The organism is Paraconexibacter sp. (assembly GCF_059438195.1).
This window is the reverse complement of the sequence record NZ_JBLKKY010000027.1, coordinates 1-52,345: the sequence shown is the minus strand read 5'-3', so window position 1 is coordinate 52,345 and position 52,345 is coordinate 1. Positions and strand designations below refer to the sequence as shown.

Here is a 52,345-nt window from a genome sequence, read left to right as displayed (position 1 = left end):
CCTCGCCGACTTGGCGAGAGGACCTTGCCGCTCGGGGCACGCCGAAGGCGCGCAATCAGATGTTCGCGTACAGCTCGCTCGTCGCACGCGGCTGTGCCGACTGCGGCGAACGCGACCTTGTCGTCCTCGACTTCGATCACATCGGCGACAAGCGCGCGAACGTGTCGACGCTCGCGCACCGTGGCAGCTCTCTCGCCACGGTCGCCGCCGAGATCGCGAAGTGCGAGGTCCGCTGCGCGAACTGCCACCGGCGCCGGACGAGCGCGTCGCTCGGGCATTGGCGCTCGCTGCACCCTCCTGCCGACGATGACCCGCCGGCTGCGGCGGAGGCCGCCGTGTGACGGGGCCGGTCAGCCCGCGAGGAACGTGCGCACGCGCGCGTTCACGTCGTCGGCGTGGGTGAGCGGTCCCATGTGTCCCGCGCCCGCGATCGTCTCTCGGCGGACGTCGGGCAGCGCCGCCTCCAGGCGGTCCGCCGCCCGGCGGATCGCGAGCGGCGAGGAGTCGCCGCCGAGGAGCAGGCACGGGAGGTCGAGCTCGGCGTGCGCCGACGCCGGCGTCCGCTCGGCGGTGAGGGCATGGGCGCCGTCGACGAGCGTGCGCCCGCCGTCGCGGAACCCGGTTCGGACCGGCTCGCCGAGCGCGTCCCACGCGCCCGTGCCGCTCCAGTAGTCGACGAAGGCACGGAACCACTCCTCCGAGGGAGGGCCAGGAGCGTCCCACACCGGGGTGCCGGTGACGCGCGCGAGGTCGGCGAGCGCCTCGTCGTCGGCGGGCGGATCGTGGAGGACCCCGAAGGCGACCGGCTCGAAGAGCGCGAGCCGGCGGACCGCGCCCGGCGCGTCCCGGGCCGCGAGGAGAGCGACCATGCCGCCGTAGGAGTGGCCGACGACGTCGGCGGGCGCGTCGAGGCCGCGGAGCGCGGCGACGATCATCGCGACGTCGTGAGCGAGCGGGTCGCCGGTCGTCGGCGTCTCGCCGGCGCGCGATCCGTGGGCGACGAAATCGGGGGCGTGGACCGTGCGATCCTCGCCGAGCGCGGCGGCGAGGCGCCGCCACTGCCGCGACGACATGCCGCCGCTGTGGAGGAGGAGGACGGGGGCGCGCATGTGCGCACGCTAGTCGATTGCATCACGCAACTGTGCCGTCGCCTTCCCCTCGGTACGCTCCCCCGCAGGGCTGCTAGCTCAATCGGTAGAGCAGCGGACTTCAACGCAAAGGAGCGCCAGTCAGGGAAACCGCTGGTATGTCGGCGGCTGTGTGCTGGGACCCCCTGAGAGCCTGGAGTACCCATCGCGGTGACAATCTCCAGGATTGGGCGATCAGCAGGCAATCCCCTTCGGGGGCGAGCCCTCAGAGGCCATACGCCGCCCACCCTAACGTCGAGTCGAGGGTGAAGAGATGGTCCAGACCGCAACCCGCACCGCGGTGCGGCGGCCGGTGAAAGCCGGTGCGGCAGGTTAATCCGTTGGTTCTGGGTTCGAGTCCCAGGCGGCCCACTCCGAGCCCCGGCCTCCGAGGTCGGGGCTCTCCGTCAGCGCGGCCTACCGCGCCGCCCGCCGCCGGCCACCACCGCGGCTGAGCGCATCCACGAGCAGGTCGATCGAGCGCTCGAGCTGCTCGATCGTCGCGTCCTTCACCTGGGTGACGCCGGTCTCGCGGTTGAGCCAGGCGTTGATCTCCTGCGGCGAGCGGCCGTCCTTGCGACGCAGGTCGTTGACGAGGCCGTGGCGCTTGTCGCGCAGGATCTTGCGGCGCTGGTAGGCGGGGATCGACGACGCGGCATCCGCCGCGTCCGCGGCGCCCTCACCCGGCAGCGGCGGCAGCGCCGGGATGATCGTCTCGCTCGCGGACATGCCGCCGGAGCTGGCCGCGGGCGCCGACGCCGCCGGCTTCGCGGGCTCGGCGGGCGCGGGCCCGCCGAAGAGGGTCATCTGCGGCGCGACGTCGGCGGCGACGGGGATGAACTCCTCGGCCTCCGACCGCTCGGTCTCACGGCGCTCGGGACGCTCGTCCAGCTCGCCGTCCTCCGGCTCCTCGCGGCGACGGAGGTACGGGACGACCTCGTCCTCGACCTCGGAGGCGTGGATCCGGAGGACGGGATCGGCCGGCAGGTAGAGGTAGCTCATCTCCGCGGGCCGGCCGGGGATCGTCCGCACGAAGCGCCCGACGATCTGCCGGAAGATCATCGCGGTCTTCGCCGCGCTCGCGTAGACGCCGACGCGCAGGCGCGGGATGTCGACGCCCTCGCTCACCATGTTCACGGCGACGATCCACTCGTCCTTGCTCTCGGTGAAGCGGGCGAGCTTCTCGGACGCCCGCGCCTCCGTGTGGAGCACGACGGTCGGCGGCTTGCCGGTCACCTCGCGCAGGAGCTTCGCGACCTGCTTCGCGTGCCCGGAATCCGCGGCGACGACGAGGCCGCCGGCGTCGCGGTGGCCCTCCATCCGAACCGAGAGGAGCTTCGCGTGCGCCTCCCGCAGGATGCGCGGCAGCCCGTCGGGCAGCTCGGTCGAGATCGCCGTGCGGTAGCGCCGGCTCGCCTCCCGGCCGGTGAGGACGGTGTCGAAGCCCGCCTCGATGACGTCGTCGCCCGACCGCCACGAGAGCGTCCCGTCGTACGTGATGAAGGCGACCGGGCGGCAGACCCCGTCGCGCACGGCGGCGGAGTAGCCGTAGCTGATGTCCGGCACGGCGACGCCCTCGCCGTCGTAGCTGATGCCCGGGATCGCGCTCGCGTCGGACCGGAACGGCGTGCCGCTGAGGAGGAGCCAGCGCACGGCGCGGCCGAACGCGGCGTCGAAGCCCTCACCCCACGCGAGCTCCTCACCGAGGTGGTGCGCCTCGTCGGCGATGACGAGCGTGCCCGGCGTGCAGTCGCGCGCCCACCGCGCCCCGGACGAGGCGATGCGCGCGTACGTGACGGCGATGCCGTGGAAGTCCTTCGGCGGCACGAGCTCGTCGGAGTCCGGCGCGAGGTGGACGCCGAGCCGCGCCGCCGCCTCCGCCCACTGGCGCGTGAGGGGACCCGTCGGGCAGGCGACGACGACGCGCTGGGCCGTCCCCGCCGCGAGCATCCTGCGGGCCTGCTCGAGGGCCGGCCGGGTCTTCCCGGCGCCCGGCGCGGCGGCGATGAGGAACGACCCGGTCTCCCAGCGCTCCATCGCCTCGAGGGCGCGGAGCTGCCAGTCGCGCAGGCCGGTGGACGGGACGGGAGCGGTCGTCGACGCGGTCACGGAAGGCGGAATCCTGCGGGACGGATCGGACGGGTCCGAACGACCCGATGAACACGCGCCGCATGGGCGCTCGTGCCAATCCTCACGAGGTCGGCGCGACCGCCTCGGCCTCGATCTCCACGAGCAGCCGCGGGTCGAGGAGGCCGGTCGTCCCGAGCATCGACGCGACGGGCCGGATGTCGCGGAAGACCTCGCCGTGGGCGCGGCCGACCTCCTCGCCGCGGGTGATGTCGACGACGAACATCCGCGTGCGGACGACGTCGGCGAGCATGCAGCCGGCGAGCGCGAGCGCGCGCTCGACGTTCGCGAGCGCCTCGCGCGCCTGGAGGTAGGGGTTGCCCTCGCCGACGATGAGGCCGTCCTCGCCGATCGCGGTGCAGCCGCTCACGAGGACGAGGTCCGGCGGGCCGGGGATGCGCACCGCCCGCGAGTAGCCGATCGACTCCTCGTACGGGCCGCCGGAGCCGAAGCGCTGCACGCCGGCCATCAGTGGCGGAAGTGCCGGCGCTTCGTGAAGACCATCGCGACGCCTGCCTCGTCGGCGGCCGCGATGACCTCGTCGTCGCGCACCGAGCCGCCCGGCTGGATGATCGCGCGCACGCCCGCCTCGATCGCGAGCGCGGGACCGTCCGCGAACGGGAAGAAGGCGTCCGAGGCCATCGCCGCCCCCTCGAGCGTGTCGCGCCGGCACTTCTCGACCGCGATGCGCACGGAGTCGACGCGGCTCATCTGGCCGGCCCCGATGCCGACGGTCGCCCCGTCCTGCGCGAGCACGATCGCGTTGGACTTCACGTGCTTGCCGACCGCCCACGCGAAGAGGAGGTTCTGCCACTCCTCCTCGGTCGGCTCGCGCTTCGTCGCGACCTCCATCCCGATGCGCTCGAGGAGGACCTGGTCGCGGTCCTGGACGAGGATCCCGCCGTGCACCTGCTTCACCTCGACGCCGCCGAGCGCGACGTGGCGCTTCTCCTCGTCCTCGAGGATGCGCACGTTCTGCTTCTGCGTGAGGACCGCGAGGGCGTCCTCGCTGAAGCCGGGAGCGATGAGGACCTCGATGAACTGCTGGTGGAGCGCCTCGGCGAGCTCGGCGTCGACCGGGCGGTTGATGGCGATGACGCCGCCGAAGGCGCTGAGCGGGTCGCACTCGAACGCCCCGCGGTAGGCCTCGAGCGCGGTCCCGGCGGTCGCAGCGCCGCAGGGGTTGTTGTGCTTGACGATGACGCAGGCGGGCGTCTCGAAGTCGCGGATGATCGACCGCGCGGAGTCGAGGTCGAGGAGGTTGTTGAAGGAGAGCTGCTTGCCGTGGTGCTGGCGGACCATCGACAGGAGGTGCGTCCGCTCCCCGATCTGCTGGTAGTACGCGCCGCGCTGGTGCGGGTTCTCGCCGTAGGAGAGGTCGGTCACCTTCTCGTAGGCGCGGACGAGGAGCGGCGGGAGATCGCCGTTGCGCTCCGCGAACCAGCGCGCGATCGCGGTGTCGTACCGGGCCGTGTCGTGGAAGGCCTCCGCGGCGAGCTCTCGCCGCGTCGACGCCGAGAGGGCGCCGTCGCTCGTGCGCAGCTCCTCGAGGACCGCGTCGTAGCTCTCGGGCTTCACGACGACCGCCGCGTAGGCGTGGTTCTTCGCGGCGGCGCGGATCATCGTCGGCCCGCCGATGTCGATGTTCTCGATGACGTCCGCGTCGCTGACGTCGATGCGGGCGACGGTGCGCTCGAAGGGATAGAGGTTGACGCACACGAGGTCGACGAACTCGATCCCGTGCTCCTGGGCAGCGGACACGTGCGACTCGTCGTCGCGGATCGCGAGCAGCCCCGCGTAGAGGCGCGGGTGCAGCGTCTTCACGCGGCCGTCCATCATCTCGGGGAAGCCGGTGAAGTCCTCGATCGCGCGGACGTCGAGACCGGCGGCGGAGAGCTCGCGTGCCGTGCCGCCCGTGGAGACGAGCTCGACACCGAGCTCGGCGAGGCCGCGGGCGAAGTCCACGATCCCGCGCTTGTCGCTCACCGAGAGCAGCGCGCGCCGCACCTTCACGGCGTCGGGGGTCGGAAGGGCCTCGTCCGGACTCGTCTGCGCCATGCCCCGCAATCTACGCGCCGGACGCGCGCGACGGCGGGCCGGCGGCCGCCCCGCCCCGCGCGAAGGTGAGGACGGTCCCGCAGAGGAGGTCGTGCTCGAGCGGGCGGAGGAGGTCGTGGAGCGCGTCGGCGTCGCACCCGGGCGGCACGTCGATCGCGCGCTGGGCGAGGATCGGCCCCGTGTCGACGCCCTCGTCGACGAGGTGGACGGTGACGCCGGCGACCTTCACGCCGTGGTCGATCGCCTGCTCGATCGCGCGCAGGCCCGGGAACGCCGGCAGCAGCGACGGATGGACGTTGACGATGCGGCCCTCGAACCGCTCGACGAAGCCGGCGCCGAGGAGCGCCATGTACCCGGCGAGCACGACGAGATCGGCCTCCCAGGCGGCGACCTGCGCCGCGAGCGCGGCGTCGCGGGCCGCGCGGTCGGGGTAGGCGTCGCGCGGGAAGACCGCGGTCGCGACCCCGGCCTCCTGCGCCCGCCTGAGGGCACGGGCGTCCGGGCGGTCACCGGCGACGCCGACGATCGACACGCCCTCGTGGCCGTGCACGCGGTCGAGGAGCGCCTGGAGGTTCGTCCCCTCTCCGGAGGCGAGGACGACGACCCTCATGCGACGCCGGTCATCGGGTCGGGACGGGCCTCAGCGCGCGGCGGGCTGGACGAGCGGCAGGGCGTTCTCGAGGGCGAACTTGCCCTTCGAGTCGAGCGTCCCGGCGAGCGGGTAGCTGCCGGAGAAGCACGCGTCGCAGTGGACGTCCGGCGAGCCGCCGACGGCCTCGTACACGCCCGGGAGCGAGATGTAGGCGAGGGAGTCGCACCCGAGGTGCTCGGCGACCTCGTCCACCGTCCGGCCGTGGGCGACCATCTCCTCGCGCGTCGACATGTCGACGCCGTAGTGGCACGGATGCTTGATCGGCGGCGCCGAGCTGCGCATGTGCACCTCGCGGGCGCCCGCGTCGCGGAGCATCTGCACGATCTGGCGGGTCGTGTTGCCGCGGACGATCGAGTCGTCGACCACGACGAGCGACTTCCCCTCGACGACCTCGGGGAGCGGGCTGAACTTCAGCCGCAGGCCGTGCTTGCGGAGCTCCTGCCCCGGCTGGATGAAGGTGCGCGCGATGTAGCGGTTCTTGACGAAGCCCTCGCCGTGCGGGATGCCCGACCCGCGCGCGAAACCGCGGGCGGCCGGGTTGCCCGAGTCGGGCACCGGGATGACGAGGTCGGCGCCGGGCGCGGGCGCCTCGCGCGCGAGGACCTCGCCCATGCGCTCACGGGCGATCTGCAGGCGCGTGCCGCCCATGAGCGAGTCGGGCCGGGCGAAGTAGATGTACTCGAAGACGCAGAAGGCCTCGCGCTGGGCGGAATCGCAGGCGATCTCGCGGCTCTCGAGGCCGGCCTTGCTGAGGACGACCATCTCGCCGGGGCGGACGTCGCGCACGTACTCGGCGCCGATGGTGAGGAACGCGCACGACTCGCTCGCCACGCACCACGTGTCCTCGCCGAGCCGGCCGAGGGCGAGCGGGCGCACGCCCGCGGCGTCGCGGAAGGCGATGACCCGGTCGTTCGTCATGACGACGGTCGAGAACGCGCCCTTGAGCTGGGGGACGACGGCCGCGACGGCGTCCTCGATCGTCTCGGCCGGATGGCTCGCGAGAGCGGCGGCGATGATCTCGGAGTCCGACGTCGAGGAGAAGGTGACGTCCTGCGCGCGGAGCTTCGCGTGCATCTCCACGGCGTTGATGAGGTTGCCGTTGTGGGCGAGCGCGAGCTCGCGCCGGTTGCCGCCCGAGCCCGCCGACCGGTGGACGGGCTGCGAGTTCTCCCACTCGTTCGAGCCCGTCGTCGAGTAGCGGACGTGGCCGATCGCGAGGTCACCGCCGAGCGCGCGGAGGTCGTGCTCCTTGAAGACCTGCGAGACGAGGCCGAGCGCGCGCTGGGTGATGATGTAGCCGCCGTCGTCGGCGGCGGCGATGCCCGCGGACTCCTGCCCGCGGTGCTGGAGCGCGTACAGCGCGAAGTAGGCGAGGCGCGAGACGTCGTGGTCCGGGCCGTAGATCCCGAACACCCCACACTCGTCGCGCGGTCCCTCGCGCTCGGGCGTGTCCGCCATGGGAAGAGGAGCGCTGGACATGAGAAGTGAGCCGTGAGGCGACTCGCCCACAACGGTAGCAGCGGCCCGGGATGATCTTCTCCGGCAGCCGCCCGGGAGAGGGGACGACCCCGCTCGTTGCGGGGATCAGCCGGGTGGGCGGCGGGCGACGACGGCGAGCGAGTGGTCGGCGGCGGCGGGCGCCTCGTGCGCGGCGAGGACGGTCCACGACGCGGCCTCGAGGCGCGCCCGCAGCGTCTCCGCGGCCCGGGCGCGGGCATCGGCGCCGTCGACGGCCCAGCCCGGCTGCTGGGCGAGGATCGCGAGGACGCCGCCGGGGCGCAGGACGGCGCGCACCTCGTCGAGCCCGCTGCCGCCGTCCCGGGTGAGCGGCGCGACGTTGAACGCGTAGGCGAGATCGAACGGCGCCCCCGGGACGTCGGCGCCCCAGCCGATCTCCACGACGTGGAACGCGGCGCGGCCCTCGGAGACGGCGTCGGCGTTGCGGCGCGCCGCGCGGGCGACCGAGACCTCCGAGCGGTCGACCCCCTCGAGGCGCCCGGCGGGTCCGAGCCGGGCGAGGACGTGGGAGGCGGTCACGCCGGGTCCGCACCCGATCTCGAGCACCCGGGCGTCGGGCGCAGGGGCGAGGACGTCGGCCGCCCAGGCGTGCCGGAACGCGTCGCGGGGGGCGGGCACGATCACCGGCGGATCATCCGCGTCCCGCCGTCGGCCGTCCACACCTCGACGACGAGCTCGTCGCCGTCGACGCGCACGGTCGAGGCCTCGCGGATGTCGAGGCGGAAGAGGTGGGAGCGGCCGTCCTCGGCGGCCTCGCCGTTGAGACGCAGGACGGTCTCCCGGTCGGTCACCTCGACGGCGAGGCCGGCGAGCTTCGCGTCCCCCGGCCACGCGGGCGGGTCGTCGCTGCCGCTGTGGAGGGCGAAGCGCGGGTCGCGCTGGAGGTCGCGCGCCTTGAGCGCCTGCGACATCGACCCGATCCACAGCTCGCCGTCACGGAACTGCGTCTCGGTGCCGCTGATGCGCGGCGACCCGTCACGGCGCAGCGTCGCGAGGGTCTTGTGGACGTGCGCGTCGAGGCGCTCGCGCACGCGCGCGGCGAGGTCGGGGGCCGCGCTCTCGAACTCCTTCCAGGACGCCATGGCGAGAGGAAAGCGCGCCGCGGCCCGGCGGGCCGCCGACACGTCGAAATCGATCAACCCTCCTGACGAGACTCACCCTCATCGTGAGTTTCGTCAGGAGGGCGGGATGATGCGGGGCCGTGACCGACCGCCTGCGCGATCTCATCGACCTCGTCGTCGACTCGCTCGACGACCCGTCGTCGGACGGGCGGGCGCTCGCCGGCCGCGCGCACTTCTCGCGCGACCACCTCGACCGGCTCCTCGCGGCCGCGACCGGCGAGACCCCCGTCGCGCTCCGGCGCCGCCTCCTCCTCGAGCGCGGCGCGTGGCAGCTGCGGCACACCGACGCGCCCGCCGGGACGATCGCCGCCGCGGCGGGCTACGGGTCGCTCGCCGCCTTCTCGCGTGCGTTCGGCCGGGCGTACGGCATGCCGCCCAGCGCGTTCGCCGAGAGCGGCGCGGACGTCGCCCTCCCCGCCCCCAACGGCATCCGCTTCCACGCGCCGGCCGGCCTCCTCGTCCCGGGGGCGCCGCACCGCGGGCTCGACGTCTCGGGGCGTCTCCTCGGGCACCACCTCGACCGGACGCGGGCGCTGCTCGCCCTCGCGGAGGGCGTCCCCGGCGATGCGCTCGACCGCGAGCTGCGCCCCGGTCTCGTCGTGCTCGCCTTCGAGGGCCCGGAGCCCACCGCCCGGCTCATGGCCGAGCGGCTCGTCGCGGCGCTCGAGATGTGGGTCGCGGCGATGGCCGGCGAGGACTTCCCGCCGCCCACCGAGGGGGAGCGCCTCGGCCGATGGGACCACGTCGCGCCGCGCTTCCGCCGGATCGTCGACCGCCTCGCGGCGAGCGGCGCCTGGGACGACGCGTTCGTGGACGCGCTCTGCGAGCCGCCGCAGTCGTTCACCTACGGCGGCGTCGTCGCGCACGTCCTCACCTTCGGCGCCGTGCGCCGCGAGGCCCTCGCAGGCTGCCTCGCCGAGCTCGGCGCGCCGGAGCCCGATGTCCCCGACGACCCGATCCTGTGGGAGATGGCCGCCTACCGGAACAGCGGGCGCAGCGCGTCGTAGGCCTCGCGCAGCTCGCCGAGACCCACCGAGAAGCGCACGTCGCCCATCGCGACGTCGAGCTCGTCACCGCCGACGGTGCCGAAGACGTCGACGGGGATCGTCTCGCCCAGGCGGTCGAGCGCCTCGCGCGGACCGCTCACGATGAAGCCGCCCGGCCGCTCGCCGAAGAGGAGCGCGTCCGTCGTCTCGCCCTCGACGCCGCCGCCCTCGGCACCGGAGGATGCCGGGTCGAAGGAGGCGCCGATGCCACCCGCGAGACAGCACTCGGCCACCGCGACGAGGAAGCCGCCCTCCGCGACGTCGTGCGCGCTCGAGAGCTCACCGGACCGCACCGCGTCGCGGATCGCGTCGAGCGTGGCGAGGACGTGCTCGACGTCGACCTCGGGGAGACCGTCGGGCAGCGGCTCGCCGCGGAGCTTGGCGAGCTCGCTCGCGGCGAGCGAGGGGAGCGCGTTCCAGCCGGCGAGGCCCCACGCGTCGCCCTCGCGGGCGAAGCCGAGCCGCCCGGCGCGGCGCACGTCGGGGAGCGCGCCGACCATGCCGACGACGGGCGTCGGGTAGATGGGGCCGGTCTGGCCTTGGTTGTAGAGCGAGACGTTGCCGCCGACGATCGGCGCCTCGAGCGCGCGGCACGCCTCGCCGAGACCGCGGACGGACTCGGTGAGCTGCCAGGCGATCTCGGGCTTCTCGGGGTTGCCGAAGTTGAGGTTGTTCGTCGTGCCGAGCGGCTTCGCCCCGACGCACGCGAGGTTCGCCGCGCACTCGAGCGCCGCCTCGATCGTGCCGCGGTACGGGTCGGCGGCGACGCGACGGCCGTTGCAGTCGATCGAGACGCCGAGGCCGCTGCCGTCCTCGAGCTTGAGCACCGCCGCGTCGGCCTCGCCGGGGCGGCGGACCGTCCGCGACTGGACGAGCCAGTCGTACTGCTCGAAGAGCGGCAGCCGCGAGGCGATGTTCGGCGAGCCGACGAGCGCGAGGAGGGTGTCGCGCGGAGCGGAGCCCGCCGCGAGCGTCGCCTCCGGCGCCGGGTAGAGCGGCGCGGACGGCTTCTCCGGGGCGAGCGTGTAGACGGGGCAGTCGTCGACGAGCGCGGTGACGGGCATGTCCCCGACGAGCTCGTCGTTCTCGAAGATCCGCATCGCGCGGGTGTCGGTCACCGTCCCGATGACCGTCCCGTGGACCTCCCACTTGTCGGTGATCGCGATGACCTCGTCGACCACCTCGGGCGTGCAGACGCAGAGCATCCGCTCCTGCGACTCGGAGACCATGATCTCGAAGGGCTCCATGTCCGCCTCGCGGAGCGGGACCTTCGCGACGTCGATGTCGATGCCGACCTCGCCCTTGCTCGCCATCTCCGACGCGCTCGACGTGAGACCGGCCGCGCCGAGGTCCTGCAGCGAGACGAGCAGGCCGCGCTCGAGCAGCTCGAGCGAGCACTCGAGCAGCTTCTTCTCCTCGAACGGGTCGCCGACCTGGACGGTCGGGCGCTTGTCGTCATCGGCCTCGCCGAGCTCGGCGCTCGCGAGGACCGACGCGCCGCCGATGCCGTCGCGGCCGGTCGAGGCGCCGAAGAGGACGACGACGTTCCCGACGCCCGCCGCGGCCGAGCGGATCATCCGCTCCTCGTCGGCGAGGCCGAGCGCCATCGCGTTGACGAGGCAGTTCGTCTCGTACGGGCCCTCGAAGTAGACCTCGCCGCCGATCGTCGGCACGCCGATCGAGTTGCCGTAGTGCCCGATGCCCGCCACCGCGCGGTCGAGGAGGTAGCGGGACCGCTCGCTCGTCGGCTCGCCGAAGCGCAGCGCGTCGAGGACGGCGATCGGCCGCGCCCCGAGCGCGAAGATGTCGCGGAGGATGCCGCCGACCCCCGTCGCCGCGCCCTGGAAGGGCTCGACGGCGCTCGGGTGGTTGTGCGACTCGACCTTGAACGCGCAGACGAGGCCGGAGTCGCCGACGCGCACCGCGCCCGCGTTCTCCCCCGGCCCCATGAAGACCGCCGGCCCTTCGGTGGGCAGCGTCCGCAGCAGCTTCTTCGAGTGCTTGTAGGCGCAGTGCTCGCTCCACAGGAGCGAGAACATCGCGAGCTCGACCTCGTTGGGCTCGCGGCCGCCGAGCTTCTCGCAGACGAGCGCGTACTCGTCGCGGGTGAGGCCGAGCGCGACGGCCTGCTCGACGCCGGGGACGGTGTGCGCGCTGGAAGAGTCAGACACGCGCGACCGCCTCCGCCATCGAGCGGAAGAGGACGAGGCCGTCGGTCGAGCCGCAGATCTCGTCGACCGCGTGCTCGGGGTGCGGCATGAGGCCCATGACGTTCCCCTCGGCGTTGCAGACCCCGGCGATGTCGCGCAGCGAGCCGTTCGGGTTCTCGCCCGGCGCGTAGCGCAGGACGACCTGGCGGTTCGCCTCCATCGCGTCGAGCATCGCCTCGGGCGCGTAGTAGCGGCCCGCCTGGTGCTTCGACGGGATCGAGAGCGTGTCGGTCTCGGCGGCGGAGGTGAACATCGTGTCGCGGCGCTCGACGAGGAGGTCGACCTGCCGGCAGATGAAGCGCCGCCCCGTGTTCGGGAGGAGCGCCCCGGGGAGCAGCCCCGCCTCGCAGAGGATCTGGAAGCCGTTGCAGATGCCGAGGACCGGCCCGCCCTCACGGGCGAAGCGGACGACCTCGTCCATCACCGGCGCGAAGCGCGCGATCGCCCCGACCCGCAGGTAGTCGCCGTAGGAGAACCCGCCGGGGACGATGACCGCGTCGACGCCCTGGAGGTCGCGGTCCCCGTGCCAGAGGAGGACCGCCTCGCCGACGTGGGCGGCGGCGTCGCGCGCGTCGAAGTCGTCGCAGGTGCCGGGGAAGCGGACGACGCCGAACTTCACGACGACGTGCTCCCCGCCTCGCCCGCGCCCGTGTCCTGGACGATCTCGAAGTCCTCGATGAGGGTGTTCGCGAGGAGCTTCTCGCAGAGCGACTCGAGCTGGCCCGGGTCGTCGATCTCGAGCTCGACCATGCGACCGACGCGCACGTCGCTGACGCCGCTGAAGCCGAGCGCGGGGAGCGCCTGCTCGACGGCGACGCCCTGGGGGTCGAGGATGCCCGCCTTCGGCCGGATGAGGACGCGCGCCCTCACGCCGACGTCCTCTGCAGCCAGGCGTCGAACGACTCGCCGGTGATCTTCTCGTAGGCCTCGACGTAGCGGGCGCGCGTGCCGTCGACGACGTCGTCGGGGATCGCGGGGGCGGGCGGCTTCTTGTCCCAGCCGGTGCCCGTCGCCCAGTCGCGGACGTACTGCTTGTCGAAGCTCGGCTGCCCCCGGCCCACCTCGTAGGTGTCCGCCGGCCAGTAGCGGGACGAGTCGGGCGTGAGCACCTCGTCGCCGACGACGATCTGGTCGTTCTCGTCGAGCCCGAACTCGAACTTCGTGTCGGCGAGGATGACGCCCCGCTCGGCCGCGAGGTCGGCCGCGGCGGTGTAGAGCGCGATCGAGAGCTCCCGCAGCTTCTCGACGACGCCGCGGTCGCCGACCGCCGCGACCGACTGCTCGAAGTCGATCGCCTCGTCGTGCTCGCCCTCCTCCGCCTTCGTCGACGGCGTGAAGATCGGCTCGGGGAGCTTCTGCGACTCCTGGAGGCCGGCGGGCAGAGCGATGCCGGAGACCTCGCCGGAGGCCTGGTAGTCCTTCCAGCCCGACCCCGTGATGTAGCCGCGCACGATGCACTCGATCGGGAGCATCCGCAGCCGCCGCACGACGGCCGCGCGGCCGCGCACCTCGGCAGGCACGCCCTCCGTGTAGCTGAGGACGTGGTTCGGGCAGATGTCCTTCGTGCGCTCGAACCAGAAGGCGGAGAGGCCCGTGAGGACCTTGCCCTTGTCGGGGATCGGCGTCGGGTGGATCGCGTCGTAGGTGCTGATGCGATCGCTCGCGACCATGAGGACTCGGTCGTCCCCGAGGTCGTACATCTCGCGGACCTTGCCGCGATGGAGGAGGGCCAGGTCGGCGAGGGAGGTGCTCACGTGGTCCGATGCTAGCGAGCGTGGCGGCGGGGGCTCCCTCCGCCCCGGGGCCCCGCGAACTACGCTGCGCTCCCATGAAGGTCGCCACCCACTCCGGCTCGTTCCACGCCGACGAGATCTTCGCGATCGCGGCGCTCCGCCTCGCCCACGGGGACTTCGAGATCGTCCGCACCCGCGACCGGGACGCGCACGCCGGGTGCGACGTCCGCGTCGACGTCGGCCTGCGCGACGACCCCTCGACCGGCGACTACGACCACCACCAGCGCGGCGGCGCGGGCGAGCGGCCCAACGGCATCCGGTTCGCGTCCTTCGGCCTCGTCTGGAGGGACGTCGGTCCTCGAGCGTGCGGGGACGACGAGCGGGTCGCCGCGCTCGTCGACGAGGTCCTCGTGCAGCCCGTCGACGCGAACGACAACGGCCAGACCGTCGCCGAGCCCGTCATCGCCGGGGTGAAGGCGATGACGGTGAGCGACGTCCTCGCCGCCTTCAATCCCCGGTGGGACGAGCCGGACGACGACGAGGCGGTCGACGCCCGCTTCCGGGAGGCCCTCGAGGTCGCCGAGGGCGTCCTCCGGCGTGAGATCGCGGGCGCCCGCGCCACGATGCGCGCCGACGCGATCGTCGCCGACGCCGTCGCGAGCGGCGACGACCCGCGCGTCGTCGTCCTCGAGGAGAGCGTCCCCTGGCACCGCGCGATCCACGCGCACGCTCCCGAGGCCCTCTTCGTCGTCGTCCCCAAGAGCACCGGGTGGGGCCTGCAGGCGGTCCCGGCCGTCCTCGGGCGCTTCGAGAACCGGCTCGACCTCCCCGAGGACTGGGCGGGCCTGCAGGCCGAGGAGCTCGCCGCCCTCACGGGCGTCGAGGACGCCCGCTTCTGCCACTCGGCGCGGTTCCTCGCCGTCGCGGGGAGCCGGGAGGGCGCGCTCGCGCTCGCACGGCTCGCCCTCGCCGACCGATGAGCGGCGCGCGACGACGCGCGGTGGCATAGTCGCGCGATGGAACGACGCTCGCACGGCGCCACCTGGCGCGTCCCTCCTCACACGCGTCCGGCGCTCGAGGAGGCCGACGCCGACGGGACGCCGAGCGCGCCCGGCGACCGCGAGACCACCGAGGCGGCGAGCATGGAGCTGCGCGAGCGGCTGAAGGACCTCCAGGGACGGCTGTGGGCGGAGAGCCGGAAGTCGCTCCTCCTCATCCTCCAGGCCCCGGACGCCGGCGGCAAGGACGGCACGATCCGATCGGTCTTCGCGGGCGTCAACCCTCAGGGCGTCCAGGTGCGGAGCTTCGGCCCGCCGAGCGACGAGGAGCTCGCGCACGACTTCCTCTGGCGCGTCCACGCCCACGCTCCGCGACGCGGCGACATCTCGGTGTTCAACCGCAGCCACTACGAGGACGTCCTCGTCGCGCGCGTCCGCGACCTCGTCCCCGAGGCGACGTGGCGCGGCCGCTACGCGCACATCGTCGCCTTCGAGGAGCTGCTGCACGACTCCGGGACGGCGATCGTGAAGATCTACCTCCACGTCTCGAAGGAGGAGCAGGGGAAGCGGCTGCGCAAGCGCATCGACGATCCCCGCAAGCGCTGGAAGTTCGCGCGCAGCGACATCGAGGCGCGCGACGACTGGGAGGCCTACCTCGAGGCCTATCGCGAGACGGTCGAGAGGACGAGCACCGAGCACGCGCCGTGGTACGTCGTCCCCGCCGACCACAAGTGGTACCGGGACTGGGCGGTGCTCGAGCTCCTCGTCGCGGCCCTCGAGAAGCTCGACCCGCAGTACCCCGAGGCGCCGGAGGCGATCGACGGCGCCGTCGTCGAGTGAGCCGCGCGGGACGCTCGCGTCCCGCGACGGTGAACGACGGCGACTGCGCCACACCACACCGACGTTCCTCACGCTGGGCGTGAGGAACGTCAGGAGGGATGGGCCGATCAGGCGATCGCGGCGTCCTGCGGCGGCGCGGTCTGCTCGGCCGCGAGCGGCGTCCTGCCGAGGATGAGGTCGGCGGCCCGCTCGGCGAGCGCGATGACCGGGGCGTTCGTGTTCCCGCGCGGGACGCTCGGGAACACCGACGCGTCGACGACCCGCAGGCCCTCGACGCCGCGGACCCGGCAGTGGCCGTCGACGACCGCGGCCTCGTCGTCCTCCGCGCCCATCTTGCAGGTCCCGACCGGGTGGTAGAGCGTCTGCGTCGTGTGGCGGACGTGGGCCACGATGTCCTCGTCGGAGGCCGACTCCGGCGCGACGAGCGGCCCGCTCGAGTACTCCGCGAGCGGCGACGTCGCCATGATCTCCATCGCCGTCCGGACCCCGGCGACGATCGACGCGAGGTCGTCCGGATGCTCGTAGTAGTTGTGGCAGATGAGCGGCTTCGCGGTCGGGTCCGGGGAGCCGAGCGCGACGTAGCCGCGCGCCTTCGGCTTGAGCACGCACACGGCGAGCGTCATGCCGTGCCGGTCCGCGGGGACGAGGCCCTCCTGACCGAAGACCGCCGGGACCATGTGGAACTGGATGTCCGGGTCCGACATGTCGTCGCGGGTGCGGATGAAGCCGCCGGACTCCCCGATGTTCGAGGTGAGCGGCCCCTCGCCCGCCATCCAGGCGCCGAGGTTCTCGTCGTTGAGCGCCCCGAAGAGCGAGACCTCGCGGTCGGAGGAGTGGATGACGCCGGCGTTCGGATGGTCGGAGAGGTTCATCCCGACGCCCGGCACCTCGGCGACGTGCTCGATCTGGAGCGCCTCGCTCTCGAGCCCGCGGCCGATCCCCGAGAGCATGAGGAGCTGCGGCGAGTTGTACGCGCCGCCGCACACGATGACCTCGCGCTCGGCGCGGTACTCGAGCTGCTCGGAGAGCCGGAGCCCGGTGACGCCGGTCGCGCGGCCGCCCTCGGTGAGGATCTTCGTCACCTGGACGTGCGTCTCGACCGTGAGGTTCGGGCGGTCCTCGACCGGGTGCAGGAAGGAGACCGCGGTGCTCCCGCGCTTCCCCTCCCGCTGCGTCACCTGGTACCAGCCGACGCCGTCTTGCGTCCCGGAGTTGAAGTCCGGGTTCGCCGGGATGCCGCGCACCTGCGCCGCCTCGACGAAGGCGGCGGCCATCTCGCTGCGGGCCCGCGGCTCGCTGACCCGCAGCTCGCCCCCGGCGCCGTGGGCGTCGCTCGCCCCGCGCTCGTTGTCCTCGGAGCGCTTGAAGTACGGGAGCATCTCCGCGTAGCTCCAGCCCTCGCACCCCTCGCCCGCCCAGTCGTCCCAGTCCGAGCGCGCACCGCGGATGTAGATCATCGCGTTGATCGAGCTCGACCCGCCGAGCATCTTCCCGCGCGGCAGGTAGATCCGCCGGTTCTCGCAGTTGGGCTCCCACACCGTCGAGTGGTCCCAGTCCTGGTCGGTGCGGAAGAGGGCTCCGAACGCGGCCGGGATGTGGATGAGGTCGTTCGCATCCGGCCCGCCCGCCTCGATGAGGAGGACCGAGACGCCGGGGTCGGCGCTCAATCGGTTGGCGAGGACGCAGCCGGCGGAACCGGCCCCGACGATGACGTAGTCGTACGACGTGGACACGGCGATCTCTCTCCTCTCGCAGGGTGTGACTGCGAGAGCGAGCATCCTCCTCCGACGGGCCCGAGGTCAACCCCGGGACCCGCCGGTCACGTCCCGGCGATCGCGTCGAGGCGCGCGACGATCTCCGCCGCGTGACGCGTGTAGTGCCCGAGATCGAAGATCTCGTCGAGGTCGATCTGCAGCTCGCCGGCCTGAGGCTCGAGCAGCTCGCGCAGCGGGGTCCGCGTGTCCCACGCCTTCTGGGCGTTCTCCTGCGCGATGCGGTAGGCGTCGTCGCGCACCATCGCCGACGGCCCGTCGATGAGCGCCAGGAGGAGCCGCTGCGAGAAGAGCGCCCCGTAGGTGAGGTCGAGGTTCTCGCGCATCCGGTCGGCGTGGACGACCATGCCGGTCACGACGCGCGTCGCGAGGCCGTGGCAGTAGTCGAGCGCGATCGTCGCGTCGGGGAGGACGACGCGCTCGGCGCCGGAGTGGCTGATGTCGCGCTCGTGCCACAGCGCGACGTTCTCGAGCCCCGTCTGCGCGTAGCCGCGCAGGACCCGCGCCAGACCGGTGATCCGCTCCGTCGTGATCGGGTTGCGCTTGTGCGGCATCGCGCTCGAGCCCTTCTGCTTGCCGGCGCGGAACGGCTCCTCGACCTCGCGCACCTCGGTGCGCTGGAGGTGGCGGATCTCGGTCGCGAGGCGCTCGAGCCCGGCGCCGGCGAGGGCGACCGCCTGCAGCACCTCGGCGTGCCGGTCGCGCGGCACGACCTGCGTCGAGACGTCCTCCCGCCGCAGGCCGAGGCGCTGCAGCACGCGCGCCTCGTAGTCGGGAGACGTCGCGCTGTACGTCCCGACGGCGCCGCTGATCGCGCCGACCGCGACCTGGTCGAAGGCGCGCTCGAGCCGCTCGACGTTGCGGTGCGCCTCGAACGCGAACCCGGCGAGCTTCACGCCGAACGTCGTCGGCTCGGCGTGGATGCCGTGGGTCCGCCCGGTGCAGACCGTCCCCACGTGCTCGCGGGCCTGGGCGACGAGCGCGTCGCGGACCTCCCGCGCACCTGCGACGACGATGTCGCCGGCCTTGCGCAGCTGCAGCGCGAGCGCGGTGTCGAGGACGTCCGACGACGTGAGGCCGTAGTGGATCCAGCGGCCGCCGGGACCGGCGCTCGCGCTGAGGACGTCGACGAACGCCGCGACGTCGTGGTCGGTGGTCCTCTCGCGCTCCTGCACCGCCTCGACCGTGAACGTCGCGGCGCGGATCGCCTCGAGGTCCTCGGGCGTCGGCCCGTCCATCTCCTCGCACGCGGCGACCTCCACCTCGCGCCACGCCTCCATCTTCGCGTGGTCGGTCCACAGCGCCCCGATCTCGGGGCGGGTGTAGCGCTCGATCACGCGTTGAGGATGCGGATCGCGAGATGCGCCGCGTTGCGCGGGTTGTCGAGGCCGACCGAGGCGACGGGCACGCCCGGCGGCATCTGGACGACCGAGAGGATGGAGTCGAGGCCGCCCGCCGCACTCAGCCGGCTCGAGAGGGGCACGCCGATCACGGGGAGGTCGGTGTGCGCCGCGGCGACGCCCGGCAGCGCGGCCGACAGGCCGGCGCCCGCGATGATGACCCGCAGCCCGCGCTCGCGCGCGCCCTTGCAGTAGTCGGCGACCTTCTCGGGGTCGCGGTGCGCGGACATCACGTTGATCTCGTAGGAGACCTCGGCCTCGGCGAGGACCTTCCCCGCCTTCTCCATCTCCTCGAGGTCGGACTGGGAGCCCATGATGATCCCGACCTCGGGGGACGCGCCGCCGCTCTCGCGCTCGGCGACGGCGGTCTGGGTCTGCGGCGTCTCCGCCGTCTCGGGATGGGGGTCCACGGGAAGATCCTGCTCGCTCATGTCGTCCTCTCCACCGCACGGAGGGCGATGTCCGTGCGCTGCTGCTTGCCGTCGAAGGTGATCAGGTCGGCGGCAGCGTACGCGGCGTCGCGCGCCGCTGCCGCGTCGTCGCCGAGCGCGGTGACGTTGAGGACCCGGCCGCCGGCGGTGACGAGGCCGTCCGGGGACTCGCCCGTCCCGGCGTGCGTCACCTCGATGTCACCGGGAACGTCGTCGAGACCGCGGATGAGGTCGCCCGTCCGGGGGCTCTCCGGGTACCCCGCGCTCGCGAGCACGAGCGTCACCGCCCACCGCTCGTCCCACTCGAGGGCGACCCCGTCGAGCCCGCCCTCGTCGGTCGCGCGGAGGAGGACGTCGAGGAGGTCGCTGCGCAGGCGCGGGAGGACGGCCTGGGTCTCGGGGTCGCCGAAGCGGGTGTTGAACTCGAGGACCTTCGGCCCGTCCGCGGTGAGCATGAGGCCCGCGTAGAGGATCCCGTGGAACGGCGACCCCCGGCGGGCGAGCTCGTCGACCACCGGCTGGTGGACCGCCGCCGCGATCTCCGCCGCGCGATCCGCGTCGATGCCGGCGACCGGCGAGTACGAGCCCATGCCGCCGGTGTTGGGTCCCTCGTCGCCGTCGTGGATGCGCTTGTAGTCCTGCGCGGGGGCCATCGGGACCGCGCGGACGCCGTCGCAGACCGCGAGCAGCGAGAGCTCCTCGCCGTCGAGGAACTCCTCCACGACGACGCGGCCGGGCCCGAAGCGGCGGTCCTCGAGGAACGCCTCGAGCGTGGCGCGCGCCTCCGCCTCGTCGGAGGCGATGACGACGCCCTTGCCCGCGGCGAGGCCGTCGAACTTGAGGACGGTCGGGTAGCCGGTGATGGCCGCCATCCCGGCCTCGACGTCATCGACGGCCGTCCACCCCGCGGTGGGGACGGCGGCGGCCGCCATCACCTCCTTGGCGTGCTCCTTCGACCCCTCGAGCCGCGCGGCGGCGGCGACGGGGCCGAACGCGCGCCTGCCGGCGGCCCGCATCGCGTCGACGAGCCCCGCGACGAGCGGGACCTCGGGCCCGATGACGACGAGGCCGACGTCGTGGCGCTCGGCCGCGGCGACGAGGCCGTCGGTGTCGGTGACGGCGACGGCGACGAGCTCGGCGTCACGAGCGATGCCGGGATTGCCCGGCGCGCAGAGCAGGGTCGGCCGCTGCGGCGAGCGCGCGAGCGCGCGGACGATCGCGTGCTCGCGGCCGCCGGAGCCGACGACGAGGACCTTCACGTGCGGAGACGGCGCGGGGCGCCGCGGCTAGAGGCTCGAGATGAAGTCGTCGATCCCGATCGCGGGCAGCGTCTCGTAGCGCGCCGTGCCGCGTGAGCCGAGCTCGAGGCTCACGCGCGCCATCGTCTGCTCGTCGGGCGCCTCGACGACGTTGATGAAGTCGAAGCGGCCGAGCGTCGACCACTGGGCCTTCACCGTCGCGCCGAGCTGCTCGATCTCGTTGTTCACCTCGCGGATGCGCGCGGGGTTGTTCTTGACGGTCTGGACGCCCTCGGGAGTGAGCGTCGAGAGCATGATGTACGTGGGCAACGTGACCTCCGGGTCGGACCGCGGGTGAATGCTGCGACCCCCGCGTTCTACCCGATCGGCACGACCGACGTACGTCGGCGCCCGCGGATGGGCCCGCGCGGCCGGCCCTGGGCTCCGCCGGCGGCGGTACCGTCCACGCCGACGCGGCGCGCCGCCGCTCCCGCCATGCCCGCCCGCATCGTCCGCTCCACCGCACTCGCCAGCTCCGCCGTCGTCCTCGCCGCGAGCGTGGCGCCGGCCTCCGCGCGCGCCGTCGCCGTCGGCGTCGATCGCGCCTGCTACCTCGACACCGTCCGCGGCGGCGAGCGGGTCGCGCCGCACGTGCGCCTCGGGGGCCGCGGGTTCACGCCTGGCGCGCTCTTCCAGGTGAGCCTCGACGACCTGCCCCTCTCGGGCGGCCTCGGCACGGTGGACGCCGCCGGGGGCGTCGCGGGGAGCTTCACGACGCCGTCGCTGCGGCGGATGGGCCGGACCGAGCGCTCGTGGCTCGTCCGCGTCGACGAGGGCCCGCACGCCGCGTCGGCGCGCTTCCGGACGACCGACGTCGTCGCGCGGTTCTCGCCGACCCGCGGCGACCCGCGGTCCCTGCGGGTCCGGTGGCGCGCCGACGGGCTCGGCTTCGCGCCGGACGGCGAGCCGCTGCCCGCCGGCCGGGACGTCTACCTCCACTACGTGCGCCCGAACGGCCGCCTCCGGCGGACGGTGCGGCTCGGGGAGACGAGCGGGCCGTGCGGCCGCCTCGCGCGGACGTCGCGCCGCCGCCTCTTCCCGTTCCGGCCCGAGAAGGGCCGGTGGCGCCTGCAGGTCGACACCCGCGAGCGCTACACCCGCGGCCGCGCGAGGTCGTCGTTCGTCCACGACGTCGTCGCCGTCCGGGTCCGGTAGGGACCCCGGACCGGGCCGTCCCCCCATCCGCCCCCTGGGACGGAGCTCACGCTCGGCGTGAGCTCCGTCAGGGGAGATGGGTGGGCGGGGCCTACGCGGTGCTCGACGCGGGCTGCGGCGCCTCGACGCTCTCGAGCGCGAGCTCGCCGTCGCGGGCCTCGACCCGGACGTGGTCGCCGTCGCGGAAGCGGCCCTCGAGGATCCCGAGCGCCAGCGGATCGACGAGGCGCTTCTGGATGACCCGCTTGAGCGGACGGGCGCCGTAGGTCGGGTCGTGGCCGAGGTCGCCGAGGAGCATCTTCGCCTCGTCGGTGAGATCGACCTCGATGCCGCGCTCGCGGACGCGCTCGATGAGCCGCTCCGCCTGGAGGTCGACGATCTGGCCGAGCTGCTCGCGGTCGAGCGCGTGGAACTCGACGATGTCGTCGAGCCGGTTGAGGAACTCCGGCCGGAACGTCCGCTCGAGCGCGGCGCGGTACCCGTCGGGGCTCCCCGCGCCGACGTTCGACGTGAGGATGAGGACGACGTTCTTGAAGTCGACCGTCCGGCCCTGGCCGTCGGTGAGCCGGCCGTCGTCCATCACCTGCAGCAGCGTGTTGAACACGTCGGGGTGCGCCTTCTCGATCTCGTCGAGCAGGACGACGCCGTACGGCCGGCGGCGGACCGCCTCGGTGAGCTGACCGCCCTCGTCGTAGCCGACGTAGCCGGGAGGCGCGCCGACGAGCCGCGACACGGAGTGCTTCTCCATGTACTCGGACATGTCGAGCCGCACCATCGCGTCCTGGCTGTCGAAGAGCAGCTCGGCGAGCGCCCGGGCGAGCTCGGTCTTGCCGACGCCGGTCGGGCCCATGAAGAGGAACGAGCCGATCGGGCGGTCAGGATCCTGGAGGCCGGCGCGGCTGCGGCGGATCGCCGCGGAGACCGCGTCGACGGCATCGTCCTGACCGACGACGCGGTCGTGCAGGCGGTCCTCGAGGTGGACGAGCTTCTCGACCTCGCCCTCGAGGAGCCGGTTCACCGGGATGCCCGTCCAGCGGGCGACGACCTCGGCGACGTCCTCGGCGTCGACCTCGCTCTTGAAGAAGCGGGACGGCTCCTGCGTCTCCTCGGTGCCCGCGGCCTCGGCCTCGGAGAGGCGGCGCCGCAGCTCGGGGATCTCGCCGTGGCGGAGCTTGGCGGCGGTCTCGAGGTCGGCGTCGCGCTCGGCCCGCTCCAGCTCGCGCTCGAGCTCGCCGATCTGCGCCTGGATGTGGGCGACGCCCTGCGCCGCCTCCTTCTCGCGCTGCCACTCGGCGGTCATCGTCGCGAGCTGCTCCTCGAGGTCGGCGAGCTCGCGCTCGAGGGCCTCGAGACGCTCCTTCGACGCCTCATCGGTCTCCTTCTCGAGCGAGGTGCGCTCGATCTCGAGCTGGAGCTTGCGGCGGTTGACCTCGTCGATCTCGGTCGGGACCGAGTCCATCTCGATGGACAGCCGCGACGCGGCCTCGTCGACGAGGTCGATGGCCTTGTCCGGGAGGAAGCGGTCGGCGATGTAGCGCTGCGACAGCGTCGCGGCGGCGATGAGCGCGCCGTCCTGGATGCGGACGCCGTGGTGCTCCTGGTAGCGCTCCTTGAGGCCGCGGAGGATCGCGATCGCGTCCTCGACGGACGGCTCGCCGACCGTCACCGGCTGGAAGCGCCGCTCGAGCGCCGCGTCCTTCTCGATGTGCTTGCGGTACTCGTCGAGCGTCGTCGCGCCGACGGCCCGCAGCTCGCCGCGGGCGAGCATCGGCTTGAGGAGGTTCGCGGCGTCGACCGCGCCCTCGGCCGCGCCGGCGCCGACGATCGTGTGGAGCTCGTCGAGGAAGAGGATGATCTGGCCGCGGGCCTCCTGGACCTCCTTGAGGACGGCCTTCAGCCGGTCCTCGAACTCGCCGCGGTACTTCGCGCCCGCGATGAGCGAGCCGATGTCGAGCGCGACGACGCGCCGGTCGCGCAGCGACTCGGGGACGTCGCCCTGGACGATGCGCTGGGCGAGGCCCTCGGCGATCGCCGTCTTGCCGACGCCGGGCTCGCCGATGAGGACCGGGTTGTTCTTCGTGCGCCGCGAGAGGACCTGGATGACCCGGCGGATCTCGTCGTCGCGCCCGATGACGGGGTCGAGCTCGCCGCGCTCGGCGCGCTCGGTGAGGTCGATGCCGAACCGCTTCAGCGCCTGGTAGCGCTCCTCGGGGTTCTGGTCGGTCACCTTGTGCGGCCCGCGGATCTCCGCGACGACCGGAGCGAGGCGCTCCTTCGTCGCGCCGACGGCGCGCAGGGCCTCGCCGGCCCGCGAGTTGTGGCCGGAGAGCGACAGGAGGACGTGCTCGGTCGAGATGTACTCGTCCCCGAGCTCGCGCATCTCGTGGTCGGCGGCGCGGAGGACCTGGAGCAGCTCGGAGGCCGGGCCGGCGACCTCGCCGCCCTCGCCGAGGGTCGGGAGCGCGCCGACGGCCTCGTCGACGCGGGTGCGGAGCGTGCCGAGAGCGACGTCGAGCTTCTCCAGGACCGCGGGGACGAGGCCGCCGTCCTGGTCGAGCAGCGCGAGCAGGAGATGCTCCGGCATCGCCTGGGGATTGCGCCGCGTCTCCGCGAGCGAGATCGCGTCGCGGACGGCCTCCTGGGTGAGAGTGGTGAAGCGATCCGGCTGCATGAGATTGAGGGACTTTCTGACTCGAGGTGGGAAAATCTCAGTGCGAGAGACTGAGATTGTGACACGTCGCCGCGTCCGGCACAAGAGCACCCGCCGAGGACCGGGTCTCTCGCAGGTCCTGGGGGTGATTCACGCCCCGGCGCGCCGGGAAGGATGCGCCCATGGAGGACGACCGCACGACGAAGGCGCCCCCGCACGACGAGGAGCACGAGGAGCCGCTCGGGCCCTTCTCCCCCGACGACGAGACCGCCGCGGGCGACACCCCCGAGGTGCACGGCGACATCACCGCCCACGATCTCCCGAAGGGCTCCGAGGCCCGGCGAGCCGCAGAGGAGGACGAGGGGCCGGACCGGCCGACGCGGGGGAACACCTGATGTCCGCGCGCCGCGAGCTCGCCCGGGAGCCGCTGCGCCGGCGGCCGTTCGGCGAGCGCAGCCACTCCCCGAACAACGAGCGGCGCCGCGATCGCACGATCGCCGACGGGCGCGCCGCCCGGTACCCGCGCCGCGGCCCCGTCGAGCGCCGTCGCCCGGTGGGCTGACCCGCGGCGTCCCCGCCGCCGGAGACCGGCGCCTCGGTCGCGGGAGCGGCGCCTCAGTCGCGCTCGACGCGGATGCGCATCCGGCGCGACGGCGCGAGGTCCTTCGCTCGCACGACGTCCGTCCCGGGCGCCTCGTAGCGGACGATGTCCGCGCGGACCTTCTCGCGCACGGCCTCGAGCCGGGTGATCTCGGTCTGCAGCTCCTCGGCCCGGGCCTCGAGCTGCTCGACCTTCCGGCGCGCGCGCTCCAGATCGGCGGCCTTGCGCTCGAGCGCGTCCTCGAGCTCCATGACCTTCTCGACGCCGGCGAGGTTGAGGCCGTACTCCGTCGTCATGCGCTGGATCTTGCGCAGCCGCTCGACGTCCGCGTGCGAGTAGAGCCGGGTGCCCTTCGGGGAGCGCTTCGGCTCGATGAGCCCCCGCGCCTCGTACATCCGCAGGGTCTGCGGGTGCATCTCGGCGAGCTCGGCGGCGACCGAGATCATGAACACGCCGCGGTCCTCGGCGACCGTCACGCGGACGCTCTGGCCCGGGGAGCGGCGGGTGACGCGACGCTCGGCCATCAGCCCTCGCTCCCCTGCCCGGCCGGCTCGCGATCCGCCGCGGCGGCCGCGTCGCCGAAGAGCCGGGCTCGCGGATCGCCGCCCATCACCTCGGACAGCCTCTCGACCGCCTCGGACTGCTCCTTGCTCAGCGTCTTCGGGACGTCGATGACGAACCGGTAGTGGATGTCGCCGCGCTCCTTGGGCGCGGCGAGCTTCGGCGGCCCCTCACCGCGGAGCCGCTGGACGGTGCCGTGCTTCGTGCCCGGCGACACGCGGAGGCGCTTGCGGCCGGCGAGCGTCGGGACCTCGACCTCCGCCCCGCGGATGGCCTCGGGGATCGTGAGCGGCACCTCGACCTCGAGGTTGTCGCCCTTGCGGCGGAAGAGGCTCGAGTCCTCGACGTGGGTCGTCACGTAGAGGTCGCCCGCCGGGCCGCCGCTGCGACCGGGCTCGCCCTTGCCGGCGAGGCGGACCCGCGAGCCCTCGCGGACGCCCGCGGGGATGTTCACCTTGTAGCGCTTGACCGTGCGGGTCGCCCCCTGACCGCCGCACGTCGGGCAGGGCTGCTCGATGACGACGCCCGTGCCCTCGCAGCGACGGCAGGGCTGGGAGATCGAGAAGAGCCCCTGGCCCTGGGCCTCGATGCCGCGCCCCTGGCAGCGAGGGCAGACGACCGGCGAGGTGCCCGGCTTCGCGCCGGAGCCGCGGCACGTCCCGCAGGTCTGCGAGCTCGGGACGCTGAGCTGCACCTGGGCGCCCGACATCGCCTCGTCGAACGAGATCGTCACCGAGGCCTCGAGGTCGGCGCCGCGCTCGGGCCGCGGCGCGCGGGTGCCCGTCCGCCCGCCGCCGGCAGTCCCCGCGCCGCTCCCGAAGATGTTCGAGAGGATGTCGGAGAAGTTGCCGGCGTCGAAGCCGCCGAAGCCGCCCGGGCCGCCGGCGGTCCCGCCCCCGCCCATGCCGCCGAAGAGCGTGCCGCGGTCGTACTGCTTGCGCTTCTCGGCGTCCCCGAGGACGTCGTAGGCCGACTGGACCTCCTTGAAGCGCTTCTCGGCCTCGGGGTCGTCCGGTTTGCGATCCGGGTGGTACTGCCGGACGAGCTTGCGGTGCGCCTTCTTGATCTCCTCGGCGGTCGCCTTCTTGTCGACGCCGAGGGTCTTGTACAGATCGGGACGGGAAGCCATGGGCTGGGGTGGTGATCGGGATGGGTCGTGCTACTGGGCGACGACGACCTTGGCGGCCCGCAGGACCTCGTCCCCGTGGCGGTAGCCCGCCTGGTAGACCTCGATGATCGTGCCGCTCTCGGCCCCCTCGACGGGCGTCTGCGCGACGGCCTCGTGGCGGTGCGGGTCGAACTGCTCGCCCTTCGGCGAGTCCGGGACGATGCCGACGCGCTCGAGCGCCCCGACGAGCTCCTGCTGGACGAGCCGGACCCCCTGCGTCACCGACGCGTCGCCCGGCGTGTCCTCTGCCTCGACGGCGGCGATGGCCCGCTCGAGGTTGTCGAGCGCGGGCAGCAGCTCCTTCGCGAGCCGCCCGACGCCCTTCGCCTCCGCCGCGCCGACCTGCTGGCGGGCGCGCTTGCGGACGTTGTCGAGCTCGGCGGCGCTGCGCAGGTAGAGGTCCTTGTAGTCGGGCTCCTCCGCGGCGGCGTCGTGCCCGTCGCCGGCGTCGCCCGGCGGCGCGGCCTCGGCCGCGCCGTCCGTGCGCTCGTCGGTCTCCGGCCGGGCCTCGGCCGCGTCGGCGCCGGCCGCCGGCGGCTGCTCGGCCGCCGGCGGGGTGCCGTGCTCGTGGGTGTCCGGGCGGGACTCCATGCCTAGCGGCCCTCGTCGACGACCTCGGCGTCGACGACGTCCTCCTCGGACTCGTCGGCCGCGCCCGCGCCGTCCGGCGAGCCCTCGGCGCCGGCGGCCGCCGCCTGGGCCTGGGCCTGCTCGTAGAGCTTCTCCGAGACGCCGTGGAAGGCGGCCTGGAGCGCCTCGGCCTTCGCGTTGATCGCGGCGGCGTCGTCGGACTCGAGCGCGTCGCGCACGTCCTTGATCGCGGTCTCGATCTGCTCCTTCGAGGCGGCGTCGACCTGGTCGCCGAGATCGGCGAGCTGCCGCTCGGCCTGGTAGGCCGCGTTCTCGGCGCCGTTCTTCGCCTCGGCGAGCTCACGGGCGTTGCGGTCCTCCTCGGCGTGCGTCTCGGCGTCGGAGACCATGCGCTTGATCTCGTCCTCGGAGAGGCCGCCACCGGCCTTGATCTCGATCTTCTGCTCCTTGCCGGTGCCGAGGTCCTTCGCGCTCACGGAGAGGATGCCGTTCGCGTCGATGTCGAACGCGACCTCGATCTGCGGGACCCCACGCGGCGCCGGCGGGATGCCGGTGAGCTGGAACTTGCCGAGCGACTTGTTGTACGTCGCCATCTCGCGCTCGCCCTGGAGGACGTGGATCTCGACGGACGGCTGGTTGTCCTCGGCGGTCGAGAAGACCTCGGACTTCCGCGTCGGGATCGTCGTGTTGCGCTCGATGAGCTTCGTCATGACGCCGCCCTTCGTCTCGATGCCGAGCGTGAGCGGGGTGACGTCGAGGAGGAGGACGTCCTTCACGTCGCCGGCGAGGACGCCCGCCTGGATGGCGGCGCCGATCGCGACGACCTCGTCCGGGTTGACGCCGCGGTGCGGGTCCTTCCCGGTGAGCTCCTTCACCTTCTCCTGGACGGCCGGGTTGCGCGTCATGCCGCCGACGAGGACGACGTGGTCGACCGAGTCGACGCCCTTCTCCTTCGCGTCGTCGAGCGCCTGGCGAACCGGGGCGATGACGCGGTCGAGGAGGCCGCTCGTCAGCTCGTTGAACTTCGCGCGGGTGAGGCGGACGTCGAGGTGCTTCGGCCCGGAGGCGTCGGCGGTGATGAACGGCAGGTTGATCTGCGACTCCTGCGCGCTCGAGAGCTCGATCTTCGCCTTCTCCGCCGCCTCGTAGAGGCGCTGGAGAGCCATCGGGTCCTGCGTGAGGTCGATGCCCTGGTCGCGCTTGAACTCGCCGGCGAGCCAGTCGACGACCGCCTTGTCCCAGTTGTCGCCGCCGAGGTGGTTGTCACCGGCGGTCGACTTCACCTCGAAGACGCCGTCGCCGATCTCGAGGACCGACACGTCGAACGTGCCGCCGCCGAGGTCGAAGACGAGGATCGTCTGGTCGTCCTCCTTGTCGAGGCCGTAGGCGAGCGACGCCGCGGTCGGCTCGTTGATGATGCGCTTGACGTCGAGGCCGGCGATCTTGCCGGCGTCCTTCGTCGCCTGACGCTGATCGTCGTTGAAGTACGCGGGGACCGTGATGACGGCGCCGTCGACGGTCTCCCCGAGGTAGGCCTCGGCGTCCGCCTTGAGCTTCGCGAGCGTCATCGCGCTGATCTCCGGCGGCGAGTACTGCTTCTCGTCGGCCTCGATGCGCGCGTCGCCGCCGGGCCCGGAGACGACCTTGTAGGGGACGATCGACTCCTCCTCGCGCACCTCGGCCTCCTTGCGGCCCATGAAGCGCTTGACGGAGAAGATCGTGTTCTGCGGGTTCGTCACGGCCTGCCGCTTGGCGACCGTGCCGACGAGGCGCTCGCCGCCCTTCGTGAAGGCGACGACGGACGGGGTGGTGCGCCCGCCCTCGGAGTTCTCGATGACGGTGGGTTCGCCGCCCTCGAGGACCGCCATGCACGAGTTCGTCGTGCCGAGGTCGATGCCGATGGTCTTGCCCATGGGGGTGTGGTGCTCCTTCTCTTGCAAACGGGGACCGCGTGAAATCTGAGTCGGAGTATGGCAGATCTTCCGAGCGGCTCCAAGACGCCCCCGCGCGTCCCGGCCGCGGGCGTATCGTCTCCCCGTGACCACGCCCGGCCTCCCCCCGCGCCCGGACCTCGGACGCTTCACGATGACCGCGGGCTTCGTCCTGCGGCCGACGCGCTTCCTCGAGGACTGCCACGCGCGCTGCGGCGACTACTTCACCCTGCGGCCGGCGCCCGACCGCGAGGTCGTGTTCAGCGTCGATCCCGCGGCGGTGCGGCAGATCTTCACCGGGGACCCCGACGTCCTGCACGCGGGCGAGGGCAACGTCGTCCTCTCGCCGCTCCTCGGGCCCGGGTCCGTCCTCCTCCTCGACGGGGCCGAGCACATGCGCCACCGGCGGATGCTCCTCCCGCCCTTCCACGGCGAGCGGATGCGCGCGCACGTCGACACGATGACCGAGGTCGCCGAGCGCCACGTCGCCGCCTGGCCGCGGGGCCGCCCGTTCGGCGTCCTCTAGTCGATGCAGTCGGTGACCCTCGAGGTCATCCTCCGCGTCGTCTTCGGCGTCGACGACCGCGACCGCCGCGAGCGCCTCGGCGTGCCGCTGCGGCGCCTGCTCGACATCGTCGCGACGCGGCGGCGGGTCCTCGCCCTCGCGCTCACGCAGTCGCGACGGGGGCGCTTCTCGCCCTGGGGCCGCTTCATCGCCGCTCGCGAGGAGGCGAGCGCGCTCCTCCGCGAGGAGATCGCGGCCCACCGGCGGGCGCAGGCCGCCGACCGGGCCGGCGACGACGTCCTCTCGCTCCTCATCGCGGCCCGTGACGAGAGCGGCCGCGGGCTCACCGAGGACGAGCTCGTCGACGAGGCGATGACGCTCCTCGTCGCCGGTCACGAGACGACGGCGACCGCGCTCGCATGGACGCTCGAGCGGCTCGTCAGGCACCCCGGGTGGATCGAGCGGCTCGTCGACGAGCAGCGCGACGGCGGCGAGGAGCAGCTCGACGCGGTCATCACGGAGACCCTGCGGCTGCGTCCCGTCGTCCCCGCGGTCGTCCGCACCCTCACCGCGCCCTTCCGCCTCGGCCCGTGGGACCTCCCGGCCGGGACGAACGTCGCGCCGTCGATCTACCTCCTCCACCGCCGCCCGGACCTCTACCCCGATCCCGCCGCCTTCCGGCCGGAGCGGTTCCTCGACGGCGTGAAGCCCGGCACCTACACGTGGATCCCGTTCGGCGGCGGCGTGCGCCGCTGCCTCGGCGCGAGCTTCGCGCTCACCGAGATGAAGGCGGTCCTCGGCACGATCCTCCGCGAGGCTCCGCCGCGTCCCGCCCCCGGGTCCCGCGACGAGGGCACGATCCGCCGCGCGATCACCTTCGCGCCGTCGCGAGGCGGGCGCGTGTCCGTCGGACCCGCCCGCCCGGTCTGACGATTCCGCCCGCCCACCTGACGAGACTCACGCCTGGCGTGAGTCTCGTCAGGTGGGCGGGGGGTCGCCGGCGGCGGGGACCTCGCCGTGGCGCTCGCCGCGGTCCTCGTCGAGGATGCGCTGCATGTCCCGGGCGGCGACGTCGATGCGCTCGAGCATCTCGGCGCGCTGGTCGGCATCGAGGGTCTCGCCGCGGCGGCGCAGGAGGTCGGCGAAGCCGAGGACGATCGTGAGCGGCGTGCGGAGGTCGTGGACGAGGCGGGCCCGCCGCTCGTCCGGCGTGCTCATTCGTCGACGGGGTCGAGGGCGATCTCGCCGCGCTCGAGGGCGAGCGCGATCGCGTGGACCCGGTTGCGGGCCTGCAGCTTGCGGATGACGTTGCGCACGTGGGTGCGCACGGTCTCAACGCTCACGCCGATCTCCTGGCCGATCCGCTCGGCGGTCATCCCCTCGGCCATCAGGTGCATGATCTCCCGCTCGCGGGGCGAGAGCTGCGGGACCTTCGCCGTCGCGCGCGGCGAGAGGAGGACCCGATCGAGCCGCGGGTCGACGTAGGACCCGCCGGCCGCGACCTGCTCGATCGCCGCGACGAGCTCGTCCATCGCGCCGGCCTTGAGCGCGTAGCCGCGGGCACCCGAGTCGAGGCCCTCGTAGAGGAGCTCGGCGTCGCTGTCGCCCGTGTAGAGGATGACGCCGAGATCGGGGTCCCGGGCGAGGAGGGAGCGGGCGAGGTCGATGCCGCTGCCGTCCGGCAGCCGGATGTCGATGATCGCGACGTCGACGGAGTCGTGGGCCACGAGGTCGAGCCCCGCCGCGACGTTGCCCGCCGCGCCGACGATCTCGAGGCCGTGCCCCGAGAGCAGCGCGACGAGGCCCTCGCGGAGCGCCTCGTGGTCGTCGATGATCACCAGTCTCGTCATGGAACCTCGCGGGCCAGCGTAGCGCCTGGTGCGCCGAAGCCACGCGGGTCCTGCACCAGCGCGTCCAGCCACGCGCGAAAGCCCGCAACGTGCGGGGGGATTCCACGGCGCCTCTCCGCAGGGGGACTCCCGCACCCCGTCCGCCGTCTATCGTGGCTCCCGATGGCGAAGGACACCGAGAAGCTCATCCGACAGCTGTCGCTCATCTCGTACCTCATGGCGGAGCGCCGGCCCGTGACCGCGCTCGAGATCCGGCGGGACGTCGAGGGCTACAGCGGGATGAACGAGGACGCGTTCGCGCGGCGGTTCTACGCCGACCGCGCGGAGCTCGACTCGCTCGGCATCGCCCTCACCGTCGAGAAGCCCGCCGACGGCGTCGCCGAGCAGGAGAACTACTCGCTGCGCCCGGAGAACTTCCACCTCCCGGCGATCGCCTTCACCGACGAGGAGCTCGCCTCGCTCCAGACGGCTCTCAGCCTCCTCGACGGCGAGTTCGCCTACGCCGAGCCCCTGCGGCTCGCGCTCCAGCAGATCACGTGGGGCCGTCCCTCGCCGCTCGGCGGGCCCGCCCCCTCGGGCGTCGCGCTCGGCGTCACCGGCAGCGCGGGTGGCCAGGAGCTCTCGCAGCGTCTCGCGAAGATCGAGACGGCGATCTTCCGCCACAAGACGGTGACGTTCGACTACTACACGATGGAACGGGACGAGACGGGCCCTCGGAAGGTCGACCCGTACCACCTCCTCTTCCAGAACGGCCAGTTCTACCTCCTCGGGCACAGCCACGAGCGCGGCGCGCTTCGGGTCTTCCGCCTCTCGCGCATCCGCGGCAAGGTCGCCTACGCGACGAAGGCCGAGCACGACTTCCGCAAGCCCGACGACTTCGACCCGCGCTCGTTCGCCAACCGCGCCGACTGGCAGTACGGGGACGAGCAGGGCGTCGCGCAGATCTGGGTGAGCGGTCGGATCGCCTGGCAGGTCGAGCGGCACTTCGGCCGCCACGGCAGCGTGCGCGGGGCCGACGGCGACGACGGCGCGATCGTCCTCGAGACCTCCTACGCCTCCGCCCGCCAGCTCGCGGCGTGGGTCCTGACGCTGGGCGAGCACGCGCGCGTCATCGGCCCAGAGGACCTCGTCGGCGTCCTCGAGGAGCGCATCGAGCTCCTCGAGAGCCGCCACGCCGACGGCCCCGAGCTCGCCCCCGCGGTCATGAGCGATCGGGCGAACGGGACCGGCGAGATCGAGGAGGCGGGGGCGCCTCGGCGCGACGCGGCGATCCGGCCCGAGCGCTTCGCGCGTCTCGTCACCCTCGCGAGCATCCTCATCCACGCAGGGCGCGGCGGGGAGCTGCTCGACGCTCGCGACCTCTGCGAGCGGCTGCAGATCTCCGAGCAGGAGCTGAGCGAGGACATCAACGTCCTCAACGTCGTCAACTTCGGCGGCGGCTCCTACGTCCTCTACGCCGAGCTGCGCGAGGACGGGACGATCGAAGTCGACCCCGAGCCCTACAGCGACAACTTCGACCGGCCCGCCCGGCTCCTCCCGGTCGAGGCGAAGGCCCTTATCGCCGCGATCGACCTCATCGGGGACCACCTCCCCGAGGGCGCGCTCAGCTCGGCGCGGGCGAAGATCGTCGACGCCCTCGGGTTCGACCCGATGGAGCAGGGGCTCCAGGTCGCCCGCTCGGGCGCGGACGACGCGGACGTCGCCCGGACGGTCTCGGAGGCGATCGTCGGCCACCGCCTCGTGCGGCTCGAGTACTACAAGAGCAACGAGGACGAGTTCAGCGAGCGGACCGTGGAGCCCTACGCGCTCACGAACGGCCGCGAGGGCTGGTACATCGCGACCTTCGACCCGGCGAAGGACGACGTCCGGCACTTCCGGCTCGACCGCATCAAGACGGTGGAGGTGCTCGACGAGACCTTCGCGCCCCGCCCGGAGGTCGACGCTGCCGCCGCGGTCGACGGCTGGCTGCGCACCGGCGAGGTCGAGGCCTCGCGCGTCGCCCGCCTGTGGATCAGCCCGGAGCGCGCCCGCTGGCTCCGCGAGGAGCGCACGGTGACCGAGGAGCTCGCCGACGGAGCGATCATCGTCGAGCTGCCGTACAAGGGCACCGACTTCCTCGTCCGCGAGGTGCTCTCGGAGGCCGGCGACGCCGCCGTCCTCGCCCCCCAGGACGCCCGCGAGGCGGTCGCCTCGGCGGTCGGCCGGCTGCGCGAGACGGCGACCGCGCTCGAGCAGTGAGGGAGTAGAACATCCGTCCAGCCGGAAGGGCTCTGGCTTGAGCCCTTCGGAGTCGTGTCCCTCAGCCCGTAAGCTTCTGCGCCGCCCTACCACCCGGGGCGATCCAACCACGGAGGCAACATGATCATGGGGAAGCTGTCGCGTGCAGGGGCGCGCGGCACGACCGGGAGGCGACTCCCGGCGCTGGGGATGCTCGCTGCCCTCGCTTGGCTGCTCGCGCCCGCCGCTCCGGCGAGCGCCGCCAACGTCTGGGACTGCGGGGCCGACGCCGTCAAGGTGACGGTCGCGGGTCAGAGCCCGCTCAATCCGATCACGACGAACAAGTCGCCCTGCGAGGACAGCGCGGACGGCCTGCCGAACACGACCGATGCGCTCGGCCTCGCGCCGGGCATCAACGCGCGCACCGCGTTCGCCGTCACCGAGGTGACGCCCGACGGGGGCCGTCCGCTCGACACGACGAACGTCGCGGCGGCCGGCGTCGAGGGTCTCAGCATCGAGACCGCCGGCGGCACGATCGTCATCGGCGCCGATGCCGTCCGCTCGTTCGCGCAGGCCCGCTGCGTCAACGGCGCACCCGAGCTCACCGGCGGCGGGACCGCGGTGACGCTCACCCTCAACGGCCAGCCGATCCCGCTCGACACGCTCCTCGAGGGCGTCACCGACGCCGTGAGCGGCTCGCCGCTCGGCGCGCTCGTCCAGGTGAAGCTCAACGAGCAGATCAAGACCGACACCGCGCTCGTCCAGCGCGGCGCCCGCATCACGGTCCTCCCGGCGGTCGGGGCCGCCCCGCTCGTCGAGGTCATCGTCGCGGAGTCGCGCGTGAGCACGGCCGGGCTTCCCTGCAACCCCGACGTGCCGGAGAACACCGGTGGCGCAGGTGGCGCCGGCGATCTCAGCAAGGCGTGCCCGGCCGGCACGGTCTTCGACGGCCCGACCGGCTTCTGCGTCATCACGGCGGAGAGCTCCGCCGGCCAGGGCATCGTCGTCGTCGGCCGTCCGTTCCAGACGACCGAGGGCGGCACCGTCATCTCCCTCAACCTCGCGAAGAAGCGGTACGGGAAGAACAGCATCTGCCTCACCGGCAAGGGGCCGAAGTTCGTCACCGTCGGGACGAAGGGCAACGACCGCATCACCGGGTCGAACGGGCCTGACCGGATCCTCGGCCTGAGCGGCAACGACGCGATCGACGGCGGCCGCGGCAACGACTGCCTCGACGGCAACAACGGCCGCGACAACCTCAACGGCGCGATCGGCAACGACCGCGTCTACGGGAAGATCGGCAACGACGCCCTCAACGGCGGACCCGGCAAGGACCACCTCTCGTCCGGGCGCGGCAACGACACGATCAACGCCGCCTACGGCGCCGACCGCGTCCTCGGCGGGTCGGGCAACGACGCGATCAACGTCGCGACGGCCGGTCCGGCCGCGCGCGTCGACTGCGGGTCGGGGCGCGACAAGGTCCGCCTCAACCCGGAGGAGGTCCGTCGGTCGAAGAACTGCGAGGCCGTGCGGATGGTGAAGCGGCGCGACGAGCGCTGACCCGCACTCCGGCGACACGCCGTTCCCGCGGCCCGTCCGCCCCTCGGGGCGGGCGGGCCGCGCTCGTTCCGCGTCGCCGCCATAAGCTGCTCGCCCATGAGCCGGCGCGACCAGATCCAGATGACCGACGACGAGGTGCTCGCCTTCCTACGCGAGGAGAGGACCGTCGTCTGCGCGACGAACGGGGTCCGCGGCTGGCCGCACCTCATGCCCCTCTGGTACGTCGTGCGCGACACCGGCCCGGAGGGTGCGCCGGAGATCTGGGCGTGGACGTTCGCGAAGTCCCAGAAGGTGAAGAACCTCGAGCGGGACTCCCGCGCGACGCTCCAGGTGGAGGCGGGCGAGGAGTACCACCTCCTCCGCGGCGTCATGTTCGAGTGCGACGTCGTCCTCCACCGCGACGTCGCGGACATCGAGCCGCTCGGCGTCGAGATCCTCGGCCGCTACTCGGGCAGCCCGGACGGCACGCTCCCGGAGGAGGGCCGCGGGATGGTCGCCGCGCAGGCCGCCAAGCGCGTCGGCCTGCAGTTCGTCGAGCGCCGGCGGGCGACGTGGGACCACCGCAAGCTCGGCGGCGTCTACTGAGGCGAGGTCTCTCCCGCCCGCCGCGCCCACGGCGGCGGGCGGTCACGGCCGCGCGGCGCTCTCTACCCTCCCGGGGCGATGTCATCCCCGCTGAAGGGCCTCATCCTCTCGGGCGGCAAGGGCACCCGCCTGCGTCCGATCACCCACACGAGCGCGAAGCAGCTCGTCCCGGTCGCGAACCGGCCCGTCCTCTTCTACGGGATCGAGGCGATGGCGCGCGCGGGGATCGAGGAGGTCGGGATCATCATCGCGCCGGAGACCGGCGACGAGATCCGCGAGGCGGTCGGCGACGGCTCGCACTTCGGCGTCGCGGTCACGTACATCGTCCAGGACGAGCCCGCCGGCCTCGCGCACGCCGTCCTCACGGCCGAGCCGTTCCTCGGCGAGGACCCGTTCGTCATGTACCTCGGCGACAACCTGCTCCAGGGCGGCATCACCGAGCTCGTCGAGGCCTTCCGCTCGTCGGCGCCCGACGCGCTCATCCTCCTCACCCCGGTCGACGACCCCGAGAACTACGGCGTCGCGGAGCTCGACGGCGACCGCGTCGTCGACCTCGTCGAGAAGCCCGCCGAGCCGAAGACGAACCTCGCGCTCGTCGGCGTGTACCTCTTCACCCCGGCGATCCACGACGCCGCCCGGGCGATCGAGCCGAGCGCGCGCGGGGAGCTCGAGATCACGGACGCGATCCAGCACCTCGTCGACTCCGGCCGGCGCGTCGAGCCGCACATCGTCCGCGGCTGGTGGAAGGACACCGGCCGCCTCGACGACATGCTCGAGGCGAACCGCCTCATCCTCGACACGATCGAGGCGCGCGTGGAGGGCACGTGCATCGAGTCCCAGGTCGATGGCCGCGTCGTCATCGAGGAGGGCGCCCAGCTCGAGCGCTGCACCGTGCGCGGCCCGGCGGTCATCGGCGCCGGGGCGCGGCTCGTCGACGCTTACGTCGGCCCCTACACGGCGATCGGCGAGGACTGCGTCATCGAGCGCGCCGAGGTCGAGCACTCGATCCTCCTCGCCGGCTCCAGCGTGCGCGGCCTCGACGGGCGCATGGAGTCCTCCCTCCTCGGGCGCAACGTGACGATCGGCCGCGGCGACCGCCAGCCGCGCGCCTACCGCTTCATGGTCGGCGACAACAGCGAGATCGGCATCCTGTGAGCCGCGTCCTCGTCACGGGCGCGGCGGGGATGCTCGGCCGCGCGACCGTCGAGGCCGCGACGGCCGCCGGCCACGACGTCGTCGCCACCGACCGCGCCGACCTCGACATCACCGACCCGGTGGCCGTGCGCGAGGCGCTCGCCCGCCAGCGCCCGGAGGCGATCGTCAACTGCGCGGCGTGGACGGACGTCGACGGCGCGGAGGCCGACGAGGGCGGGGCGATGATCCTCAACGCCGAGGCGCCCGGCCATCTCGCCCACGAGGCGACCGCGGCCGGCACGCGCCTCGTCCACGTCTCGACGGACTACGTCTTCGACGGCTCGAAGACCGAGCCCTGGGTCGAGTCCGATCCCGTCGGGCCGCTCAACGCCTACGGCCGCACGAAGCTCGCGGGCGAGGGACGGATCCTCGCCGCGGGCGGCGACCACGCGATCGTCCGCACGGCGTGGCTCTACGGCGCCGGGGGCCCGAACTTCGTCGACACGATGCTCCGGCTCGCCGGCGAGAGGGACGAGGTGAGCGTCGTCACCGACCAGATCGGCCGGCCGACCTGGACCGGGCACCTCGCTGCTGCGCTCGTCGACGTCGCGGCGCGCCCGGGCCTCTCCGGCGTGCTGCACGCCGCCGGCGACGGCGCGTGCTCGTGGCACGACTTCGCCCGTGAGATCTTCGAGCGCGCGGGATGCGACTGCCGCGTGCTGCCGACGACGAGCGACGCCTTCCCGCGCCCGGCGACGAGACCGGCGTACAGCGTCCTCGGCACCGAGCGGGAGCCCGGCGTCCACCTCCCGCCCTGGCAGGAGGGGCTCGACGCCTATCTGCGACAGCGACAAGGAGCGACGACATGAAGCTGCTGGTGTGCGGCGGGGCCGGTTTCATCGGCTCGAACTTCGTGCGCGTGCGGGTGCGCGACCACGGCGACGAGGTCGTCGTCCTCGACAAGCTCACCTACGCCGGCCGGCGCGAGAACCTCGCCGACGTCGAGCACGTCTTCGTCCACGGCGCGATCGAGGACCCCGAGAAGGTCCGCGAGGCGATGGAGGGCGTCGACACCGTCGTCAACTTCGCGGCCGAGACGCACGTCGACCGCTCGATCGCCGAGCCCGACGCGTTCGTGCGGACCCACTCGATCGGCACGTGGGTCCTCCTCGAGGCCGCCCGCGAGGCCGGCGTCCGCTACCTCCAGGTCTCGACCGACGAGGTCTACGGCTCGATCGAGGAGGGCTCGTTCACCGAGGAGTCCCCGCTACAGCCGTCCTCGCCGTACAGCGCGACGAAGGCGGGCGCCGACCTGCTCGTCTCCTCGTACACGCACACCTACGGGATGGAGACGCTCATCTGCCGGGGGTCGAACAACTACGGGCCCTATCAGTACCCCGAGAAGCTCATCCCGCTCATGATCCTCAACGCCCTCCACGGGGACCCGCTCCCCGTCTACGGCGACGGCATGCAGGTGCGCAACTGGCTCTACGTCGAGGACTTCGGGCGCGGGATCGGGCACGTCCTCGAGCACGGCGCGCCCGGCGAGGTCTACAACGTCGGCGGGCCGGACGAGTGCCCGAACATCGAGGTCGTCGACCGCATCGTCGAGCTCACGGGCTGCGATCCGGCGCTCGTCACCCGCGTCGCGGACCGGCCGGGGCACGACCGCCGCTACTCGCTCGGGTCGGAGAAGGTCCGCGCGCTCGGGTGGGAGGCGCAGGTGCACTTCCATGAGGGTCTCGAGCAGACCGTCCGCTGGTACCAGGAGAACCGCGCCTGGTGGGAGCCGATCCGCTCCGGCGAGTACCGCGAGTACTACGAGCGGCAGTACGGCACGAAGCTCGGCGGCTGAGCTACCCGCCGGGCGTCGTCGCGCCGCCGCCCTCGGCGGGCTCCTCGTCCGTCGCGGGCGCCGTCGCCCCCGAGAGCGCGTCGATCTTCCAGCGACCGCCCTCCTTCACGAGCCCGAGACGGTCGGTCACGGTGTCGTCCCCGTCCTCGGACTCGACGACCGCGGTCGCCTGCGAGCCGGAGATCTCGATCGAGCGGACGTCGAGGTCGAAGCTGTCGGCGTCGTCGACGGGATCCTCGAGCGCCTCGGGGCACGTCTGCCGGCCCTCGGCGGTCGCGCGGATGCGCTCGACGAGGCCCTCGGAGAGCAGGGTGCAGATCTCGTCGGTGTCGCGGTCGACGCCCGCGTCCTCGAGATCCTCGATCGCGTTGGCCACGAGCCGCTGCTCGCCCTGGAAGTCGACCCCGTCGTCGTCGTCCGCCGGCTGGCACCCGGCGAGCAGGACGGCCGCGCCGAGGGCGGCGATGAACGGGCGCGCGGCGGCGGGCATCGGCGAGAGGGTACCTTGATCCTCGTATGGCCGAATCGTCCGCGCACACGCCTCCGCCGAGCGTCCCCCGCGGGCGCCACGCCCCGCCGCTCGAGGTCCGCGTCGGCGTCCAGCGCGCTCGTCTCTTCGAGGCGGCGGCGAGCGTCTTCTCGCGCAGCGGCTTCGCCGACGCCTCGGCCGAGGCCATCAGCCGCGAGGCGGGCATGTCGAAGGCGACGTTCTACGAGCACTTCAAGAACAAGGAGGAGTGCCTCCTCGCGCTCTTCGACGAGGCCGCGACGACGATCATGCAGGCGATGGCCGACGCCCAGCGGGTGAACCGGCGGGAGTCCGAGCACTACCGCGAGTGGATCGAGCGGGGTGTCCGCGCGTTCCTCGACACCCTCATCAGCCATCCCGAGGCGTCGCGGACCCTGCTCGTCGAGATCGTCGGCGCCGGCCCCATCGCGCTCGAGCGGCGCGACCGCATCTTCAACCTCTTCGCCGAGCTGCTCTACACCGACAACCGCGACGTCGCTCCGCGCTACGGCGCCCCGACGTTCGCCTCGCTCGAGGACGCCTACGCCATCGTCGGCGCGATCGCCGCGCTCGTCGACCGCCAGCTGCGCACCGGCGTGCCGGAGGACCCCCGGGACCTCGAGCCCGTCATCGAGCGGCTCTTCTTCGGTCTTCTCGGGGAGGCGCAGACGCTCCGCGACGGCGGGTCGTGAAGGCGCGCGAGCTCGCCGCGCTCGAGGAGCGCGTCGTCGAGTGCCGCGCCTGCCCGCGACTCGTCGACTGGCGCGAGCACGTCGCGCGGGAGAAGCGCGCCGCCTTCGCCGACTGGGAGTACTGGGGCCGGCCCGCTCCGGGGTTCGGGGATCCGGCCGCGCGGATCGTCGTCCTCGGGCTCGCGCCGGCCGCCCACGGGGCGAACCGCACGGGCCGCGTCTTCACGGGCGACCGCTCGGGCGACTTCCTCTACGCGGCGCTCCACCGCGCCGGGCTCGCGAACCAGGCGCTCTCGGTGTCGCGCGACGACGGGCTCGAGCTGCAGGGCGCGTGGGTGACCGCGGCCGTGCGCTGCGCCCCGCCCGCGAACAAGCCGACTCCGGTGGAGCGCGACGCCTGCCTCCCGTGGACGGTCGAGGAGCTGCGGCTGCTCGACGACGCGCGCGCCGTCCTCTGCCTCGGGCAGTTCGCGTGGGACGCCGCCTTGCGGCTGCGGGTCGCGGCGGGCGCTCCGGCCGCGCGACCGAAGCCGCGGTTCGGCCACGGCGCCGAGTTCGACGACGGCGGCTGGCTGCCGATGCTCGGCTGCTTCCACGTGAGCCAGCAGAACACGTTCACGGGCCGGCTCACCGAGGAGATGATCGACGCGGTCCTCGACCGCGCGAAGGAGATCGCGGGATTGCGGTGAGCGCCGCGCGGCCGCTCCGCCGGCGGCCCCCGGATCCGCGAGAACCCAGACGCGGCCGCCCGGCGACACGCTTTGAGTTCTCGGCGGGGGTGGGCGGCCCCGGGGGACCGCGAGAACCCAGACGCGGCCGCCTGGCGACACGCTTTGAGTTCTCGGCGGGGTGGGCGGGGTCGGCGGGCCGGCGAGGGTGGGTGGGCCGGCGCAGGCGGCCGGCCCGCGTGAGAGCGTGAGCGCGCCCCCTGCGCCGGGTACCCTCGATCGGTGTCGCCGCCCGACCCGCTCGCCGCCTTCACCCCCGCCGTCCGCGAGTGGTTCACGGGCGCGTTCGCCGCGCCGACGGCGGTGCAGGAGCAGGCGTGGCCCGCGATCGCGACGGGCGAGCACGTCCTCATCAGCGCCCCGACCGGCTCGGGCAAGACGCTCGCCGCGTTCCTGTGGGGCCTCGACCGGCTCGTCGCCGCTCCCACCGACCGGGACGTCGCCCCGAAGGACCGCCGGGTGCGCCTCGTCTACGTCTCGCCGCTCAAGGCGCTGAGCTACGACGTCGAGCGCAACCTCCGCGCGCCGCTCCGCGGCATCAGCGGGACGGCCGACCCGCCGACGGTCGCGATCCGCACGGGCGACACGCCCCAGCGCGACCGCGCCCAGATGCTCCGCACCCCGCCGGACATCCTCATCACGACGCCCGAGTCGCTCTACCTCATGCTCACCTCGCGGGCGCGGGCGATGCTCACCGGGGTCGAGGCCGTCATCGTCGACGAGATCCACGCGGTCGCGGGGACGAAGCGCGGGTCGCACACCGCGCTCACGCTCGAGCGGCTCAGCGCCCTCGTCGCCGAGCACGAGAACCGCGACGTCCAGCGCATCGGCCTCAGCGCGACGCAGAACCCGCTCGAGGAGGTCGGGCGGTTCATGGTCGGCCCGCGGCGGACCTGCACGATCGTCGACGCGGGCGTCCGCAAGCCGCTCGACCTCAAGATCCACGTGCCCGTCGAGTCGATGGTCGAGCCCGAGCAGGTGACGGAGTCGCGGGATCCCTTGGAACCCGTCCCAGGTGGCGAGAGCACGCGCAAGTCGATCTGGCCGGCGATCTACCCCGAGCTGCTCGACCTCGTGCAGGAGCACCGCTCGACGCTCGTCTTCGTCAACAACCGCCGCGCCGCCGAGCGGCTCGCCCTGCGCCTCAACGACCTCGCCCGCGAGCGCCGCGCGGAGGCGGACGGCGGCGAGCCCGACGAGACGCTCGTCATCGCCCGCGCCCACCACGGCTCGCTCGCGCGCGAGGAGCGCCTGGTCGTCGAGGAGCTGCTGAAGAGCGGCGAGCTGCCGTGCCTCGTCGCGACCTCGTCGCTCGAGCTCGGGATCGACATGGGCGCGGTCGACCTCGTCCTCCAGGTCGAGTCGCCGAAGTCGGTGTCGCGCGGCCTCCAGCGGATCGGCCGCGCCGGACACAACGTCGGCGACACGAGCAAGGGCCGGATCTTCCCGAAGTTCCGCGGCGACCTCCTCGAGTGCGCCGTCGTCGCGAAGCTCATGCGCGAGGGCCGCATCGAGCCGACGGTCGTCCCGCGCAACGCGCTCGACGTCCTCGCCCAGCAGATCGTCGCGATCGTCGCCGCCGCCGAGGACGACGACGGGGACGTCCACGTCGACGACCTCTTCGCGCTCGTCACGCGGACCCACAGCTACGCCGAGCTGCCGCGCGAGCTGCTCGAGAACGTCCTCGACATGCTCGACGGGCGCTACCCCTCGCAGGAGTTCGGCGACCTCCGCCCGCGGCTCGTCTGGGACCGCGTGGCCGGCACGCTGCGCCCGCGCAAGGGCGCCCGCTCGCTCGCGGTCGCCAACGCGGGGACGATCCCCGACCGCGGCCTCTACGCGGTGACGCTGCCCGACGGCCGCCGCGTCGGCGAGCTCGACGAGGAGATGGTCTACGAGGCGCGACCGGGGCAGACGTTCCTCCTCGGCGCCTCGACCTGGCGGATCGAGGAGATCCAGCGCGACCGCGTCATCGTCACGCCCGCACCGGGCGCCCCGGGCGCCGTCCCGTTCTGGCGCGGGGACACCGTCGGCCGGCCGAAGGAGCTCGGCGAGGCTCTCGGCGCGTTCTCGCGCGAGGCGGTGAGCGCGGACCCGGCCGACCTCGAGCGCGAGTACGACCTCGACGAGCGCGCGGCGCGCAACCTCGTCGCGTTCCTCCAGGAGCAGGAGGACGCGACCCGCGTCATCCCGTCGGACCGCGCGGTCGTCGTCGAGCGCTTCCGCGACGAGATCGGCGACTGGCGGGTCTGCGTCCTCAGCCCGTTCGGCGGCCGCGTCCACGCGGCGTGGGGCCTCGCGCTCGGCGCGCGGATCCGTGACGAGCTCGGCCTCGAGTCGGACGCGATCTGGTCCGACGACGGGATCATCGTCCACCTCCCGGACTCCGACGAGGCGGGGGTGGAGGATGTCCTGGAGCTCGTCCTCGTCGATCCCGACGAGCTCGAGGACCTCGTCGTCCGCGAGCTCGGGACGAGCGCGCTCTTCGGCGCGCGCTTCCGCGAGAACGCCGGCCGGGCGCTCCTCATCCCGCGGGCCTATCCGGGGAAGAGGACGCCGCTCTGGCAGCAGCGGCTCAAGGCGCAGAACCTCCTCGAGGTCGCGAAGCGCTACGGCCAGTTCCCCATCGTCCTCGAGACGTACCGCGAGTGCCTGCGCGACGTCCTCGACGTCCCGGGGACCGCCGAGCTGCTGCGCCAGCTCCACCGCCGCGAGATCTCGCTCGTCCCCGTCGAGACGCTGCGCCCGTCGCCGTTCGCGAGCTCGCTCCTCTTCGACTACGTCGCGACGTACATGTACGAGGGGGACACGCCGAACGCGGAGCGCCGCGCGGCCGCGCTCTCCCTCGACCGCGACCTCCTGCGCGAGCTGCTCGGCCAGGACGAGCTGCGCGACCTCATCGACGTCGACGCCCTCGCCCAGGTCGAGGCGGACCTGCAGCACACGAGCGACCGCACCCGCGCGGCGACCCGCGACGAGATCGCCGACGTCCTGCGGCGGGTCGGCGACCTGTCCGACGCGGAGGTGGCGGCGCGCGTCCACGAGGGCGTCGACGTCGGCGAGGCGCTGCGCGTGCTCGCCGACGAGCGCCGGGCCGTCCGCCTGCGGATCGGCGGCGAAGAGCGCTGGATCGCCGCCGACGACGCCGGGCTCTACCGCGACGCGCTCGGGACGGTCCCGCCCGGCGGGCTGCCCGGCGCGTTCCTCGAGGACGTCCCCGACGCGCTGGGCCGGCTGCTCGACCGCTACGCGCGGACGCACGGGCCGTTCACGACGCACGAGGTGCGCGCGCGGTACGCGCTCGGCGCGAGCGTCGTCGAGTCCGTGCTCGGCGGCCGCGAGCGCGACGGCGGGATCGTGCGCGGCGAGCTGCGTCCGGGCGGCGGGACCGAGCGCGAGTGGTGCGACGCCGACGTCCTGCGGCGCCTGCGGCGCGCGTCGCTCGCCGCGCTGCGCAAGGAGATCGAGGCCTCCGACCAGCGGGCGCTCGGGCGCTTCATGCCGAGCTGGCACGGCATCGACCGCCACCCGGCGGCCGGCGCGGGCATCGACCGGCTCCGCGAGATCCTCGTCCCGCTGCAGGGCGGCCCGATCCCGGCGGAGATCTGGGAGTCCGACGTGCTCCCGCGACGCGTCGGGGCGTACTCGCCGACCTGGCTCGACCAGCTGTGCGCGAGCGGCGAGGTCGTGTGGGTCGGGGCAGGGTCGCTCGGCCGCCGCTCGGGCCGGGTCGCCCTCTACTTCCGCGAGGACGCCGCCGCCATCGGGCCGCCCGGGCTGCGCGAGACGACGGGCGAGCGGCCGGAGGGGCCCGTCCACGACGCGCTGCGCGCGCGCCTCACGACATCCCCGGCGTTCTTCACCGACCTGCTCGCGGACGCCGATCCGGCGCTGCCGGCGGAGGAGCTGCAGGACGCGCTCTGGGACCTCGTGTGGGCCGGCGAGGTGACGAACGACGCGTGGGCGCCGCTGCGCGCGCCGCGGCTCACGCTCGCGCGATCCGACGCCGCGCGGGCGGCGCGCCGCGGTCAGCGGGCGGGGACGCGGTTCGCCTCGCGGCGGGTCGGGGCGCAGGCGGGCGTCGTCGGGCGCTGGGCGCTCACGGCGCCGCTCTTCGCGGCGACGGGCGAGACCGTCGACCCACGCGCGCGGCGCCGCACCGTCGCCGAGCTGCTCCTCGAGCGCCACGGGATCGTCACGCGCGAGCACGTCGCCGCGGAGGGGATCGCCGGCGGCTTCAGCGCGCTCTACGACGTCTTCGGCGACCTCGAGACGCTCGGCGTCTGCCGTCGCGGCTACTTCGTCGAGGGTCTCGGCGGAGCGCAGTTCGCGCTCCCCGGCGCGGTCGAGCGCCTGCGATCGCAGCGCGACGACGAGGAGGCGCCGCCGCTCGTCCTCGCCGCGACCGACCCGGCGCAGCCCTACGGCGCCGTGCTGCCGTGGCCGAAGCGCGGCGGCGCCGGGGAGGCCGAGGACGCACGCACCGCGCGACGACCGTCGCGCGTGCGCGGCGCGACCGTCGTCCTCGCAGGCGCCGAGCCCGTCCTCCACGTCGAGAAGGGCGGCCGGGGCCTCCTCACGCTCGTCGACGCGCACGACGCGCGGCTGCGCCCGGCGCTCGCCGAGCTCGCGCGCTGGGTGACGGGGGGCCGGGGCCGCCGCCTCTCCCTGGAGCGGATCGACGGGCTGCCGATCATCGGCCACGAGCTGGAGCCCGCGGTGATCGAGGCGGGCTTCCGCCAGGGCCCGAAGGCCCTCACCCTCAGCGCCTGAGCTCAGCCGCGCTTCACGCGCGGGTTCATGACCCCGGCGGGATCGAGGGCCGCCTTCACGCGCTCGTGGGCGGCGACGGCGGCGGGCGACCACTGCTCCGCGAGCCAGCCCGCCTTCAGCAGGCCGAGGCCGTGCTCACCGGTCACCGTCCCGTCGAGGTCGAGCGCCATGCGGAAGAGGTCCCGGGCCGCCGCGTCGGCGCGACCCCGCTCGGTGTCGTCCCGCGGGTCGAGGAGGAACGTCGAGTGGAGGTTGCCGTCGCCCGCGTGCCCCCACGAGCACGCCTCGAGGTCGTGCCGGGCGCCTATCTCGAGCGTCCCCTCGACGGCGTCGGCGAGCCGCTCGACGGGCACCGCGATGTCGTCGCTGAGCTTGCCGCCGCGCACCGAGGCGACCGCGATCGAGACGCCGTCGCGCCACCGCCACAGCTCCCGCGCATCGGGCCGCAGCACCGTCCCGCCGCCCTCGGCGAGCGCCTCGGCGACATCGGCGACGTCGTCCTCGTGCGTGTCGACCTCGGCGACGAGGAGGAACCCGGGGTCGTCGGGCAGCTCGCCGGGGAAGGTCCCGGCCGCGGCCCGCAGCGCCCCGCCGTCGAGGAACTCGACGACCGAGGGCACGACCCCGCACGCGAGGACGGCGTCGAGCGCCTCCTGGCCCGCCCTCGGGTCCCGGTAGACGCCGGCGAGCGGGATCTCCACGCGCGGGGCGGGCATGAGGCGCAGCCAGACGGCGGTGACGATGCCGAGCGACCCCTCGCTCCCGGTGAGCAGACCGGCGAGGTCGTACCCGGCGACGTCCTTGCGCGTCGGCCCGCCGACCGAGATGAGGTCCCCCGTCCCGAGGACCGCCTCGACCCCGGTCACCCAGGCGCGGGTCACGCCGTACTTGAAGCAGTGCGGCCCGCCGGCGTTCGTCGCGACGTTGCCGCCGATGTGCGACTGCTCGGCCGCCCCGGGATCGACGGGGAAGCGCAGCCCGGACTCCCGCGCGAGGCGCTGGACCGTCTGCGTCGTCACCGCCGCCTCGACGTGGGTCCGCCACTGCAGCGGGTCGAAGGCGCGGACGCGGCGGAGGCGCTCGACCGAGACGACGACCGAGGCGGGGTCCTGCGGCACGCACCCGCCGGAGAAGCCGGTCCCACCGCCCCGCGGGACGACGGGCACCCCCCGCTCGGCGCACCACGCGACGACGGACGCGACCTCCTCGGGCGAGCCGGGCCGCACGAGCGCGCTCGCGACGCCGGTCACGCCTGCATAGGCGCTCGCGTCGGCGAGGTCCGCCGGCGGCGGGTCGGCGACGACGTGCTCGGAGCCGACGAGCCCTGCGAGGTCCGCGGCGACGGCGGGGGCGGACGGGGCCATCTCGTCACCGTAACGCGTGCCGTCCGTACCCTCGGTGCAAGCGCATGCCCGAGGGCGACACGATCCACTACGCGGCGCACCGCATCCGCCCGATCCTCGAAGGGACCGTTCCCGAGGAGATCCTCACGCCGCACCCCCGGTTCGGCGCCGACCGCTGGCCGGAGCGGCTCGCCGGGCGCGCCGTCCACGCGGTCGAGGCGCACGGCAAGCACCTCTTCCTCCGCTTCGAGGGCGAGCTCGTCATCCACTCGCACCTGCGCATGACCGGCTCGTGGGGGACCTACCGGCAGGGGCAGCGCTGGCGCCGCTCGCCGCGACGCGCGTGGCTCGTCCTCCGCGCGCGGGGGCACGAGGTCGTCGAGTTCGACGGCCCGGTGCTCGAGCTCATGACCGAGGGACGCGCCCGCTTCGACCAGCGGATCGCCGCGCTCGGCCCGGACGTCTGCGGCGAGGACTTCGACGAGGGCCGGTACCTCCGCCGCCTGCGCGAGGACGACCCGACGCGGCCGATCGGGGAGGCGCTCCTCGAGCAGCGGACGGTCGCCGGCATCGGGAACATCTGGAAGAGCGAGGCCTGCTGGGAGGCGCGCGTCGACCCGCGACGGCGGACCGGCGAGGTGACCGACGACGAGGCGCTGGCGCTCGTGCGCGGCGTCCGGCCCCGCATGAGGGAGTCCGCGCGCTCGGGGTCCGGCGGACGCGACGCGCGGGTCTACCACCGCGAGGGCCGGCCGTGCCGGCGCTGCGGCACGCCCGTCGTGGCCGGCCGCCAGGGCGACGACAACCGCACGACGTACTGGTGTCCCGGCTGCCAGCAGTGACCTTGCGCACGGAACCGACCCGCGCACGGTCTATCTTTGACCGGTGACCATCTCCAGGGGGTCATCGGGGCCGGCGATCCGACGGCGCATGCGGCGCGTCGGCCACAAGGGCGCCCACCACCTCGCGCACGGGAACACGTCCGAGAGCTTCGACGCCGCCCTCTCGCTCGGCGTCGACATGATCGAGTTCGACGTCCTTCCCGAGAATCGCGACGGCACGGGCGAGCTCCTCCTCGCCCACGACTACGAGGACGCCGCGGCGCGCACGCCGCTCACGCTCGACGAGGGCCTCGCGCACCTCGCGGCCTCGGCGTTCGCCGCCGTCGAGCTCGACGTGGACATGAAGCTGCCCGGCTACGAGGAGCGGATCGTCGCGGCGCTCCGCACCCACGGGCTCGCGGAGCGCTCGCTCGTCTCGACGATGGAGACGGTCTCGCTGCCGCGGATGCGCGCGCTCGCGCCGGAGGTCCGGCTCGGCTGGTCGGTCCCTCGCGTCCGCCGCGACTACCTCGCGCATCCGGCGACGAAGCCGCTCGCCTACGCCGCGATCGGCTACCTGCGCCGGACCCTCCCTCCCCGCCTCGGGGCGGCGCTGCGCGCCGGCGAGATCGACGCGGTGATGTCGCACTGGTCGCTCGTCACCCCCCGGTTCGCCCGTGCGATCCGCGCGGCGGGCGGCGAGCTCTACGTGTGGACCGTCGACGAGGCGCCGCGCATCCAGCACCTCGAGCGCCTCGGCGTCGACGGGGTCATCACGAACGACCCGCGGCTCTTCGGCGCCCCCGTCGCGAGCTGAGAGCCACCCGACCCGGCTCGCTGACGCAGCGCGCCTCTCGCAAGGGGCTCTCAGCGGACGACGCAGGTCGCGGCGCTGGCGCCCGGGGGGTCCGCGCCGAGCGTGTCGCCGTGGCCGCCCGTCGTGCGCCGGCGGGCCCGCCGCACGACCTCGCCGCGGCGCCGCCACTCGTAGAGGACGAGGCCGCGCAACCGGGAGGAGCCCGCTCGCGGCGGCTCGATCTCGAAGTCGCGCCCGGTCTCGCGCGCCTTCACGCGGGCGTGACCGAGGGAGATCCACCCGCTGTCGCCGCCCTCGCCGACGCGACGCCAGTCGCCGTCGCCCGTGCGGTACTGGAGGACGATGCGGACGTGCATGCGCTCCGCGCGGTGGCCGCTCCCGGCCATGGAGACGCGGATGCCGACGACGTCCTCGCGGCTGTCGGTGTCGCAGACGTTCACCGTCGCCCAGAGGAGGCCCCGGTCGATCGCCGCCGCGGCCGTGGAGGGAGCCGCGAGGGAGGCCGCCGCGGTGAGGACCGCGAGCGCTCCCACCCCCGCGTGTGGACGGCGCGTCGGCACTTCACGAAGATACGTGATGGATCGCCGAGAGCGTCGTAGTTGATGCATGGGCGAGACCCTCACGATGACGCTCCCGGACGCGAGCGACGCCGACGGCGCGGCCCTCTCCTTCGAGGACCTCTACCGCGAGTGCGCACGAGACCTCTACGCCTACGTCGCGTCGCTCGTCTCTGACCGCGCGACGGCGGAGGACGTCACGGCCACGGCGTTCGAGCGCGCCTACCGCAAGCGGCGCCGGTACGACCGCCGCCGCGGGTCACCGCGCGCGTGGCTGTTCGGCATCGCCCGCCACGCGGCGCTCGACGAGCTGCGCCGGCGCGGACGGACGGCCGCGCTCGTCGTCGAGCCCGACGATCCGTCCGCGGGCGCGGCGTTCGCGCACGTCGAGGGGGAGCCCGCGGAGGAGGCCGCGCGCCGCGCCACCGTCCGCGCCGCGCTCGCCGCTCTCGCGCCGCGGGAGCGCGAGCTCATCGCCCTGAAGTTCCACGCCGGTCTCTCGAACGCGGAGATCGCCGACGTCCTGGACATCTCCGAGACGAATGCCGGAACCCGCGTCCACCGTGCCCTCACGACCCTTCGGAAGGCCTGCTCATGATCCGCCGACCGCACCGCGACGAGCCGCTCGACCCCGCCGTCGCCGCCGATCTCGAGGAGCTCGAGGCCGCCCTCGCCGGCGCCCCCGGCGCCGATCCCGCGCTCGCCGCCCTCGTCCGCGACGTGCGCGCCGAGACCCCGCTGCCGGACGACGCCTTCGCCCGCGACCTCGACGAGCGCGTCGCCGCGGGCTTCCCCCGCGCGAGCCGCCGCGAGCGGCTCGCCGGGCTGACGACCCGCCTGCAGGGCCGCCTCGCCTGGCGTCCGGCCCTCGCGGTCGCCGCCGCCGCGCTCCTCGCGCTCGTCGTCGCGCTCTCCGCGCTGCCCGAGACCGACGAGGCGACCCGCACGGACTCCGGCGAGACCGTCCTCTCGACGCCTGCGCCCGCCGAGGGCCCCGCCGGCCGCGAGGAGGGCGGCGCCCTCGCCGCACCGCAGGCGGACGCCGTGGAGCCCGGGATCGCGCCGGTGCCGCCCGTCCCCGGCCCGGAGCCGGTCCCGCTCGACGGTCCGCGGTACGTCGAGCGGTCCGCCGACCTCGCGCTGCGGACCGAGCCCGACCGCGTGCAGGAGGTCGCCGACGGCGTCGTGCGCGTGACGAAGGGCCTCGGCGGCGTCGTCGCGTCGTCCCGCATCGCGGGTCGAGACGACGGCGGAGAGGCGACGTTCGACCTCCGCGTGCCGACGGAGAGCCTCGACCGGGCGGTCACGGAGCTCTCGGCCCTCGCCTCCGTCTCGCGCCTCCAGGAGGCGACGACCGACGTCACCGGCGCGTTCGTCTCCGCCGAGGACCGGCTCGAGGACGCGCGCGACGAGCGCGACGCCCTGCTTCGCGCGCTCGAGCGCGTCGACTCCGACCGCGAGGCCGCGCGTCTCCGGGAGCAGCTGCGCGACACCCGGGCGGAGATCGCCCGCGCCGAGGCGGAGCTGCGCACTCTCCGCACGCGGAGCGAGAGCGCGCGGATCTCGGTGAGCGTCGCCGGCTCCCCGTCGGGCGACGACGGGGGCGGGACCGCTCCCGGCCCGTGGACGCCGGGGGATGCGGCCGACGACGCGCTGCGGGTCCTCGAGGTCGTCGCGGGCGTCGCGATCGTCGCCGCGGCGGTCGTCGCCCCGCTCGCCCTCGTCGGGCTCCTCGCCGCCCTCGCGGCGCGTCTGGCGGGGCGGCGCAGGCGGGAGCGCGCACTGGACGGCGCGGCGACGTGAGGCCGGCCGGGTAGGATCGCCGCGTGGCGGTCGCTCAGCTCCTCTCGTCGGTCCCGGTCTTCGAGACCCTCGCCGAGGGCGATCTCGAGCGCATCGCGGACGTCGCCGTGCCGCGTCGCTTCGCCGCGCACCAGGTCATCTTCCGCGAGGGCGACACCTCGGACACGTGCTACGTCGTCGAGTCCGGCCATGCCCGCGCGATCCGCGAGCACGCGGACGGCCGCATCATCGCCCTCGCGCACTTCGGCCCCGGCGACATCTTCGGCGAGCTCGCGATGTTCGACGACGAGCGCCGCTCGGCCACCATCGAGACCCTCGACGAGGTCGAGGCGCTCGCGATCCTCGGCGCCGACATGCGGCGTCTCATCAAGGAGCACCCCGACATCGGGGTGAAGCTCGTCGTCTCCCTCGGCCGGCGCCTGCGCGAGGCGAACGAGCGGCTCGCCCGCCAGTCGTTCCAGACGGTCCAGAGCCGCGTCGCCGAGGTGCTCGTGCGTCTCGTCGCCCAGGCGCAGCGCGAGGGAGCGCAGGACGCCGACGTCCTCATCCGCGCGACCCAGGCCGACATCGCCCAGCTCGCCGGCTCCTCGCGCGAGTCCGCGAGCCGCTTCCTCGCCGTGCTCGAGCGAGCGAGCGTCGTCACGCAGGGGCGCGCCCGGATCACGGTCCACGACCCCGACGCCCTCAAGGGCTACATCTACTGATGGCCTGGAGGCGCGGCTAGATGCCGGCGGAGTTCTCGGCCGGCGGCGTCGTCGTCCGCGACGGGCAGTGCGTCGTCATCGTCCCGACGCGGCGCGCCGCGGACGGCTCGAAGGTGCTCGCGCTGCCGAAGGGGCACCCCGACGCGGGCGAGACCGCCGAGGAGGCGGCCCTCCGCGAGGTGCGCGAGGAGGCGGGCGTCGACGCGGACCTCCGCGAGCGCCTCGGCGAGGTCCGCTACTGGTATCAGCGCGACGGCAAGCGGATCGCGAAGGTCGTCGAGTTCTTCCTCCTCGACTACCGATCGGGGGACTGCGCGGACCACGATCACGAGGTCGAGGACGCCCGCTGGGTGCCGCTCGAGGAGGCCGCGAGGGCCCTCACGTACGAAGGCGAGCGCAAGATGGCCGAGAAGGCCATGCAGGTCGTGCGCGCCACTCAGTAGGGTGCGTCCACGATGCAGGTGCTCAACTTCTACTCGACGATCTTCGCCGACCAGCTCAAGCGGGGCCGGAAGACCGCGACGATCCGACTTGGCGACAAGTCCCACAAGTACCGCAAGAACCAGGCGGTGCTCGTGACCATCGGGTACCAGCATTCCCCGCGGGAGAAGATCTTCGAGGCGGTCATCGACCAGGTCGAGGTCAAGCGCGTGAAGGACCTCACGCCGCGGGACATCGAGCACGACAACCCCGAGTTCCGCCGCCACGAGGAGATGATCCACTTCCTCGAGCAGATCTACGGGAAGGCCGTGACGATGGACGACGTCGTGACCGTCGTGCGCTTCTCCCAGATCATCGAGAACCCCCCGACGTTCACCGATCGCCTCCACGGCATCGGCGGCGCGCAGAACTAGCTGTAAGTCCCGAGCAGGTTGTTCAGCCGTTGGACGGGTGGTTGTCGGCCG

Annotated in this window: 49 protein-coding genes and 2 pseudogenes; 24 read left to right on the top strand and 27 right to left on the bottom strand. The window is 73.7% G+C overall.

Translation table 11 applies throughout. The features are described 5' to 3' along the window. Positions 1–341 (top strand): annotated as a pseudogene (locus ACME2J_RS11165) (hypothetical protein); the annotation flags it as partial. 9 nt (positions 342–350) lie between these two features. Here ACME2J_RS11165 and ACME2J_RS11160 read toward each other — a convergent pair. The 8 genes from ACME2J_RS11160 to ACME2J_RS11125 all read right to left on the bottom strand — a co-directional run bounded on the left by ACME2J_RS11160 (position 351) and on the right by ACME2J_RS11125 (position 8,564). Further along, complete coding sequence (locus ACME2J_RS11160) at positions 351–1,109, bottom strand: alpha/beta fold hydrolase (RefSeq protein WP_495544991.1); 759 nt, start codon at positions 1,107–1,109, stop codon at positions 351–353. Positions 1,110–1,544: 435 nt separating this feature from the next. After that, the gene (locus tag ACME2J_RS11155) at positions 1,545–3,236 is read right to left on the bottom strand and encodes a DEAD/DEAH box helicase (protein WP_495544990.1); all 1,692 of its coding nucleotides are present in this window, start codon (positions 3,234–3,236) and stop codon (positions 1,545–1,547) included. 82 nt (positions 3,237–3,318) lie between these two features. Next, positions 3,319–3,723, bottom strand: a complete 405-nt coding sequence (locus ACME2J_RS11150; protein WP_495544989.1) for a RidA family protein — start codon at positions 3,721–3,723, stop codon at positions 3,319–3,321. Continuing rightward, positions 3,723–5,312, bottom strand: coding sequence for a bifunctional phosphoribosylaminoimidazolecarboxamide formyltransferase/IMP cyclohydrolase (gene purH, locus ACME2J_RS11145; RefSeq protein ID WP_495544988.1), 1,590 nt, complete (start codon positions 5,310–5,312; stop codon positions 3,723–3,725). The genes ACME2J_RS11150 and purH overlap by 1 nt, the downstream gene beginning before the upstream one ends. A 10-nt stretch (positions 5,313–5,322) precedes the next feature. Beyond that, a complete protein-coding gene (gene purN, locus ACME2J_RS11140; RefSeq protein ID WP_495544987.1) occupies positions 5,323–5,922 on the bottom strand; it encodes a phosphoribosylglycinamide formyltransferase in 600 nt (199 codons plus the stop codon). Between the two features lie 30 nt (positions 5,923–5,952). Further along, positions 5,953–7,422: an amidophosphoribosyltransferase gene (purF, locus tag ACME2J_RS11135; protein WP_495544986.1), complete on the bottom strand. Its 1,470-nt coding sequence runs from the start codon at positions 7,420–7,422 to the stop codon at positions 5,953–5,955. Between the two features lie 126 nt (positions 7,423–7,548). After that, positions 7,549–8,106 carry a methyltransferase gene (locus tag ACME2J_RS11130; protein ID WP_495544985.1) on the bottom strand — a complete coding sequence of 186 codons (558 nt, stop codon included), beginning with the start codon at positions 8,104–8,106 and terminating at the stop codon, positions 7,549–7,551. Continuing rightward, positions 8,103–8,564, bottom strand: coding sequence for a pyridoxamine 5'-phosphate oxidase family protein (locus tag ACME2J_RS11125; RefSeq protein WP_495544984.1), 462 nt, complete (start codon positions 8,562–8,564; stop codon positions 8,103–8,105). Before ACME2J_RS11125 ends, ACME2J_RS11130 begins: the two co-directional genes overlap by 4 nt. 119 nt (positions 8,565–8,683) lie before the next feature. On the opposite strand from ACME2J_RS11125, the gene ACME2J_RS11120 reads away from it, so the two are divergent. Further along, positions 8,684–9,610: a helix-turn-helix domain-containing protein gene (locus ACME2J_RS11120; protein ID WP_495544983.1), complete on the top strand. Its 927-nt coding sequence runs from the start codon at positions 8,684–8,686 to the stop codon at positions 9,608–9,610. Here ACME2J_RS11120 and purL read toward each other — a convergent pair. Genes purL through ACME2J_RS11100 form a run of 4 tightly spaced genes read right to left on the bottom strand, consistent with a single transcriptional unit; the run spans position 9,580 to position 13,613 of the window. Further along, positions 9,580–11,820, bottom strand: coding sequence for a phosphoribosylformylglycinamidine synthase subunit PurL (gene purL, locus ACME2J_RS11115; RefSeq protein WP_495544982.1), 2,241 nt, complete (start codon positions 11,818–11,820; stop codon positions 9,580–9,582). The two genes, ACME2J_RS11120 and purL, sit on opposite strands and share 31 nt — an antisense overlap. Then, positions 11,813–12,478 (bottom strand): phosphoribosylformylglycinamidine synthase subunit PurQ, encoded by a 666-nt coding sequence (gene purQ, locus ACME2J_RS11110; RefSeq protein WP_495544981.1) that lies wholly within the window; start codon positions 12,476–12,478, stop codon positions 11,813–11,815. Before purQ ends, purL begins: the two co-directional genes overlap by 8 nt. After that, entirely contained in the window at positions 12,475–12,729 is a 255-nt protein-coding gene (gene purS / locus ACME2J_RS11105) for a phosphoribosylformylglycinamidine synthase subunit PurS (protein ID WP_495544980.1), read from the bottom strand. Before purS ends, purQ begins: the two co-directional genes overlap by 4 nt. Continuing rightward, positions 12,726–13,613, bottom strand: coding sequence for a phosphoribosylaminoimidazolesuccinocarboxamide synthase (locus ACME2J_RS11100; RefSeq protein WP_495544979.1), 888 nt, complete (start codon positions 13,611–13,613; stop codon positions 12,726–12,728). The genes purS and ACME2J_RS11100 overlap by 4 nt, the downstream gene beginning before the upstream one ends. A gap of 74 nt (positions 13,614–13,687) precedes the next feature. Between ACME2J_RS11100 and ACME2J_RS11095 the strand changes: the two genes are divergently transcribed. Together ACME2J_RS11095 and ACME2J_RS11090 are read left to right on the top strand one after the other, a co-directional pair. Next, complete coding sequence (locus tag ACME2J_RS11095) at positions 13,688–14,572, top strand: MYG1 family protein (protein WP_495544978.1); 885 nt, start codon at positions 13,688–13,690, stop codon at positions 14,570–14,572. A gap of 36 nt (positions 14,573–14,608) precedes the next feature. After that, positions 14,609–15,430 carry a PPK2 family polyphosphate kinase gene (locus ACME2J_RS11090; RefSeq protein ID WP_495544977.1) on the top strand — a complete coding sequence of 274 codons (822 nt, stop codon included), beginning with the start codon at positions 14,609–14,611 and terminating at the stop codon, positions 15,428–15,430. A 107-nt stretch (positions 15,431–15,537) separates the two neighbouring features. Here the strand turns inward: ACME2J_RS11090 and ACME2J_RS11085 are convergent, their stop codons facing one another. From ACME2J_RS11085 to ACME2J_RS11065, 5 genes are all read right to left on the bottom strand, one after another. Further along, positions 15,538–17,163: a GMC family oxidoreductase gene (locus ACME2J_RS11085; protein WP_495544976.1), complete on the bottom strand. Its 1,626-nt coding sequence runs from the start codon at positions 17,161–17,163 to the stop codon at positions 15,538–15,540. 86 nt (positions 17,164–17,249) lie between these two features. Then, complete coding sequence (gene purB / locus ACME2J_RS11080; RefSeq protein ID WP_495544975.1) at positions 17,250–18,539, bottom strand: adenylosuccinate lyase; 1,290 nt, start codon at positions 18,537–18,539, stop codon at positions 17,250–17,252. Next, entirely contained in the window at positions 18,536–19,033 is a 498-nt protein-coding gene (gene purE / locus ACME2J_RS11075; protein ID WP_495544974.1) for a 5-(carboxyamino)imidazole ribonucleotide mutase, read from the bottom strand. The genes purB and purE overlap by 4 nt, the downstream gene beginning before the upstream one ends. After that, positions 19,030–20,292 carry a phosphoribosylamine--glycine ligase gene (gene purD / locus ACME2J_RS11070; protein WP_495544973.1) on the bottom strand — a complete coding sequence of 421 codons (1,263 nt, stop codon included), beginning with the start codon at positions 20,290–20,292 and terminating at the stop codon, positions 19,030–19,032. The genes purE and purD overlap by 4 nt, the downstream gene beginning before the upstream one ends. A gap of 27 nt (positions 20,293–20,319) precedes the next feature. Then, entirely contained in the window at positions 20,320–20,601 is a 282-nt protein-coding gene (locus ACME2J_RS11065) for a GYD domain-containing protein (RefSeq protein ID WP_495544972.1), read from the bottom strand. Between the two features lie 165 nt (positions 20,602–20,766). Between ACME2J_RS11065 and ACME2J_RS11060 the strand changes: the two genes are divergently transcribed. Continuing rightward, positions 20,767–21,486: a hypothetical protein gene (locus ACME2J_RS11060; protein WP_495544971.1), complete on the top strand. Its 720-nt coding sequence runs from the start codon at positions 20,767–20,769 to the stop codon at positions 21,484–21,486. 91 nt (positions 21,487–21,577) lie between these two features. On the opposite strand, the gene clpB is transcribed toward ACME2J_RS11060, so the two are convergent. Then, positions 21,578–24,157 carry an ATP-dependent chaperone ClpB gene (gene clpB, locus ACME2J_RS11055; RefSeq protein ID WP_495544970.1) on the bottom strand — a complete coding sequence of 860 codons (2,580 nt, stop codon included), beginning with the start codon at positions 24,155–24,157 and terminating at the stop codon, positions 21,578–21,580. Between the two features lie 161 nt (positions 24,158–24,318). Between clpB and ACME2J_RS11050 the strand changes: the two genes are divergently transcribed. Further along, positions 24,319–24,531, top strand: coding sequence for a hypothetical protein (locus ACME2J_RS11050; protein WP_495544969.1), 213 nt, complete (start codon positions 24,319–24,321; stop codon positions 24,529–24,531). After that, positions 24,531–24,698: a hypothetical protein gene (locus tag ACME2J_RS11045; RefSeq protein WP_495544968.1), complete on the top strand. Its 168-nt coding sequence runs from the start codon at positions 24,531–24,533 to the stop codon at positions 24,696–24,698. Before ACME2J_RS11050 ends, ACME2J_RS11045 begins: the two co-directional genes overlap by 1 nt. Positions 24,699–24,751: 53 nt before the next feature. Here the strand turns inward: ACME2J_RS11045 and ACME2J_RS11040 are convergent, their stop codons facing one another. The 4 genes from ACME2J_RS11040 to dnaK are packed head-to-tail and all read right to left on the bottom strand — an operon-like array spanning position 24,752 to position 28,970. Next, positions 24,752–25,261, bottom strand: a complete 510-nt coding sequence (locus ACME2J_RS11040) for a heat shock protein transcriptional repressor HspR (RefSeq protein WP_495544967.1) — start codon at positions 25,259–25,261, stop codon at positions 24,752–24,754. After that, entirely contained in the window at positions 25,261–26,427 is a 1,167-nt protein-coding gene (gene dnaJ, locus ACME2J_RS11035) for a molecular chaperone DnaJ (protein WP_495544966.1), read from the bottom strand. The genes ACME2J_RS11040 and dnaJ overlap by 1 nt, the downstream gene beginning before the upstream one ends. Before the next feature lie 30 nt (positions 26,428–26,457). Next, on the bottom strand, positions 26,458–27,057 hold the full coding sequence (locus ACME2J_RS11030; protein WP_495544965.1) for a nucleotide exchange factor GrpE: 600 nt from the start codon (positions 27,055–27,057) through the stop codon (positions 26,458–26,460). A gap of 2 nt (positions 27,058–27,059) precedes the next feature. Continuing rightward, on the bottom strand, positions 27,060–28,970 hold the full coding sequence (gene dnaK / locus ACME2J_RS11025; RefSeq protein WP_495544964.1) for a molecular chaperone DnaK: 1,911 nt from the start codon (positions 28,968–28,970) through the stop codon (positions 27,060–27,062). A gap of 172 nt (positions 28,971–29,142) precedes the next feature. Between dnaK and ACME2J_RS11020 the strand changes: the two are divergent. After that, a pseudogene (locus ACME2J_RS11020) lies at positions 29,143–30,423 on the top strand (cytochrome P450). 48 nt (positions 30,424–30,471) lie between these two features. Here ACME2J_RS11020 and ACME2J_RS11015 read toward each other — a convergent pair. Further along, positions 30,472–30,711, bottom strand: a complete 240-nt coding sequence (locus ACME2J_RS11015; RefSeq protein WP_495544963.1) for a histidine kinase dimerization/phospho-acceptor domain-containing protein — start codon at positions 30,709–30,711, stop codon at positions 30,472–30,474. Next, positions 30,708–31,343 (bottom strand): response regulator, encoded by a 636-nt coding sequence (locus tag ACME2J_RS11010; RefSeq protein WP_495544962.1) that lies wholly within the window; start codon positions 31,341–31,343, stop codon positions 30,708–30,710. The genes ACME2J_RS11015 and ACME2J_RS11010 overlap by 4 nt, the downstream gene beginning before the upstream one ends. A 162-nt stretch (positions 31,344–31,505) precedes the next feature. On the opposite strand from ACME2J_RS11010, the gene ACME2J_RS11005 reads away from it, so the two are divergent. The 6 genes from ACME2J_RS11005 to rfbB all read left to right on the top strand — a co-directional run bounded on the left by ACME2J_RS11005 (position 31,506) and on the right by rfbB (position 38,694). After that, on the top strand, positions 31,506–33,581 hold the full coding sequence (locus tag ACME2J_RS11005; RefSeq protein WP_495544961.1) for a helix-turn-helix transcriptional regulator: 2,076 nt from the start codon (positions 31,506–31,508) through the stop codon (positions 33,579–33,581). A gap of 126 nt (positions 33,582–33,707) precedes the next feature. Next, on the top strand, positions 33,708–35,120 hold the full coding sequence (locus ACME2J_RS11000) for a hypothetical protein (RefSeq protein ID WP_495544960.1): 1,413 nt from the start codon (positions 33,708–33,710) through the stop codon (positions 35,118–35,120). Positions 35,121–35,216: 96 nt separating this feature from the next. Beyond that, positions 35,217–35,705: a pyridoxamine 5'-phosphate oxidase family protein gene (locus ACME2J_RS10995; RefSeq protein ID WP_495544959.1), complete on the top strand. Its 489-nt coding sequence runs from the start codon at positions 35,217–35,219 to the stop codon at positions 35,703–35,705. 90 nt (positions 35,706–35,795) lie between these two features. Beyond that, complete coding sequence (locus tag ACME2J_RS10990; RefSeq protein ID WP_495544992.1) at positions 35,796–36,860, top strand: glucose-1-phosphate thymidylyltransferase; 1,065 nt, start codon at positions 35,796–35,798, stop codon at positions 36,858–36,860. Then, positions 36,857–37,708 carry a dTDP-4-dehydrorhamnose reductase gene (rfbD, locus tag ACME2J_RS10985; protein ID WP_495544958.1) on the top strand — a complete coding sequence of 284 codons (852 nt, stop codon included), beginning with the start codon at positions 36,857–36,859 and terminating at the stop codon, positions 37,706–37,708. Before ACME2J_RS10990 ends, rfbD begins: the two co-directional genes overlap by 4 nt. Next, positions 37,705–38,694 (top strand): dTDP-glucose 4,6-dehydratase, encoded by a 990-nt coding sequence (rfbB, locus tag ACME2J_RS10980; protein ID WP_495544957.1) that lies wholly within the window; start codon positions 37,705–37,707, stop codon positions 38,692–38,694. Before rfbD ends, rfbB begins: the two co-directional genes overlap by 4 nt. A 1-nt stretch (position 38,695) precedes the next feature. On the opposite strand, the gene ACME2J_RS10975 is transcribed toward rfbB, so the two are convergent. Then, a complete protein-coding gene (locus ACME2J_RS10975) occupies positions 38,696–39,184 on the bottom strand; it encodes a nuclear transport factor 2 family protein (protein WP_495544956.1) in 489 nt (162 codons plus the stop codon). 26 nt (positions 39,185–39,210) lie between these two features. Here ACME2J_RS10975 and ACME2J_RS10970 point away from each other — a divergent pair, with 26 nt between their 5' ends. From ACME2J_RS10970 to ACME2J_RS10960, 3 genes are all read left to right on the top strand, one after another. Next, positions 39,211–39,894, top strand: a complete 684-nt coding sequence (locus ACME2J_RS10970) for a TetR/AcrR family transcriptional regulator (RefSeq protein WP_495544955.1) — start codon at positions 39,211–39,213, stop codon at positions 39,892–39,894. After that, the gene (locus ACME2J_RS10965) at positions 39,891–40,583 is read left to right on the top strand and encodes a uracil-DNA glycosylase (RefSeq protein ID WP_495544954.1); all 693 of its coding nucleotides are present in this window, start codon (positions 39,891–39,893) and stop codon (positions 40,581–40,583) included. Before ACME2J_RS10970 ends, ACME2J_RS10965 begins: the two co-directional genes overlap by 4 nt. A 261-nt stretch (positions 40,584–40,844) precedes the next feature. Continuing rightward, entirely contained in the window at positions 40,845–45,395 is a 4,551-nt protein-coding gene (locus ACME2J_RS10960) for a DEAD/DEAH box helicase (protein WP_495544953.1), read from the top strand. 2 nt (positions 45,396–45,397) lie between these two features. Here the strand turns inward: ACME2J_RS10960 and ACME2J_RS10955 are convergent, their stop codons facing one another. Then, the gene (locus ACME2J_RS10955; protein ID WP_495544952.1) at positions 45,398–46,759 is read right to left on the bottom strand and encodes an FAD-binding oxidoreductase; all 1,362 of its coding nucleotides are present in this window, start codon (positions 46,757–46,759) and stop codon (positions 45,398–45,400) included. Between the two features lie 44 nt (positions 46,760–46,803). Between ACME2J_RS10955 and ACME2J_RS10950 the strand changes: the two genes are divergently transcribed. Together ACME2J_RS10950 and ACME2J_RS10945 are read left to right on the top strand one after the other, a co-directional pair. Next, positions 46,804–47,580 (top strand): Fpg/Nei family DNA glycosylase, encoded by a 777-nt coding sequence (locus ACME2J_RS10950; RefSeq protein ID WP_495544951.1) that lies wholly within the window; start codon positions 46,804–46,806, stop codon positions 47,578–47,580. A 43-nt stretch (positions 47,581–47,623) separates the two neighbouring features. Further along, positions 47,624–48,376: a glycerophosphodiester phosphodiesterase gene (locus ACME2J_RS10945; protein ID WP_495544950.1), complete on the top strand. Its 753-nt coding sequence runs from the start codon at positions 47,624–47,626 to the stop codon at positions 48,374–48,376. A gap of 50 nt (positions 48,377–48,426) precedes the next feature. On the opposite strand, the gene ACME2J_RS10940 is transcribed toward ACME2J_RS10945, so the two are convergent. Next, entirely contained in the window at positions 48,427–48,936 is a 510-nt protein-coding gene (locus ACME2J_RS10940; RefSeq protein ID WP_495544949.1) for a hypothetical protein, read from the bottom strand. Positions 48,937–48,982: 46 nt separating this feature from the next. Here ACME2J_RS10940 and ACME2J_RS10935 point away from each other — a divergent pair, with 46 nt between their 5' ends. From ACME2J_RS10935 to ACME2J_RS10915, 5 genes are read left to right on the top strand one after another with little or no spacing between them, the layout of a single operon-like run. After that, the gene (locus ACME2J_RS10935) at positions 48,983–49,531 is read left to right on the top strand and encodes an RNA polymerase sigma factor (protein ID WP_495544948.1); all 549 of its coding nucleotides are present in this window, start codon (positions 48,983–48,985) and stop codon (positions 49,529–49,531) included. Continuing rightward, positions 49,528–50,736, top strand: a complete 1,209-nt coding sequence (locus ACME2J_RS10930; RefSeq protein ID WP_495544947.1) for a DUF4349 domain-containing protein — start codon at positions 49,528–49,530, stop codon at positions 50,734–50,736. The genes ACME2J_RS10935 and ACME2J_RS10930 overlap by 4 nt, the downstream gene beginning before the upstream one ends. A gap of 23 nt (positions 50,737–50,759) precedes the next feature. Then, positions 50,760–51,440, top strand: coding sequence for a Crp/Fnr family transcriptional regulator (locus tag ACME2J_RS10925; protein WP_495544946.1), 681 nt, complete (start codon positions 50,760–50,762; stop codon positions 51,438–51,440). Between the two features lie 20 nt (positions 51,441–51,460). Beyond that, positions 51,461–51,883 carry an NUDIX hydrolase gene (locus tag ACME2J_RS10920; protein ID WP_495544945.1) on the top strand — a complete coding sequence of 141 codons (423 nt, stop codon included), beginning with the start codon at positions 51,461–51,463 and terminating at the stop codon, positions 51,881–51,883. A gap of 12 nt (positions 51,884–51,895) precedes the next feature. After that, entirely contained in the window at positions 51,896–52,294 is a 399-nt protein-coding gene (locus tag ACME2J_RS10915) for an ASCH domain-containing protein (protein ID WP_495544944.1), read from the top strand. The last annotated feature ends 51 nt before the right edge of the window (positions 52,295–52,345 follow it).

Coding starts and splice junctions, on each gene's coding strand:
- ACME2J_RS11160 (WP_495544991.1), bottom strand. CDS start 1,109: ATGCGCGCCCCCGTCCTCCTCCTCCACAGCGGCGGCATGTCGTCGCGG.
- ACME2J_RS11150 (WP_495544989.1), bottom strand. CDS start 3,723: ATGGCCGGCGTGCAGCGCTTCGGCTCCGGCGGCCCGTACGAGGAGTCG.
- purH (WP_495544988.1), bottom strand. CDS start 5,312: ATGGCGCAGACGAGTCCGGACGAGGCCCTTCCGACCCCCGACGCCGTG.
- purN (WP_495544987.1), bottom strand. CDS start 5,922: ATGAGGGTCGTCGTCCTCGCCTCCGGAGAGGGGACGAACCTCCAGGCG.
- purF (WP_495544986.1), bottom strand. CDS start 7,422: ATGGCGGACACGCCCGAGCGCGAGGGACCGCGCGACGAGTGTGGGGTG.
- ACME2J_RS11125 (WP_495544984.1), bottom strand. CDS start 8,564: ATGGCGTCCTGGAAGGAGTTCGAGAGCGCGGCCCCCGACCTCGCCGCG.
- ACME2J_RS11095 (WP_495544978.1), top strand. CDS start 13,688: ATGAAGGTCGCCACCCACTCCGGCTCGTTCCACGCCGACGAGATCTTC.
- ACME2J_RS11090 (WP_495544977.1), top strand. CDS start 14,609: ATGGAACGACGCTCGCACGGCGCCACCTGGCGCGTCCCTCCTCACACG.
- purE (WP_495544974.1), bottom strand. CDS start 19,033: ATGAGCGAGCAGGATCTTCCCGTGGACCCCCATCCCGAGACGGCGGAG.
- ACME2J_RS11060 (WP_495544971.1), top strand. CDS start 20,767: ATGCCCGCCCGCATCGTCCGCTCCACCGCACTCGCCAGCTCCGCCGTC.
- clpB (WP_495544970.1), bottom strand. CDS start 24,157: ATGCAGCCGGATCGCTTCACCACTCTCACCCAGGAGGCCGTCCGCGAC.
- ACME2J_RS11050 (WP_495544969.1), top strand. CDS start 24,319: ATGGAGGACGACCGCACGACGAAGGCGCCCCCGCACGACGAGGAGCAC.
- ACME2J_RS11045 (WP_495544968.1), top strand. CDS start 24,531: ATGTCCGCGCGCCGCGAGCTCGCCCGGGAGCCGCTGCGCCGGCGGCCG.
- ACME2J_RS11040 (WP_495544967.1), bottom strand. CDS start 25,261: ATGGCCGAGCGTCGCGTCACCCGCCGCTCCCCGGGCCAGAGCGTCCGC.
- dnaJ (WP_495544966.1), bottom strand. CDS start 26,427: ATGGCTTCCCGTCCCGATCTGTACAAGACCCTCGGCGTCGACAAGAAG.
- ACME2J_RS11030 (WP_495544965.1), bottom strand. CDS start 27,057: ATGGAGTCCCGCCCGGACACCCACGAGCACGGCACCCCGCCGGCGGCC.
- dnaK (WP_495544964.1), bottom strand. CDS start 28,970: ATGGGCAAGACCATCGGCATCGACCTCGGCACGACGAACTCGTGCATG.
- ACME2J_RS11015 (WP_495544963.1), bottom strand. CDS start 30,711: ATGAGCACGCCGGACGAGCGGCGGGCCCGCCTCGTCCACGACCTCCGC.
- ACME2J_RS11010 (WP_495544962.1), bottom strand. CDS start 31,343: ATGACGAGACTGGTGATCATCGACGACCACGAGGCGCTCCGCGAGGGC.
- ACME2J_RS11005 (WP_495544961.1), top strand. CDS start 31,506: ATGGCGAAGGACACCGAGAAGCTCATCCGACAGCTGTCGCTCATCTCG.
- ACME2J_RS11000 (WP_495544960.1), top strand. CDS start 33,708: ATGGGGAAGCTGTCGCGTGCAGGGGCGCGCGGCACGACCGGGAGGCGA.
- ACME2J_RS10995 (WP_495544959.1), top strand. CDS start 35,217: ATGAGCCGGCGCGACCAGATCCAGATGACCGACGACGAGGTGCTCGCC.
- rfbB (WP_495544957.1), top strand. CDS start 37,705: ATGAAGCTGCTGGTGTGCGGCGGGGCCGGTTTCATCGGCTCGAACTTC.
- ACME2J_RS10975 (WP_495544956.1), bottom strand. CDS start 39,184: ATGCCCGCCGCCGCGCGCCCGTTCATCGCCGCCCTCGGCGCGGCCGTC.
- ACME2J_RS10970 (WP_495544955.1), top strand. CDS start 39,211: ATGGCCGAATCGTCCGCGCACACGCCTCCGCCGAGCGTCCCCCGCGGG.
- ACME2J_RS10955 (WP_495544952.1), bottom strand. CDS start 46,759: ATGGCCCCGTCCGCCCCCGCCGTCGCCGCGGACCTCGCAGGGCTCGTC.
- ACME2J_RS10950 (WP_495544951.1), top strand. CDS start 46,804: ATGCCCGAGGGCGACACGATCCACTACGCGGCGCACCGCATCCGCCCG.
- ACME2J_RS10935 (WP_495544948.1), top strand. CDS start 48,983: ATGGGCGAGACCCTCACGATGACGCTCCCGGACGCGAGCGACGCCGAC.
- ACME2J_RS10930 (WP_495544947.1), top strand. CDS start 49,528: ATGATCCGCCGACCGCACCGCGACGAGCCGCTCGACCCCGCCGTCGCC.
- ACME2J_RS10920 (WP_495544945.1), top strand. CDS start 51,461: ATGCCGGCGGAGTTCTCGGCCGGCGGCGTCGTCGTCCGCGACGGGCAG.
- ACME2J_RS10915 (WP_495544944.1), top strand. CDS start 51,896: ATGCAGGTGCTCAACTTCTACTCGACGATCTTCGCCGACCAGCTCAAG.